The 50398-nt window shown below is 55.8% G+C and carries 42 protein-coding genes and 1 pseudogene; 10 read left to right on the top strand and 33 right to left on the bottom strand.

Annotated elements, in window-relative coordinates; translation table 11 throughout:
- Positions 1–347: pseudogene (locus ABD76_RS20160) on the bottom strand (group II intron reverse transcriptase/maturase); the annotation flags it as partial.
- Between the two features lie 622 nt (positions 348–969).
- Between ABD76_RS20160 and ABD76_RS20155 the strand changes: the two are divergent.
- Positions 970–1917 carry a Gfo/Idh/MocA family protein gene (locus tag ABD76_RS20155; RefSeq protein WP_197258931.1) on the top strand — a complete coding sequence of 316 codons (948 nt, stop codon included), beginning with the start codon at positions 970–972 and terminating at the stop codon, positions 1915–1917.
- Positions 1918–2234: 317 nt separating this feature from the next.
- Here the strand turns inward: ABD76_RS20155 and ABD76_RS20150 are convergent, their stop codons facing one another.
- From ABD76_RS20150 to ABD76_RS20135, 4 genes are all read right to left on the bottom strand, one after another.
- Entirely contained in the window at positions 2235–3056 is an 822-nt protein-coding gene (locus ABD76_RS20150) for a pyruvate, water dikinase regulatory protein (protein ID WP_197258930.1), read from the bottom strand.
- A 24-nt stretch (positions 3057–3080) separates the two neighbouring features.
- Entirely contained in the window at positions 3081–3740 is a 660-nt protein-coding gene (locus tag ABD76_RS20145) for a helix-turn-helix transcriptional regulator (RefSeq protein ID WP_197258934.1), read from the bottom strand.
- Positions 3741–3848: 108 nt separating this feature from the next.
- Positions 3849–4745, bottom strand: a complete 897-nt coding sequence (locus ABD76_RS20140; RefSeq protein WP_197258929.1) for a phosphoenolpyruvate protein kinase — start codon at positions 4743–4745, stop codon at positions 3849–3851.
- Complete coding sequence (locus ABD76_RS20135; protein WP_197258928.1) at positions 4735–4908, bottom strand: GapA-binding peptide SR1P; 174 nt, start codon at positions 4906–4908, stop codon at positions 4735–4737. The genes ABD76_RS20140 and ABD76_RS20135 overlap by 11 nt, the downstream gene beginning before the upstream one ends.
- A gap of 253 nt (positions 4909–5161) precedes the next feature.
- Here ABD76_RS20135 and glpX point away from each other — a divergent pair, with 253 nt between their 5' ends.
- Positions 5162–6181, top strand: a complete 1020-nt coding sequence (gene glpX / locus ABD76_RS20130) for a class II fructose-bisphosphatase (RefSeq protein ID WP_197258927.1) — start codon at positions 5162–5164, stop codon at positions 6179–6181.
- Positions 6182–6266: 85 nt separating this feature from the next.
- Here the strand turns inward: glpX and ABD76_RS20125 are convergent, their stop codons facing one another.
- From ABD76_RS20125 to ABD76_RS20075, 12 genes are all read right to left on the bottom strand, one after another.
- Entirely contained in the window at positions 6267–7520 is a 1254-nt protein-coding gene (locus ABD76_RS20125) for an ABC transporter permease (RefSeq protein ID WP_197258926.1), read from the bottom strand.
- Positions 7508–8290, bottom strand: coding sequence for an ABC transporter ATP-binding protein (locus ABD76_RS20120; RefSeq protein WP_197258925.1), 783 nt, complete (start codon positions 8288–8290; stop codon positions 7508–7510). Before ABD76_RS20120 ends, ABD76_RS20125 begins: the two co-directional genes overlap by 13 nt.
- 160 nt (positions 8291–8450) lie before the next feature.
- Positions 8451–8741 (bottom strand): hypothetical protein, encoded by a 291-nt coding sequence (locus ABD76_RS20115; RefSeq protein WP_197258924.1) that lies wholly within the window; start codon positions 8739–8741, stop codon positions 8451–8453.
- Between the two features lie 146 nt (positions 8742–8887).
- The gene (locus ABD76_RS20110) at positions 8888–10300 is read right to left on the bottom strand and encodes an ABC transporter substrate-binding protein (RefSeq protein ID WP_197258923.1); all 1413 of its coding nucleotides are present in this window, start codon (positions 10298–10300) and stop codon (positions 8888–8890) included.
- 150 nt (positions 10301–10450) lie between these two features.
- On the bottom strand, positions 10451–11791 hold the full coding sequence (locus ABD76_RS20105; RefSeq protein WP_338125160.1) for an ABC transporter substrate-binding protein: 1341 nt from the start codon (positions 11789–11791) through the stop codon (positions 10451–10453).
- Between the two features lie 271 nt (positions 11792–12062).
- Positions 12063–13463: an ABC transporter substrate-binding protein gene (locus ABD76_RS20100; RefSeq protein ID WP_197258922.1), complete on the bottom strand. Its 1401-nt coding sequence runs from the start codon at positions 13461–13463 to the stop codon at positions 12063–12065.
- A gap of 204 nt (positions 13464–13667) precedes the next feature.
- Complete coding sequence (locus tag ABD76_RS20095) at positions 13668–14675, bottom strand: ABC transporter substrate-binding protein (protein ID WP_242069674.1); 1008 nt, start codon at positions 14673–14675, stop codon at positions 13668–13670.
- Positions 14672–14944 carry a hypothetical protein gene (locus ABD76_RS29675; RefSeq protein ID WP_242069673.1) on the bottom strand — a complete coding sequence of 91 codons (273 nt, stop codon included), beginning with the start codon at positions 14942–14944 and terminating at the stop codon, positions 14672–14674. Before ABD76_RS29675 ends, ABD76_RS20095 begins: the two co-directional genes overlap by 4 nt.
- A 149-nt stretch (positions 14945–15093) precedes the next feature.
- A complete protein-coding gene (locus ABD76_RS20090; protein ID WP_197258921.1) occupies positions 15094–16515 on the bottom strand; it encodes an ABC transporter substrate-binding protein in 1422 nt (473 codons plus the stop codon).
- Positions 16516–16596: 81 nt separating this feature from the next.
- Positions 16597–18042: an ABC transporter substrate-binding protein gene (locus ABD76_RS20085; protein WP_197258933.1), complete on the bottom strand. Its 1446-nt coding sequence runs from the start codon at positions 18040–18042 to the stop codon at positions 16597–16599.
- 129 nt (positions 18043–18171) lie between these two features.
- Positions 18172–19662 carry an extracellular solute-binding protein gene (locus ABD76_RS20080; protein ID WP_197258920.1) on the bottom strand — a complete coding sequence of 497 codons (1491 nt, stop codon included), beginning with the start codon at positions 19660–19662 and terminating at the stop codon, positions 18172–18174.
- A gap of 185 nt (positions 19663–19847) precedes the next feature.
- Positions 19848–21131, bottom strand: coding sequence for a DEAD/DEAH box helicase (locus ABD76_RS20075; protein WP_197258919.1), 1284 nt, complete (start codon positions 21129–21131; stop codon positions 19848–19850).
- Between the two features lie 341 nt (positions 21132–21472).
- Here ABD76_RS20075 and ABD76_RS20070 point away from each other — a divergent pair, with 341 nt between their 5' ends.
- Entirely contained in the window at positions 21473–21727 is a 255-nt protein-coding gene (locus ABD76_RS20070; RefSeq protein ID WP_197258918.1) for a DUF2573 family protein, read from the top strand.
- Positions 21728–21852: 125 nt separating this feature from the next.
- Here ABD76_RS20070 and ABD76_RS20065 read toward each other — a convergent pair whose 3' ends face one another.
- Both ABD76_RS20065 and ABD76_RS20060 read right to left on the bottom strand, forming a co-directional pair.
- Positions 21853–22629 carry an SDR family NAD(P)-dependent oxidoreductase gene (locus tag ABD76_RS20065; protein ID WP_197258917.1) on the bottom strand — a complete coding sequence of 259 codons (777 nt, stop codon included), beginning with the start codon at positions 22627–22629 and terminating at the stop codon, positions 21853–21855.
- Between the two features lie 82 nt (positions 22630–22711).
- Positions 22712–23188, bottom strand: a complete 477-nt coding sequence (locus ABD76_RS20060; RefSeq protein WP_197258916.1) for a chemotaxis protein CheX — start codon at positions 23186–23188, stop codon at positions 22712–22714.
- Between the two features lie 468 nt (positions 23189–23656).
- On the opposite strand from ABD76_RS20060, the gene ABD76_RS20055 reads away from it, so the two are divergent.
- Entirely contained in the window at positions 23657–25711 is a 2055-nt protein-coding gene (locus ABD76_RS20055) for a methyl-accepting chemotaxis protein (protein ID WP_197258915.1), read from the top strand.
- Between the two features lie 394 nt (positions 25712–26105).
- Here ABD76_RS20055 and ABD76_RS20050 read toward each other — a convergent pair whose 3' ends face one another.
- The 7 genes from ABD76_RS20050 to ABD76_RS20020 all read right to left on the bottom strand — a co-directional run bounded on the left by ABD76_RS20050 (position 26106) and on the right by ABD76_RS20020 (position 35834).
- Positions 26106–27431 (bottom strand): glycoside hydrolase family 125 protein, encoded by a 1326-nt coding sequence (locus tag ABD76_RS20050; protein WP_197258914.1) that lies wholly within the window; start codon positions 27429–27431, stop codon positions 26106–26108.
- A 159-nt stretch (positions 27432–27590) separates the two neighbouring features.
- Complete coding sequence (locus ABD76_RS20045) at positions 27591–28973, bottom strand: sulfatase family protein (protein ID WP_242069672.1); 1383 nt, start codon at positions 28971–28973, stop codon at positions 27591–27593.
- A gap of 44 nt (positions 28974–29017) precedes the next feature.
- Entirely contained in the window at positions 29018–29851 is an 834-nt protein-coding gene (locus tag ABD76_RS20040; protein WP_197258913.1) for a carbohydrate ABC transporter permease, read from the bottom strand.
- On the bottom strand, positions 29844–30728 hold the full coding sequence (locus tag ABD76_RS20035; protein ID WP_119795197.1) for a carbohydrate ABC transporter permease: 885 nt from the start codon (positions 30726–30728) through the stop codon (positions 29844–29846). The genes ABD76_RS20040 and ABD76_RS20035 overlap by 8 nt, the downstream gene beginning before the upstream one ends.
- A gap of 169 nt (positions 30729–30897) precedes the next feature.
- Complete coding sequence (locus ABD76_RS20030) at positions 30898–32226, bottom strand: extracellular solute-binding protein (RefSeq protein WP_197258912.1); 1329 nt, start codon at positions 32224–32226, stop codon at positions 30898–30900.
- 249 nt (positions 32227–32475) lie between these two features.
- The gene (locus ABD76_RS20025) at positions 32476–34092 is read right to left on the bottom strand and encodes a response regulator transcription factor (RefSeq protein WP_197258911.1); all 1617 of its coding nucleotides are present in this window, start codon (positions 34090–34092) and stop codon (positions 32476–32478) included.
- Entirely contained in the window at positions 34089–35834 is a 1746-nt protein-coding gene (locus ABD76_RS20020; protein WP_242069671.1) for a sensor histidine kinase, read from the bottom strand. The genes ABD76_RS20025 and ABD76_RS20020 overlap by 4 nt, the downstream gene beginning before the upstream one ends.
- Positions 35835–35993: 159 nt before the next feature.
- On the opposite strand from ABD76_RS20020, the gene ABD76_RS20015 reads away from it, so the two are divergent.
- A complete protein-coding gene (locus ABD76_RS20015) occupies positions 35994–36974 on the top strand; it encodes a zinc dependent phospholipase C family protein (protein WP_197258909.1) in 981 nt (326 codons plus the stop codon).
- A 65-nt stretch (positions 36975–37039) separates the two neighbouring features.
- Entirely contained in the window at positions 37040–39733 is a 2694-nt protein-coding gene (locus tag ABD76_RS20010) for a calcium-translocating P-type ATPase, SERCA-type (protein ID WP_197258908.1), read from the top strand.
- Positions 39734–39911: 178 nt separating this feature from the next.
- On the opposite strand, the gene ABD76_RS20005 is transcribed toward ABD76_RS20010, so the two are convergent.
- Complete coding sequence (locus ABD76_RS20005) at positions 39912–41225, bottom strand: MFS transporter (RefSeq protein ID WP_197258907.1); 1314 nt, start codon at positions 41223–41225, stop codon at positions 39912–39914.
- Between the two features lie 473 nt (positions 41226–41698).
- Here ABD76_RS20005 and ABD76_RS20000 point away from each other — a divergent pair, with 473 nt between their 5' ends.
- The 3 genes from ABD76_RS20000 to ABD76_RS19990 all read left to right on the top strand — a co-directional run bounded on the left by ABD76_RS20000 (position 41699) and on the right by ABD76_RS19990 (position 44974).
- A complete protein-coding gene (locus ABD76_RS20000; protein ID WP_242069670.1) occupies positions 41699–42916 on the top strand; it encodes a DUF4127 family protein in 1218 nt (405 codons plus the stop codon).
- A gap of 330 nt (positions 42917–43246) precedes the next feature.
- Complete coding sequence (locus tag ABD76_RS19995; protein WP_197258906.1) at positions 43247–44149, top strand: LysR family transcriptional regulator; 903 nt, start codon at positions 43247–43249, stop codon at positions 44147–44149.
- A gap of 12 nt (positions 44150–44161) precedes the next feature.
- Positions 44162–44974 carry a histidinol-phosphatase gene (locus tag ABD76_RS19990; RefSeq protein ID WP_197258905.1) on the top strand — a complete coding sequence of 271 codons (813 nt, stop codon included), beginning with the start codon at positions 44162–44164 and terminating at the stop codon, positions 44972–44974.
- A 235-nt stretch (positions 44975–45209) separates the two neighbouring features.
- Here ABD76_RS19990 and ABD76_RS19985 read toward each other — a convergent pair whose 3' ends face one another.
- The 5 genes from ABD76_RS19985 to ABD76_RS19965 all read right to left on the bottom strand — a co-directional run bounded on the left by ABD76_RS19985 (position 45210) and on the right by ABD76_RS19965 (position 47748).
- Complete coding sequence (locus ABD76_RS19985) at positions 45210–45695, bottom strand: SAM-dependent methyltransferase (protein WP_197258904.1); 486 nt, start codon at positions 45693–45695, stop codon at positions 45210–45212.
- A 94-nt stretch (positions 45696–45789) separates the two neighbouring features.
- Positions 45790–46521 carry a MerR family transcriptional regulator gene (locus tag ABD76_RS19980; RefSeq protein ID WP_242069669.1) on the bottom strand — a complete coding sequence of 244 codons (732 nt, stop codon included), beginning with the start codon at positions 46519–46521 and terminating at the stop codon, positions 45790–45792.
- Positions 46427–46642: a MerR family DNA-binding transcriptional regulator gene (locus ABD76_RS30485; RefSeq protein ID WP_338125159.1), complete on the bottom strand. Its 216-nt coding sequence runs from the start codon at positions 46640–46642 to the stop codon at positions 46427–46429. The genes ABD76_RS19980 and ABD76_RS30485 overlap by 95 nt, the downstream gene beginning before the upstream one ends.
- Before the next feature lie 121 nt (positions 46643–46763).
- On the bottom strand, positions 46764–47516 hold the full coding sequence (locus ABD76_RS19970) for a metallophosphoesterase family protein (RefSeq protein WP_197258901.1): 753 nt from the start codon (positions 47514–47516) through the stop codon (positions 46764–46766).
- A 70-nt stretch (positions 47517–47586) separates the two neighbouring features.
- Positions 47587–47748: a hypothetical protein gene (locus ABD76_RS19965; protein ID WP_197258900.1), complete on the bottom strand. Its 162-nt coding sequence runs from the start codon at positions 47746–47748 to the stop codon at positions 47587–47589.
- 123 nt (positions 47749–47871) lie between these two features.
- Here ABD76_RS19965 and ABD76_RS19960 point away from each other — a divergent pair, with 123 nt between their 5' ends.
- On the top strand, positions 47872–49239 hold the full coding sequence (locus tag ABD76_RS19960; protein ID WP_197258899.1) for an aldehyde dehydrogenase: 1368 nt from the start codon (positions 47872–47874) through the stop codon (positions 49237–49239).
- Positions 49240–49353: 114 nt separating this feature from the next.
- Here ABD76_RS19960 and ABD76_RS19955 read toward each other — a convergent pair whose 3' ends face one another.
- On the bottom strand, positions 49354–49743 hold the full coding sequence (locus ABD76_RS19955; RefSeq protein ID WP_197258898.1) for a hypothetical protein: 390 nt from the start codon (positions 49741–49743) through the stop codon (positions 49354–49356).
- Between the last annotated feature and the right edge of the window lie 655 nt (positions 49744–50398).

Raw genomic sequence — 50398 nt, 5'->3', positions numbered from 1 at the left:
TCATGGCCTCGTCTGCGCGGACGAAACCCATAGCTATGTTCGGAAAATGCAGGGTCAAACACCGGTGTCAATACTTGCGTTATTGCTTGTTGAATGAATCGGTCTGTCACGGTTGGTATGCCTAATAGCCGAACTCCCCCGTTCGGTTTCGGGATTTCGACCCGACGGACTGGACTTGGCTCATAGGTTCCCTCTTTCAAGCGGTGACGGATTTCTTGCCAGTTTTGCAGGATGTGGGCTCGTAACTCTTTTACGGCCATTCCGTCTACGCCGTGGCTTCCTTTGTTCTCCTCCACACGTTTCAGTGCAGTTAGCAAGTTTTCCCGTGACAACAGCAACTCCATCATTCGTGACATACTCCTCGCGTGAATTGTTCTTCTGTTCATGCCGCTGTAAGCTCAGCCCTTCTGGATACCCTTGCGTATTCACCGCTACTTCCCCAGATAGGTCTCCGAGAATAAAAACAGGAGATTGTCTGCCTTCATTGCTTACATTCGAAATCCAAGTTGTTCAATTCCTATAACATGTTCAGTCCTTCCGACCGTTGACGTCACAACCGTCGTACTATGACCTCTGCTGACTTCTGTATGTTCAGTCTGCCTTCACAGGCAGATTTACAGAGTTACTCTGCGTTCATACAGATCTCCCCAGGTAAGAGCGCTATCTTCCTCTCCATCTATCTGCTTCATTTACTTTCGCATGCCTTCGGCAGTAAGGACTTTGGTTTGTTTGGCAACCTCATCCAACATGCGCTAGCCTTATATGAAGTTCGTGTTCCTCAGACCGGAGATTTGCCGCCGACTTCCTTCAGATTCGACCTCACGGTCGACACCCTTGTCTTAAGCTACGGCTACTACTGCCTTCACCGTTCGGGACTTGAACCCTAGAGATAGCGCCCATGCTGGGCGCACCGAAGAAGCCGGCAGCCGACAGGCTGCCGGCTTCGGCATGAAAGGGAGGAGCATCAAGATGAGAGTACCCCGGATTGGCATCGTCGGCTTGGGAAGCATTGCGCAGAAGGCCTATTTGCCGGTGCTCAGCCGCGCCGAGAAATGGACGCTCGTCGGCGCGTACACGCCGAACGAAGCGAAGCGTCTCGCCGTATGCGCCCAGCATCGGATCGCGCCTTATGCGAGCATCGGACGCCTCGCCGAAGATTGCGACGCCATGTTCGTTCACAGCTCGACGGATTCCCATTACGAAATTGTCGCCGAGCTGCTCCGGCGCGGCATCGATGTCTATGTCGACAAGCCGCTTGCCGCCACGCTGGAGCAAGCGGAGGCATTGGCGGAGCTGAGCGAGAAGCTGGGACGCACGTTGATGGTCGGCTTCAACCGCAGGTTCGCCCCGCGCTATGAAGCGCTGGCATCGGAGGCGGCGCAAGCCTCCTGGATCCGCATCGAGAAGCACCGCGCCGGGAAGGTGAAGCCTGTTCCTTATCTGGACACGCTGCTGGACGATTATATTCACGTCATCGATCTCGTGCGCCATTTCAGCCGCGCATCCGGCGAAGCGCTGCGTTGGTCAGGACGGGTTCATATTAATTCGCAGGGGCATTTGCTCGATGTTCATCACCTGTTCACGCCGGCCGCCGGCAAAGGCCCGTCCCTCTTTGCAGCCATGCACCGCCAGGCTGGCATTGATGTGGAGCTGGTCGAACGGATCGGCCCCGTCTCCACCCACCGGGTGCGCAATCTGTCCGAACTGACCGTCGAGGAGAACGGAGCCAGCCGCTTCGAATCTGCGGGTTCCTGGACTTCCGTGGCGAAGATTAGAGGCTTCGAGGATGCGGTTCTGCACTTTATCGGCTGCATCACCCACGGCGGCCGGCCCCTTACCGATGGCCGCGAAGCCTGCGAGACCCAGGCGCTTGTCCATGCCCTGGCTGCCGAAGCGGTCGTCGCGGACGAGGAGTGACAGCCGGCTGCCTTGAGGGCCGAGCGGCGGAAGATGGATGGGGCAGCGGGCAGCGAATCCTGCAATTTTGCAGGAATTTGCGTGATTGCAACCGCCATCTGATGCAATTCCTGCAAAAGCGCATCCTTTTCGCCTATTTTTGCTTGCAATCCACCTTGGCATGCTGATTTTGATGCAATTTTGCAGAATTTCCTGCAACAGAATAACCGTCATAAGGGAAAACTGCATTTTCGCAGTTATCCGGCAAGTCGAGCGGTAAGAAGCAGGAAGGGGCTGTCTCACGGCAGCGAAAACTGCTTATGAGACAACCCCTTCCGTTATGAAGGCGGAAGCAGCCGGATAATGGCGTTCGCCGTCTCTTCAATCGCTTTGTCGGATACATCAAAAACATGGCAATTCCATTTGTCGGCCAGCATGGCCGCATAATCCAGCTCCTCCTGGATCCGCTCGGCGGAGCAATACATAGAGCTATGCGGAAGGCCCAGATTCTTCAGCCTCTCTTCCCGGATGCGAAGCAGCCGCTCAGCCGGCATCGTCAGCATGAAGATGCGCTCGCCGGGCATGCGGTATATTTCCTGCGGCGGCTTCACTTCCGGCGATAACGGAATATTGGCGACTTTGTAGCCCTTGTGGCTCAAGAAGACGCTTAACGGCGTCTTCGAGGTGCGAGAAGGGCCGATCAGGACGATATCCGCTTCCGCAATCGCCGTCGTATCCTTCCCGTCATCGCATTTGACCGTGAATTCGATGGCCTCCATGCGGCGAAAATAATCGTCATCCATCGTATGAAGCAATCCGGGCTGACGCTTCGGTGAGTCGTTGAACGTATCGATGAATGCTTGCATCATCGGCCCCATAATATCGACCGCTCGCACGCCGAGCCGAATCGCCTCTTCCTTCATCATTTCCCGAAGCTCGGGCTGCACCAGCGTATAGGCGACGAAGCCGCCTTCGCGGCTCACCTGCTCCATCAACGCTCTGATTTCATCCTCTTGCTTCACATGGCTCTTCCGTTGAATGATAATTTCCTGCCCATGGAATTGCCGTGCGGCCGCCCGTACGACGGATTCAGCGGTATCTCCCAGCGAATCGGAGCATACCGTTACAATGTATGGAGATTGTTGGCTCGATTCTCCCATGCTTGCGCTTCCCCTTCCCTTCCTTTACCTGCCCTTCGCCTGGCGAAGAAATACTTTCAGGATCGTCGTCTTGGATATCCGCCCAACGACCTCCCATTTGTCGTTGGACGCATCTCCTCGTTGTACAACGACAGGCAGCGTATCGATATCATGCTCGTCCAGCTTTTTGGCGGCCTCGATAATCGAATCCTCCGGCTTCACGGTAATCAGCGGCGTGCGCGTCATCACGAAGCTGACCGGCATCGTGCCCGCCACCGCATTGCCGAGCGTTACCTTCAACAAATCTTTTCTCGAGACGACGCCAAGCAGCATCCCCTCATCATCAGCTACAATCAGGCTTCCTACATTCTCCAAAAATAACGTGACCACGGCATCATGAACAGTGGAAGTGTCCCGGACGATGATGGGCATGCTCTGTACGTCCTGTACTCGAATGTTCAATGGCTCGCTAGGAGCGCCTGCCGTAATGTTTCCCGGGAAATAACCGACCTTCGGCTTGGCATCCAAATACCCCAGCATGACAAGCACGGAAAGATCGGATCGAATCGTCGGCCGGCTGATCCCGAGCTGCTCTGCGATCTGCTCGCCGGTAATCGGCGCGGACCGTTGCACGAGCTGTACGATTTCTGATTGGCGCGGCGTAAGTTGAATGGCGCATCCCCCCTTTTCCTCGACATGATTCATGTTCATGCGCAGCTTCAGTCCCTACATTGTACTGCAATTCGGCGGCTTCCATCAATACCCAACAGAAGAGACGATCTTCGCTGCCGGGCAGGAAGATCGTCTCCATGCTTAATAAGGGGAGAAGGAACATTTCCATACGATATCCGCATCCGCAATCCGCTCATCTTCATCTACCTCCGCTTCATCGCCCGCAATCCAGAGGCCGACTAACGGACCGCTTCGCTTGGCGGTCTCGCCCATAATCTGCTCGGCGGCAGATCGGGCCATGCGGACATGCTTCTCCCATGCCTCCGGATGATACGGAAGCATGACGGTGACATGAGCTTTGCTGCCGGTCCGGTAACAGCGATCGACCGCCCGGAACAGCGCCTCCGCCTGCATGTCTATCCAATCCGGCACGGCGTCCGAGATGAACGCCGGCTTCCGGTCCTCGTCGCCGAGAAGCCATTCCTTCCAGCGGCGCAGCACGAACCACTGCTGATTCAGCTTATCAAGGCTGCGTCCTTCCGATTCGGCGGCCAGACGCTGCAGCACTTCCATCCGCTGCTCGATATCCGTCAGGCTCGGCAGCGCTTCCTTCAAGCGGGCATCCGCCAGAACGATATATAGATGGACGGGGCGGGATGATGAGGCCGCCTTGATGAAGGACTCATATTCCGAGGTCATGAACGGAACCAGCTTGCGAGAAGCGGCGTCTCGCTCCGCCGCATTGGCCGACTGCAGCATCTCCCTCACCAGCCGGATTCGTTCCGGCGTCAAGAGCGGCTCCGCGCCTGCGGTGAGCAAGATGTGGGCGGCTTCCTGGCTGAGCGCAAATTGAATGTCTGAACGCTTCCAGCAGCGCATGACCGTGCGGCTGAACACTGCTCTCTGCCCTGATCTGTCTTCATCCCATAGGTGACCCCAGGCGGAACCGGTGCGGCGGATGAGGCGAAAATACGTTGCCTGCCCGCCCTCGCTCCATTCCGCTTCCTGATGCCATGCCGGCTGCGCACTAGACTTCAAGGTGCTGTACCTCTCTTTCCGGTGCCGCATCCTCGTGACAGCCATGTGATTTGCAGTCCATGTAATAGACCGTTACCCGCTCCGTATCTTGTTCTGCGATAAACCGGTTGCATTGTTTGCATAGAATGGCGCCCAATAAGGGCTTGCATTGGGTTTGTTCCATCACACATCCACCTCTCCTCAGTCATCGTGACGGGTATCCTGACGCGATGCATTATGGTGTCATTAATGACGGTGATCGCGGAAGCATCTGGCTGATACCCTATAAATATGACGGCATAATCCATCATATTCTTGCAACAATTCGTTTGACTGGACAAAATAACGGATTGCTTTTCCATATTATATATCATATTATTTAATAACACACAATATTTAATTATTTAATACGTCATAATCAGGAGTGGTGAACAAGTATGGATCGACAATTAAGTTTGGAATGTGTTCGCGTGACCGAAGCGGCGGCCCTGGCATCGGCGCAATGGATTGGCCGGGGGCGTTCCGATGAGGCGGATGACGCGGCGACCCGCATGATGCGCAGCATGTTCGCTTCGGTTCCGATTCGAGGTACGGTCGTGATCGGGGAAGGGGAAATGGATGAGGCGCCAATGCTCGCCATCGGAGAATCGGTCGGATCCGGGGAAGGCTCGGAGGCGGATGTCGCGGTAGACCCCGTCGAAGGCACGGAATTGGTAGCCAAAGGATTGAACGGAGCGTTGTCCGTCATCGCGATAGCGGACCGGGGGCAACTGCTCCATGCGCCCGATATGTATATGCGCAAGCTGGCCTGCGGCCCGCGGCTTAGAGGCCATCTCCATCTGGATGATCCGCTCGAGTGGACGGTGCGGAAGGCAGCCACCGTCTTGGGGCGCGATGTATCGGAGCTGACAGTGTCCATTCTCGATCGGGAACGCCATGCCGCCGAGATCGCCGCCCTGCGGCGCGCCGGCGTCCGGCTGAAGCTGCTTGAAGCGGGCGATGTCGCAGGTGCGCTGGCCACGGCCTTTTCGGAATCCGGCGTCGATCTGTATGTCGGCTCGGGCGGCGCCCCGGAAGGCGTCTTGGCCGCGGCCGCTCTGCGCTGCATGGGCGGAGAGATGCAGGCTCGTCTGATGCCGGCCGGCGAAGAGGAATGGAACCGTTGCCTCGCGATGGGGGTTCATCCGCCCGATCGGCTGCTGCATACGGAGGATCTGTGCGGGCGCGGCGATGTCATCTTCGCGGCGACGGGGATCACGCCGGGGGATGTGCTGCAAGGTGTGCGGAACACGTCGGGCAATTACGCGGAGACCCATTCGCTCGTGCTGCGCTCGAAGACCGGCACTCTGCGCTTCGTCCGCACGCTGCACGCGATGGATCCCTGCTCCCTGCAGCCGGATGCCGTGATGCCGGAGGTCGCGTCTGCCTCGGCGGACAGACGCTCCGATGCGATATAGGCGCCGGGGCTCCTCCGCGACCGGATTCACGAAGCAAGAAGGGTATCCCGCGGTCTCAGGCGCTGGATACCCTTCATTGTTGTCTTTAGGCTTCATCATCGTCCTCTCGCCGCTTGGCACGCTTGAGCCGAAATAACAGCACGAGCGCGAATCCGCCCGCCGCGGCGGCTCCCTTGAAGCTCCAGGCCGTCGCGCCCAGCCAGAGCGGGATCAGCAGGACGATGGCGGAGCCTAGATGGATGGCTGTGCTCATTCGCAGCGCGGCTTCGTGCCGGGCGTGAGGCGGCAGCGGATAAATGCTTCGCATGACATCATGCCGGTGATACGTGAACAAGGTATGCAGCTGGGCTCCGATAACGAGCAGGAGCAGCCCGTAAGCCGCGGCGCTCCAGACGGAGTCCCGTACCCACAATAAGGCGAGCAGGCCGATGACGATGAGACGAATCAGAATGCCCAGCAGCTCGCTGCGGGCGAATGTCTTCGCCAGCAAATAGCGGTAAGCCGCTTGAGGCCGGTAGGCATGGCGGTCGCCGAACCGCTTCAGCCAAGGCCGCATATACCGGCGCTCTTCCGTGACGGCGATGTCGACGAAGTTCGAGAGGAGCAGAAATACCCGGCTCGCATGAACCCGCTCCGCCTCAATGTGGCGTTCCCATGGAAAACGGAGCCTGCTCCGGGTAACCGTCCAGCCGATATAGCCTAGTCCCGCAGCTCCCGTAATCAGCGCCGCCGCCGGAAGGCTCAGCCACAGCCAGCTCGCCATGGCTCCCCAAACCCAAGCATAGCGCAGCCATCGGCTCGCTCTGCGGATGGACGGATCGCTCATCTGCCGTTCTCCCCAGCTTCCGACGGCAGCGACGCTCTTCAGCAGCAAGATGACGGCCAGCATCAGCGCAAAATGCTTCGGTTCCGGGTCCGCCCGATGGTATAACGGCCACAGCACGGTCCATACCATCAGCGGCAGCAGCATTCTCGGGATGAGACTGTAGCGGATGCTCCGCTTCATGTAACCGCTAAGCCGCCCTTCCACCCGCAGCAGGAAGACCAGATCCGGCGGCTCCAGGAACGTGCGGTAGGTCATGTAAGCCGTCGCCGGCGCGACCAGAAGCAGCACCAGCTCGCGAACCGGGAAGCCGGGCGGAATGCGATCCAGATAGTTGGCGTAAAATGCCGTCCCGGTTATGAATCCCAAGACGAGCACAATGGCCAGACCGCTCTGTGCGACATACCCTAAATAAGGAATGACCTGCCTCCAAAATCGCTGCCGGCGCTCCTCCCATAACCGGCCGGCGTCGAACGGAGAGGTTCCGTCCGCTTCCCGGGGGGTTATCCGTTCCATGGACGATCACCGCCCTCCTGCGCTTCGGTCACCCACGTATAGAAGAGATCCTCCAGCCGCTCCTCGGCAGGCTGGCCGGATTGACCGCTCCATTGCTCCCGCAGTTCCTCCCGACTGCCCGCCCCGAGCACTCTTCCTTGGTGCAGCAGGACGAAGCCATCGCAATAATGCTCGATCGTGGACAAAATATGCGAGCTGACGAGCAGCGCCGCTCCTTCTTCCTTGACGCTCTTCATATATTGAAGCAGCGAACGGATGCCGAGCGGATCCAGGCCAAGGAAAGGCTCGTCAATGATATAGAGCGGAGGGCGAACCGCAAATGCGCACATCAGCATCGTCTTCTGCTTCATGCCCTTGGACAGATGCTGGGCCGCCTTATCCAGATGCGGCTCCATCTGGAACAACTGCGCGAGCTCGGCCGCCCGCTGCTCGAATCGGGCCTTGTCCACCCCGTAAGCGGCCGCCGTCCAGATCAGATGCTCGCGCACGGTCAGGGCGTCATACAGCAGCGGGGTCTCGGGCACGTACGCCAATGCGGCCCGGTACTGTTCCGGCGCTTCGGCCAGCGTGCGGCCCTGCAGCGTCACCTTGCCGGATTGCGGCTCAAGCAGCCCGAGAATATGCTTCATCGTCGTGCTTTTCCCGGCGCCGTTCAGCCCGATCAATCCGATCATCTGGCCGGCTTCGACCTTGAAGGTAATATCATGGAGAACCGGTCTGCCGACACTGTAGCCGCCAGTCAACCGTTCAATATGTAATAAAGATTCCATATTTCGTCACCTCACCGCCTATTATACCGGACACGGAGAGGGGATGCGAATGGAACGCATGATGCGGGCGCTGACGGAAGCTTCGTCTGCAGCTTCGGCTTCGATTCGGGGCACGCTCTTGACTGCAGGGAGGCACGGCCTCATCCGGCTGCCTGGCTCCTTACACGCCTTCGGCCGCCCCTTCCTGGTCCTCTTGCGGCCCCGAGCCTGCGTCTTCGCCGGGCTGCTTCGCGGCCTCCCGCTTCATCTCCGCCGCCTTCCGCGCTTGCTTGAGCGCCTCGTTGCCTTCGCGTTCGATAGCGGCGGCTGCCGCTTCTTCGACCGTTTTCTTGCCGTCGGCTGCCGCCATAATTTCTCGCTCCAGCAGGTCGTACATGGAAGGAAAGAATGAGCTCGGAATGTCACGATGCGATTCGCCCCGGAGTCCCCATTTTCCTTTTGGCTTCAGCATAGATAATGCCTCTACGTTCTTTCCGTCCACTTCGGTAAAGAACTCGCTTGCATAGCAATCACCGCTATCAGCAGCAGGACGGACCTCCGCTTATTTGTCACTCCGCCTTCTCTCCTTCTGTCATTCGCCTTTTGCTAAGCGGCAGCTTATTTCTTCCCGGACTGCTCCTTCGCTTTGGCCGCCTCCCGCGCCTTGTGAAGGGCCGCATTGCCTTCGGTCTCGATGGCGGCCACGGCTTCCTCCGCAGACTTTCCGTTCTCGACCATCGCCTTCAATTCCTTAATGATAATGTTCGAGAAGGTCGTGCGGAATCCGTCCGGGATATTGACGCTCGTCCCCCCCCATAAGCCCCATAAGGAACCGCTCGATGCCTTCGGCCGCAGCATATAGAAGGGTTCCATGCTTTTGCCGTCCACTTCTTTCATCGCGTCCGCCCTAGTCGGCAGTTCGCCCCGGAAGGAACGGGAAGCGGCCTTCGCCATTTCCGGACCGTTCACGAACTTCACGAACTCCCAAGCCGCCCGCTTGTTCGGGGAATCGGCCGCGATCGCATAGATGGAACTCAACATGGTAAAGGCGGACTCCTCCGGCACAGCCGGATCGACGGGCGCCGTCACAAAGTCCCAATTGATCTCTTCACTGTCGCTGGCAAACACCGCCTGATTCCGAAGATTGCTCATGAGCCAGCTCGATCCGAGTATCATCGCGACTTTGCCTTTGAAGAACTGCTCGGTCTGCAAATAATACATCTTTTCTTTTTCCGGCTCCAGAGAAGCCGTATAGATCGCCTTGTCGCGAATCGCCTTGGCTGTCAGTTCCATCGCTTCCTTCCAGCCGTCCGTGTTGAACGTGATCTTCTCTCCCTTCGCGTCGAACACCCGGAGCGACGAACTGAGTGCCACATTAAAAAGCATGCGGTCGGCTTGGCCGAACTCATCAGCCAAACCATAAATCTGATCGTCCCCGGAACCGAGGCCCCCGAAGCGGCTCGACAATTCGAGCAGTTCTTTCCAGCTCATCTGATTGCGCGGTGGGTCAATCTGATATTCTCGGAACAGATCGGCATTATAGTAGACGACCGAGGCGTTAAAGTACGGAGCCAAGCCGTATAACGAGCCGCCGCCGCGTTCCCGAAGCAGCTCGACGAGCCCGGGCATATATCCGTCCAGATCGAATTTCTCCTGCTCGATTACCGTGTCCAGATTGTACAGCTTCCCTTCCTGCACCAGCTTCTCGAAGCTGTCCGAACTCGTCATAATGACATCCGGCTTGTGCTTCTCGACAAATTTGAGATATTCCTCCTCATAGCTCGTACCGTTTTCCCGCATATTCTCATAGATGGACCCCGTACTGATGACCTCGAACTCAATATTTGGGTACTTCAAATTGAAGTGGTTCCCGTATTCGCTGTAAAAGCTGCCCTCGTCATAATAGAGCACTTTAATTTTCCCCTTGCCCTCGGAGTCCAGCTCTTCAAGCGCGGGCTTCCCGCCGAAGCAGCCTCCCAGCAAAGAAATCACAGCAAGCAGCAGTATGGAAACCTTCCATTTCTTTTTCATTCCGTTCTCCTCCTTTTCGTTACAAGAAGCAAGTATATCGGCAGTTCCCGCATCATTCAACCAAATAAAGGGAATCTTAATCAAATCGATAGGGGATTGTTAAGAACTATTAAGAAAACTGGAAGCAATCCGCTCCGTCCTGGATCGCGCCTACTTCTTCCCGGCCTTCTCCTTCTCCGCCTTTACCGCTTCCCGCGCCTGCCTGAGGAGCGCGTTGCCCTCGATCTCGATAGCGGCCGCGGCTTCCTCCGCGGACTTCCCGTTCTCGACCATCTCCTTCAATTCCTTGAGGACCAGTTTCGAGAAGTTCGTACGGAAGCCGGACAGGAATTCACGGTCGAGCCCCCGCCATAAGTACGCGCTCAATGCCTTCGGCCGCAGCATATAGAAAGGCTCCATGCTTTTGCCGTCCACCTCTTTCATGTAGTCCACCCTTGTCGGCAGGTCGCCCCGGAAGGAACGGGACTTGGCCTTCGCCATTTCCGGACCGTTCATATACTTCACGAATTCCCAGGCAGCCCGCTTGTTCGGAGAATCGGCCGCGATCGCATAAATATCGTACACGTACGCGAAACCGGATTCCTCCGGCGCAGCCGGATCGACAGGCACGGTAACGAAGTCCCAATTGACTTCTTTTCGGTTTTTATCCTTCGCTCGGTTGCGCAGATCGCCTATGAGCGAGGACGATCCGATCATCATCGCCAGTTTGCCTTGGAAAAACTGCTCGGTCCGCGAATGAAGGATCGTGCCTGAAGCGAGCGGCTTCAGAGGAGCCGTATAGACCGTTTGGCCGATAATCGCGTTGGCTGTCACCTCCAACGCTTCCTTCCAGCTCTCCGTATTGAAGTTAATCTTCTCCCCCTTCGCGTCCAGCAATCGTAACGATAAGCTCCTTGCCAACGTAAAAAGCAAGTCGTCGGCAAAGCCGTATGCATCGGAGAGACCATAAATCCGATCGTCCCCGGAACCGAGACCCGCGAAGCGGCTCGACAAGTCGAGCAGTTCTTTCCAGCTCATCTGATTGCGCGGCGGTTCAATATGATGCTCCCGGAACAGATCGGCGTTATAGTAGACGACCGAGGTATTGAAGTTCGGAGCCAAGCCGTATAATGAGCCGCCACCGGGCTCCCGAAGCATATCGATGAGTCCCGGCAAATATCCGTCAAGATCGAACTTGTCCTGCTCAATCACCGGATCCAGATTGTACAGCTTGCCCTCCCGCGCCAGCTTCTCGAAGCTGTCCGAATCGACCATAATGACATCCGGCTTATGTTTCTCCACCAATTTGAGATACTCTTCCTCATAGGTCGTTCCGTTTTCTTTCATATCCTTTTGGATTGAGATCGTGTTGATGACTTCGAATTCAATATGGGGATACTTCGCATTGAAGGTGTTTCCATACTCGCTATAAAAGTAGCTCTCGTCATAATAGAGCACTTTAATTTTCCCGTGTCCATCCGCCCCTCTCTTCAAGCGCCGGCTTCTCGGCAAAGCAGCCTCCCAGCAAAGAGATTACCGTTAGCAGCAGAATGGCTGCCTTCCATTTCTGTCTCAATCCGCTCTCCTCCCTTTTATTCCAGACCAAGTATAGCGGCCGTTCCCTGACCCTTCAACCAGATAAAGGAAAAGTCAAGCGAATCGATCAGTGAATGTTAAGAAAATTAAGAATCTCCACACGTTCCTGCGCCCTGTAGGAATGTCCTTGCCTGCCGAAAAATAGACCGCCGGCTTATCCGGCCGGCGGTCGTTCAAGTGTTCTATCCTATTGACTGCTGTCCTCTGTCGTGAGACGGCGCGCCTTCTCCTCTTCCCTAATCTTGCGAAGAACGGCGTCTCCTTCCGCCTGCACCGCAGCGGCGGCTTCCTCCACTGTCTTCATCTTGCCGATCACAGCCTCCATCTCCCGCGACAATATCGTTCTGAATTCCCAGAAGAACTCATGGGGAATCCCGATGTTGAAGAAGTCGTCCCAGATGGATTTGGACTGTGCCCGTGGCCGGAGCAAATAGAAGGCTTCCAGACTTTTGCCTTCGATCTCCTCTACCAAATGGATTCTTGTCGGCAAAGTTTCCCTTGTCTTGCGGGAGTTGGCCTTGGCCGTGTCTGGCCCGTTCACGAATTTGACGAACTCCCATGCCGCCCGCTTGTTCGGAGAATCTGCCGCAATGGCGAATACTTCGTGCAGCCTTACGTACGGAGACGAGTCGGGCGAGGCCGGATCGACAGGGGCCGTGACGATGCCCCAATCGAAGGACTTCGCTTCCTTATCCCACGCAGGGCGATGTTTGAGGTCAGACATGAACCATGTCTCCTCCATGATCATTGCCGCCTTGCCTTGGAAAAAGAGAGAATCGGAGCCCCATAACAGGTTGCCCTGCTCGTCTTCGATCGGCGGCTGCATATAGGCCGATTGATTCCGGATCGAATCGGCCGCCAGCTTCATCGCCCGCTTCCAGCCATCGGTCTCGAACATGAGCTTCTCTCCCTTCGCGTCGAACAGGCGCAGCGCATAAGCGTCCGCCATCTTCAGCAGCAGTTGATCCGGCTTCCCGTGCCGTTCGTAGTAGCCGGCAATCTGGTTCTCGCCCGAACCGAGGCCCTTGAACCGGCTTGACAGCTCCAGCAGCTCTTCCCAGGTCATCTGGTGGCGCGGCGGATCGATATGATGCTCCCGGAACAGATCGGCGTTGTAATAGATGGCGCTCGTGCTGAATTCAGGGGCCAATCCATATAAAGAACCGCTTCCCTTCCCTCGAATCATGTCGATAAGACCCGGCATATATCCTTCCAGATCGAATTTTTCCTGCGCAATGACGGCATCCAGATTATACAGCTTGCCTTCCTGGACCATCTCTTCCATTTCATCCAGATTCAGAATCACCACATCGGGCTTCTGCTGATCCAGGAACTTCAACCGCTCCGCCTTCATATCGGCATCATCCTTGTCTCTCAGCTCACGATACATCTCGCCCCAGCTTACCACTTCGATGTCAATGCCCGGATATTTGACTTGAAAAGCATTTCCGTATCTGGAGTAGAAGCTTTCCTCATCGGCATAGACCACTTTCAGCGCCCCGGAGCCGTCTTCCCCCAGTTCTTCCAGCACCGGCTTCTCTCCGAAGCAGCCGCTGAGCATCGCACCGGCGATCGCCAACAGCGTCATATACCTCCACTTCCTTCTCAAAGTCCTTCGCCTCTCTTTCTAGAATTCGCGACCGTGCGCGGATGATTTCTTGCTGGCCTCAAGCCATCAACGCTCTCTATCTTGGTATAACGAACCGTTAGCCCTAGATGTGACAATGATGGATATCGCTGCAATGATGCCCGTTCAAACGGAACAGGCCGCTGACATATCGGCTCCGTTCGTTTAGGCTGCTTTTGCCTTCTCACTTCCTTTCGGCTGATTTACGCGCCTTCTCCGCTTCCCGGCCCTTCTGCAACGCGACCTCCCCTTCGGCCGCAGCGAATAGAATGCCTCCGTGCTTTTGCCGTCAATTTCCTTCATGAACTGGTTCCTTGTCGGCAGATGGCCGTCTATCGATCGGGAGGCTGCCTTGGCCATCTCCGGCCCGTTCACGAATTTGACGAACTCCCACGCCGCCCGCTTGTTCGGGGAATCCGCCGCGATGGCATACACTTGATTCAGTCGCACGTACCAAGACTCATCTGGAGAAGCCGGATCGACGGGCGCCGTCACCATGCCCCAATCGATTTTCTTTGAATCTTTATCCCACATGGCACGGTTCTTCAATTGGGACAGGAACCATGGGTCATCCATAGTCATCGCCGCCCTGCCTTTGAAAAAGAGATCGTCATCCGACGAAAATTCCTGGGGGGAGTCCCCCTCATCCATCGGTCGGGTGTAGACCGCCTTGTTCCGGATTGAGTCCGTTGTAAGCCTAACCGCCTGCTTCCACCCGTCCGTATTGAATACGAGCTTCTCCCCTTGGGCATCGAACAATCGCAGCGAGGAAGCGTTCGCCACATCGAACAGCATTAGTTCAGGCGATCCGAAGCGCTTATAGTACCCATAGATTTGATCCTCGCCCGAGCCGATGCCGGCCAAGCGGCCCGACAGCTCGAGCACCTCCTGCCAGCTCATTTTATTGCTCGGCAGTTCGATATGATGCTCCCGGAACAGCTCGGCGTTATAGTAAATGACATTGGTATAAAAAATAGGAGCCAGTCCGTACAGCGAACCGCCGCCCTTTTCCCGAATCATGTCGATAAGGCCGGGCATAAACCCTTCCACATCAAATTTTTCCTGAGCGATGACGGCATCCAGATTATACAGCTTGCCTTCCTGGACCAGCTTCTCCATCATAGGCAAATCAACCATCAGCACATCCGGCTTATGCTTGTCCAGAAACTTCAACCGCTCAGCTTCATAATCGGCATTTTCTTTGTCTTGCAGCTCCGGTTCATTTCTTGTAAATTTACGACTTCAAATTCGATATCCGGGTATTTCACATTAAAATAATTGCCGTATTGCGAATAGAAGCTTTCTTCATTATAATAAACAACTTTGCTCTTCCCCTTGCCGTCTTTACCCAGCTCATCCAGCACGGGCTTCTCGCCGAAGCAGCCGCTAAGCAGGGCAACGACGAGAGTCAGAAGCAGAGCAAGCTTCCATTTTCCTCCCAAGTGTGGTTTTCCTCCTTATTCCTATACAAAGAGTAGTAAAAGAGTAATATCGGCAATTCCTATATGAAAAGTAGACATATCCAACCTTTGTGATAAAAGGCCGCCAACTTATGTCAGCGGCCATAAATCCCTGAGTTCGCGTACGCAGGTCACTCCCCTTTGGCTTTCTGTTCCGCCTCTTTGCGCGCCTTCTCCGCTTGCCGGCCCTTCTGCAGCGCGGCCTCCCCTTCTGCCTGGATTGCGGCGACGGCTTCATCCACTGTCTTCTTGTTGTCTATCACGGCTCTCAGTTCCTTGTCCAGGATCGTTCGGAAGTCCCTATAGAATTCGGACGGCACCTCCACATCCCGTCCGCCCCACATTGATTCGTACTTCGCCTTCGGCCGAAGCGAGTAGAAGGCCTCTGTGCTTTTGCCGTCGATTTCCTTCATGAATTGGTTCCTTGTCGGAAGCTTGTTGCCCATCGTCCGTGAGGCGGCCTTGGCCATCTCCGGTCCGTTCACGAATTTGACGAACTCCCACGCCGCCCGCTTGTTCGGGGAATCCGCCGCGATGGCATATACTTCGCTCAGACTGGCGTACGAGGACTCGTCAGGAGAAGCCGGATCGACAGGCACGGATACCATGCCCCAGTCGATTGGCTTGGCCTCTTTATCCCACATGGCACGGCTCTGGATTTGGGATATGAACCAGGTGTCCTCCAAAACCATCGCGGCCCTGCCTTTGAAGAAGAAATCGTCATCTGTCGAAAAACTGTGGTTGTCTCCCTCATCCATCGGTTCGGTGTATACCGCCTTGTTCCGGATCGCGTCCGTTGTCAGCTTCACGATCTGCTTCCACCCGTCCGTATTGAAGACGAACTTCTCCCCTTTGGCATCGAAAAGCCGCAGCGTGGAAGAGTTGGCCACATCGAAAAACAGCTCTTGAGGCCCCCCTCCATAGCGCTTGTAATAGCCATAGACCTGGTTCTCGCCCGAGCCGACGCTTGCGAAGCGGCTCGACAGGTCGAGCATCTCCTGCCAGGTCATTTTGTTGCGGGGCGGTTCGATGTTATGCTCCCGGAACAGCTCCGCATTATAATAAATGGCGCTCGTATAGAAATACGGAGCCAGTCCGTACAACGAACCGCCGCCATGTTCCCGAATCATATCGACAAGTCCCGGCATGTATCCTTCCAAATCGAATTTTTCCTGGGCGATGATCGCATCCAGATTATACAGCTTGCCTTCCTGGACCAGCTTCTCCATCTCCTGTAAATCAACCATCAGCACATCCGGCTTATGCTTGTCCAGAAACTTCAACCGCTCTTCTTCATAATCGGCATTTTCTTTGCCCTGCAGTTCCCGGTACATTTCCTGCATGCTGACGATTTCGAATTCGATATCCGGATATTTCACGTTGAAAAGATTGCCGTAGTCGCGATAAAATCCCTCTTCATCATAATAGACAACTTTAACTTTCCCCTTGCCGTCCTTCCCCAGTTCGTCAATCACCGGTTTCTCGCCGAAGCAGCCGCTGATCATGGCCACGACGGCAGTAAGCAGCAAAGCGATTTTCCATTTTCTAGGCAAAATAGGTTCTCCTCCTTGATCAATGAAAAGACCGCCAACTTCTGTCAGCGGCCAAAAGTCATGTGCTGCATTCTGCGATGGTTAATTCCCTTCGGATGCGCCTGTCTCCCCGCTGCCTGATCCTTCTGTTTGATTATCTTCCGCTGGTTTGCCGCTCTCCCCGTTCGCTTTCTGTTCGGCCTCTTTGCGCGCTTTCTCCTCTTCCCGGCCCTTCTGCAGCGCGGCTTCGCCTTCTGCCTGGATCGCGGCGACAGCTTCATCCACTGTCTTCTTGTTGTCTATCACGGCTCTCAGTTCCTTGTCCATGATCGTTCGGAAGTCCCCATAGAATTCGGACGGTATCTCCACATCCGGTCCGCCCCACATCGATTCGTACTTCGCCTTCGGCCGCAGCGCATAGAAGGCCTCTGTGCTTTTGCCGTCGATTTCCTTCATGAATTGGTTCCTCGTCGGTAGGTTGCCGTCCATCGAACGGGAGGCTGCCTTGGCCATCTCCGGCCCGTTCACGAATTTGACGAACTCCCACGCCGCCCGCTTGTTCGGTGAATCCGACGCGATGGCATAGACTTCGTTCAGACTCGCGTACGAAGACTCGTCAGGGGATGCCGGATCGACAGGCACGGATACCATGCTCCAGTCGATTTTCTTGGAATCTTTATCCCACATGGCACGGTTCTTGATTTGGGATATGAACCATGGGCCATCCATGATCATCGCGGCCCTGCCTTTGAAAAAGAGATCGTCGTCTGACGAAAATCCTCGGGAGTCTCCTTCATCCCTCGTTTGGGTGTATACACCCTTGTTCCGGATCGAGTCCGTTGTCAGCTTCACGATCTCCTTCCACCCGTCCGTATTGAAGACGAGCTTCTCCCCTTTGGCGTCGAAAAGGCGCAACGACGAAGCGTTCGCGACATCGAGAAGCAGTTCCTGAGGCCCTCCTCCATAGCGCTGATAGTAGCCATAGACTTGATCCTGGCCCGAGCCGACACTTGCGAAGCGGCTCGACAGGTCGAGCACCTCCTGCCAGGTCATTTTGTTGCGAGGCGGTTCGATGTTGTGGTCCCGGAACAGCTCGGCATTATAATAAATGACATTAGTATAGAAATACGGAGCCAGTCCGTACAGAGAACCGCCGCCACGTTCCCGAATCATGTCGACAAGGCCCGGCATGTACCCTTCCAGATCGAATTTTTCCTGGGCGATGATCGCATCCAGATTATACAGCTTGCCTTCCTGGGCCAGCTTCTCCATCGTCAGCAAATCAACCATCAGTACATCCGGCTTATGCTTGTCGAGAAACTTCAACCGCTCTTCTTCGTAATCGACCTTTTCTTTTTCTTGCAGCTCCCGGTACATTTCCTGCATACTTACGATTTCGAACTCAATATCCGGATATTTCACATTAAAATAATTGCCGTATTGGCGGTAAAAGCTATCTTCATTATGATAGACAACTTTGATTTTCCCCTTGCCGTCCTTCCCCAACTCGTCAAGCACCGGTTTCTCGCCGAAGCAGCCGCTGACCATGGCAACGGCCAGAGTCAATAGCAGAGCAAGCTTCCATTTCCTCACCCCAATTTGTTCTCCCCCTTTGCTAAATAAAGAGGCCACCAACTTGTGTCAGCGGCCCTAAGTTATCTCTTGCCTCTATGCTAGTCAATCCCCTTCGGATGTGCCAGCCTCCGCACTGCCTGAATCCTCGGTTTTGTTATCCTCCGCGGCTTTTCCGCTGTCTCCTTCCGCGCCCTTTTGGGCCGCTTTGCGCGCTTTCTCCGCTTCTCTGCCCCTTTGCAGTGCTTCCTCGCCTTTGGCCTGGATGGCGGCGGCGGCTTCTTCCACCGACTTCTTGTTGTCGACCACGGCTTTCATTTCTTTCGCCATAATCGTAGAGAAATCCCGGTAGAAATCGGACGGGATTTTCACGTTCGGTCCGCCCCACATCGATTCGTATTCCGCCTTCGGCCGAAGTAAATAGAAAGCTTCCGTGCTTTTGCCGTCAATTTCTTTCATGAACTGGTTCCGTGTCGGCAGAGTTCCACGCGAAGAGCGGGAAGCCGCCTTGGCCATTTCGGTACCGTTCACGAATTTGACGAACTCCCAGGCCGCCCGCTTGTTCGGAGAATCGGCCGCGATAGCGAATACCTCGTTCAGCGTCGCATACGATGATTCATCCGGATTCGCCGGATCGACAGGCGCCGTCACCATGCCCCAGTCGATCTCCTTGGCTTCCTTATCCCACATCATGCGGTTCTTCAATTCGGAGATCACCCAAGGTCCATCGATAATCATCGCCGCCTTGCCTTTGAAAAAGAGATCGTCGTCTCCCATAAACACGCGTTCATTGCCCTCATCCATTGGTTGAGTATAGATCGCCTTGTTCCGAATCGCTTCTGAAGCCAGCTTCATCGCCTGCTTCCAGCCATCCGTATTGAAGACGAGCTTTTCCCCTTTGGCGTCGAACAGGCGCAGCGAGGAGCCTTGCGCTATTCTGTTCAGCAGTTGGTCCGCGGAACCGAATCGTTCGTAGTAGCCGTAAATTTGATTCTCGCCCGAACCGGTGCCCGAGAAGCGGCTCGACAGATCGATCAGCTCCTGCCAGGTCATTTTATTGCGCGGCGGTTCGATATTATGCTCCCGGAACAACCCGGCATTATAGAAAATTACATTGGTGTAGAAATTGGGAGCCAATCCGTAGAGCGAGCCGCCCCCCTTGGCTCGAATCATATCGATGAGGCCCGGCATAAATCCTTCCAGATCGAATTTCTCCTGGGCGATCACGGCGTCCAGATTATAAAGCTTGCCTTCCTGGGCCATCTTCTCCATCGTTTGCAAATCAATCATCAATACGTCCGGCTTATGCTTGTCCAGGAACTTCCGCATTTCTTCCCGATAATCGGCATCTTCATTTTTCTGCATTTCCTGGTACATTTCTTCCTGATTTACGACTTCAAATTCAATCTCCGGATATTTCACGTTAAAACTATTGCCATAATCCGAGTAAAAGGCCTCTTCGCTATAATAGACAACTTTGATTTTCCCCTTGCCGTCCTTCCCCAGCTCCTCAAGCACCGGCTTCTCGCCGAAGCAGCCGCTGATCATGGCAACGACCATAGTCAATAGCAGAGCAATCTTCCATTTCCTTAGCACAATTTTTTCTCCTCCTTTTCCCTTCCAAATTTCAGTATATCGGTTGGCCTGGCGGCGTTCAACCATATACAGGAAACTTTATGTTTTTGTTATGTTTTTGCTAGATTTGAGTTCAAATTCCTCCTATAACACAAAAGCACCGCCGAATGATGCCCATTCAGCGGTGCCTGACCTTTTCCCGATCGTTACGTGCGTTTGTCCTTGAGCCACTTCGGCGCGCCTTTGTCCTTCCGATCCCGGTGACGCTCCGATTTGGGCTGCGCCTTTCTTGCGGTTCCAGCCGCCTCGCGCGCGCCGCGCGGCTTGCCGTTCGGCTTGCCTCCCCGGTTCGCGTTCGGGTCGTGCAGGCGCCCTTCGTAGAACACGCGCTCGGCGATCGTAATTCCAAGCTCGCGTTCGAACTTTCGCATAATGAACCGCTCTTGCGGCGTAATCAGATTGACGGACATGCCTTGGCGGCCCATTCGTCCGGTGCGGCCGGCGCGGTGAATATAATGCTCCGCATCCAGCGCCGGCTCAATGCTGATGACGAGCGGCAGATCCGGGATATCCAAGCCTCTGGCCGCGACATCGGTCGCCAGGAGCACCTGGACCTGTCCTTCGCGGAATCGCCGCAGCACGGCCGTCCGCTCCTGCTTCGGCGCATCGCCGTACAGGGAGGCAACCGACAGGCCGACATAGGCCAGCTTCGCCTCCCATTCCCCGATGCGGTTCGAGTCGTTCACGAACGCGATCGCACGCTTCGGGTTCCACAGCCGGATGAGACGGCGGACCATATCGATCTTGTCGCGGTCCACGGCCACATACAAATGCTGAATCGTCTCCGCCATCCGCTTGTCCGGCTCGATTCCGATCTCCGCCGGCGACTGCATGAAGCGGCCGGCCAGCTCCCGTACCTCCTGAGGGAGAGTCGCCGAAAAGAAGAGAAGCTGCCGATCGCGCAGCGCGCTGCGGATCGCCATGTCCGTATCGCGGGCTCCGCCCTTCTGCAGCAAATGATCGACCTCATCCACGACGATCGTTCGGACCTCATGCATCTTCAGCTTGCGCATTTCAATCAGTTCCCGGATGCGGCCGGGCGTGCCAATGACAAGCTGCGGCTTGTCGCGCAGCCGCTCCACCTGGCGGTTCAGCGCGGCTCCGCCGATGAGCGCGGCGACGTGGATGCCGCTTCCTTCCCCATAGTACTCCGCCTCGCGCACGATCTGCATGGCCAGCTCCTGCGTCGGGGCGATAATAACCGCCTGCGTGCCTCGGTGCGAGGCGTCTATCTTCATCAACACCGGCAAAAGATAAGCTAATGTCTTGCCCGTTCCGGTCTGCGACTGGGCCAGAATATCGCGGCCCTCCAGCGCGGCCGGAATCGCTTCCGCCTGTACGGGCGACGGAGCGGTAATGTCTTTCGCTTGAAGCTTCGCTAACAGTTCCTCGGTAATCGACAAGGAAGCAAATGTGTTGCTCAACTGCATCGTTCCTCTCTATGACATGACATCCGTTCATGTATGTATATCTCGCTTAACTGCGGCATTCATGGCTCTATTATAGCGAAAAGAACCGCCGGCACCAAACTTTTGTCCCTGGCCGGCCCGTCCTGCCCGCAAAATGTGGTACAATTCACCATATATGCAGATTATGCGCAAAAAAATAGGACAGCACCCGAAACGGGCCGATGCCGTTTTGATGCATCATCGTCTATATTTTGCGACATGCTGGAATATAAAATGAAGGTATCGAGGCAATCGAAGCGGCCGCAAATCGCGGAATGGTTGTCGGGGCATGGATAATGATCGTTACAAAAGGAGGACCTAACATGAGTGAAGCTGCACAACCCGCATTCGAACGATTAGTTGAAAAATATGCCGAGCTGCTGACGGGGCATTCCGATCCGGTCACCGTCGAGAAGGTAAAGCGGTGGGCCCTGTACAATCAGATGCATAAGACGATGCCGAACCTGACTCGGCATTGGAACGATGCCCACCCGGAAGGCAAGGCGGAAATACGGGCGCTGTTCGAGGAGATTAAGCAAATGAACGAGGCGCATCGCCAGGGCGGCTCCAATTCCTGACGATCTTTGCCGGCTGCGGCGACAAATCCGCTCATGCAATGCTGCCCCCCGCGCGGCATTGCATGAGCGGACCTGCTGCATTCCTTGCCCGTCGGCTGCCATTCTTCCGGCGCTTCTGGCGGCGCTTATTTTTTGTTCAGCAATCGGGCCGCGATGCGATTGGATACGCGGGGAAAGAGAGAATAAAGGCGCATGCCCAACGCTCCCAGCCACGGCAGGTCCACTTCCTGCCTGCGCGTCTCCATGATGCGAATCAGATGGCGCACGACCTTGTCCGGCGGCATGATGAACCAGCGGACATTATTCACATACTGGCCTGACGGATCGGCGAGGTCGAAGAAGGGCGTATCGACAGGCCCCGGATTGACGGCCGACACGGCGACCCCAGTCCCCGCCAGCTCCATCCGCAGCGCATTCGTGAACCCGAGCACGGCATGCTTCGTCGCGCTGTAGCCGGCAGACTTGGGAGATCCGATCTTGCCTGCCATGGAAGCCACGTTCACGATATGGCCGTCGCGGCGTGCCAGCATATGCGGGAGCACCGCCTTCGTGCAGCGAACAACCCCCATATAGTTGACGTCCATCATGCCGGCGAACTGGGATACGCTCATGTCCGTGATTCGCTCGAATTGCCCGTACCCCGCATTATTGAGCAGGATATCGATTCGTCCGAACCGCTCCAGGATCACGCTTACGACCCGTTCCACGTCATCGTCGCTGGTCACGTCCATCGTATAGACGGCATGGTCCGCTGTCATGCCCAGAGCGGCAGCATCCAGCTTCTTCCGCGAGCGTCCCGTCAACACGGGTACGGCTCCTTTTGCGGCTACGGCTTGGGCGGTCAGAGCCCCGATGCCGCTCGAAGCCCCTGTAATGAGCACAATTTTCCCTTTCAAATCCATTTCCTGCTGCTCCTTTGGCGCCGCCCCGCCTGCAGCACGCCATTCCTGGCGCTGCGGCTCGCGGCCGGCCCTGCATCATGCGTCAGGATACGATACTGACCTTATCACTATATCCGATATGCATCAGCACATCAAACCGGCCGATGTCTCCAATAATGAGCGGCACCGCCATGGCCTGCTGAATCGGTCCCGAATTGGAGGAGACCAGCAATTGAGGCGGCGTGATGTCGACTCGCAGCCCTTGGTTGTACATCAGCGTGGTCGCATTGCCGCTAATCATATTCCCCAGCTCCGAAATCGCGCTTTCCCCAATGGCGTCCAGCGCTTCCAGCGGGAAGCCTCCCATCATCGCGGAAGCCATCTTAATGGCGACGTCTTCATTTAACCCGAATAATACATGTCCCGATAATTGCCCCGTCATCCCTATCTGGATGCGTAAATCATGAGATCCGCTCCAAGATAACATCTCAAGCTCTCCCCGTTCCGGACGGACTTGCACGACTTGTTCGATAACCGTGCACGCCGATTGCAAAAAAGGATGAATCCACTCGGCTTTCATCTTTGTATCTTTCGCCCCTTTCCGACAGTAAGGGAGTAATGTCCGAACCCCATTCGAACGTCCTACATACCCACTTTTATATGACTATTATACTAAAAACGATCGCGGCGATCACTAAAACATTTCTCTGAATTTCATTAATTTTGTATATTTATATATTTTTGAGCATAAAGAACTATTTCCGCAGTTTTATTTTTAACGACAACCACCTGGGTTCAACTCATGCTATCGCGGATAATGCTGCTCTGAACACACTGCGGCCGTTTCCTTCAAGCTGCCTATCATGACCAAAGACCTAACCCACAGGCAAAAAGGAGATGCAAAATTATTCGGACTGCGCACTTCCTTCTACTGTAATAGGTATTAAGAAAGAGCTTTTTTAGGACGATAAATAGAATAGAGAGGATGTCGAATTTACTTAAAAAATGTCGAATCCGTTCGGAAACACAACTTAGAGGAGGGGCAGCTATGTTAAAAAGCATTAAAATGAAACTCATTCTTGCCTTTTTAGTGACGATTCTGATTCCGATTTCTATTATTGGTATTATTGTTAATAATAGTATGATCAAAGAAATCACCGCTGCATTCGTAACGTCGACGACCAATGAGGTCGCGCAGGTGGACGGCCGAATGGCGCTTTTTTTCGAAACGGTAAAAGAGAACGTAAAGTTTCTGGCGGACAGCCCGATCATCAATCAAGCCGATGACAGCATCACCTCATACATGAAGCTGACGGAGAACAAAAAATCGACCTTTGCGCAAAACGGCGGCATTGAAAGTCAAATCTATAAGGAATTTGAGCGCTTTGCCCAGACGCATCCGAACACCTCTGCCGTATTTTTGGGAGCGGCTCATGGCGGTTACGTCCAGTGGCCGGAAAAAGAAATGGCCGCCAAGTATGACCCTCGCACCCGCCCTTGGTATGCCAATGCGATGGCGAATCCCGAACAAGCGACGATTACCGATCCGTATGTCGATTCGGTAACCGGCAGTTTGAACATGAGCAGCGTAGCGGTCATCCATGACAGCAAAGGCAAGCCGCTGGGCGTACTCGGGCTGGATACAAGCCTCGGGAAGCTGGCCGAACAGCTCCAGAGCATTAAAATCCGGGAGACCGGCTATGTCGTTCTGCTCTCCAAAGACGGAACGATTCTCGCTCATCCCCGCAATCCGGAGCTGATCTCCAAAAATATAGCGGACATCGGCGTGCCCGAATTTGCGGATATCAAAGAAAAAACCGCGGATCATTTCGAGATTGAAGTGGATGGCACAGACTATATGACCAACTTGTATACGTCCCAGGCGACCGGGTGGAAATACTTGTCCATCGTTGAAAAAAGCGAGCTGACGCAGGAAGCCGACAAGATCGGAATGATCAATCTGATCACCAGCTCGATATGCGCCGTCTTGGCCGTGCTGCTGGCGCTTGGGGTAGCATCGAACATTACGAAACCGATTCAGACCGTCGTCGCCAATCTGAAGGAGATCAGCGCCGGGGATTTCACCGGCGAGGTCCCAGCCTCGATTCAGCGGAAAAAGGACGAGGTCGGCGTACTGGGGCAATCGCTGCAAGTGATGCAAGCCTCCATCCGCCATCTCGTCGGGGAGATCCGCAGCGCCGCGAATACATTGGCCGATTCTTCGAAGCAGTTGTCCGCCCACACGGCCGCAAGCACGGCTCAGATTAAGGAAGTCGACTCGATCGTCAAGATCGTCGCCAGCGGCGCCGAGACGCAAATGCGGGGCACGGAAGAAGGGGCCAAGGCGATGGAAGAAATGGCTATCGGCATTCAGCGGATCGCGGAAAGCACGACCAGCATATCCGAGACGTCGCTGGATACGGCCGACCAGGCGAAGCAGGGAAATATGCTGCTCCAGGAAGCGGTGCGGCAGATGAATACGATCGATGAATCCGTAAGACATTCTGGGGGATTGGTGCAGACGCTCGGCGAGCGGTCCGAGCAGATGGCCCACATTGTCGATGTCATCACCCAGATTGCGTCGCAGACGAACCTGCTGGCGCTCAATGCGGCGATTGAAGCGTCCCGGGCCGGGGAGCATGGCAAAGGCTTTGCCGTCGTCGCCCATGAAGTAAGGAAGCTGGCGGAACGGTCGGCCGAATCCGCCCGCGAAATCGCCGATCTGATCGAGGAGACGAGAGCGGATGCCCGCAAAGCCGTGGAGTCGATGGATCTCGTGCGGGACAGCGTCGCCGACGGCATTGATAAAGTGCAAAATTCGGGCGAGACCTTCGAGCGCATCTTAACGGACATCACGGATATCGCCGGCCAGATTCAGGATACGTCGGCCGTGACGGAAGAAATGTCCGCCGGCTCCGAGGAAGTGCTTGCTTCCGTGAATGAAATCGCGCATATCGCCGAGAAGAACGCGGAGCACGCCACGAAGCTGGTGAAGTTCACGGATCAGCAGCTGCTCGATATGGGCACACTGCTGAAGAACGCGGAGCAATTGAATCAAATGGCGCAAACGCTGAACGAGATGATAAGCCGGTATAAAATTTAGAGAACGCAGCAAGGGGGGTGTCCCAAAAGTAGTATTTCACTACAGTGAGACAGCCCCCCTGATTTTCAAGCTCGACTCGCCGAAAAACTGCAAAAATGCACTTTTCCTTTATGACGTGTACTCCGTTACAGGGCATCAATTTCTGACTATCCAATCGATAAAAGACAAAAATCGATGAACATCATGTACTTTTGCAGGAATTTCATCAAATAGCGGCTTAAAGATCAGAAATTGATGCATCCACGCAGCATTACACTGCTTCATCCATATTCCACCGTTTTCCGCGCCGCCGTTTTCCCCGCATCCACATTTTCTGTTAACTCGTCATCTCAATCATTTTGCAGCGCCTGTGAGACATTCCCCTTGCTCGTATCTCATAAACTTCGGCTTGTCCTTATTTGTCCAGCAATCCCCGCTGCATCGCCTTCCACACGAGCTGGGAGAACAGACTGTTCGACCAGGCGAACCAAGGGCGGGTGAAGATAGCCGGATCGTCCGCATGGAAGCCCTCATGCATGAAGCCGGTATCGGCATCGGTCGCTTCCAGCGTGGCGATGAGCGACACGATCTCCTCATCGCTGATCGACGTCAAGCCCTGCATCGACAGTGCCATATGCCATACATACCCGTCCGGCGTATGCGGGCTGCCGATTCCCGAAGCGGCCTTGCCTTCGAAGTAGTACGGATTCTCCTTGCTCAGGATGAAGCAGCGCGTATTCTGGTAGACCGGATCCCCGGCGTCCGTATAGCCGATATACGGAATCGACATCAGACTCGGCGTTCCCGCGTCGTCCATCAGGCAGAAGTTGCCGTAGCCGTCCGTCTCGTACACGTACATTTTGCCGTAGGTCGGGTGATTGTACGTGCCGTACAGTTGGATGCCGTGCTCGATTTCTTTTTCGAGCTTGTGCATTTCCTTCACGAACGCTTCGTCGCGGAAGCCGTACTTCGCAATCTCCTGCATCTGGCGCAGCGAGACGGCCGCGAACATGTTGGAAGGAATATTGTAATGGAAGTCGCAGGCATCGTCGCTCGGACGGAAGCCGGACCACGTCATCCCCGTATAGTTAACCGGCATGCCAAGGCCGTCGTTGCGCAGCGTATCGATATCCGGGCAATTTTCGCGCATGAAGCGGTACGGCGATTGCTCGAAATGGCGCTGCTCCGTCTTCCAGACATCGACGATTTTGCGCATGGCGGATTTGAAGTTCGCATCGAAAATATCGGTGCGCCCCGTTTCTTTCCAATACATATAAGCGAGACGAATTGTGAAGCACATCGAATCGAGCTCATATTTGCGCTCCCACACCCATGGGGACATGTCGGTTTCATCATTCGCATCCCAATGCCAATCGTTCGGTCCTTCATTGAACGCGTTCGCATACGGATCGATATTGATATAGAACATATGGCGCTTGATCAGGCCGCCGATGATGCGCTGCAGATCGGCGTCATCCTTGGCCAACGGGACATAGTGAATGACTTGCTCCACCGAGTCGCGCAGCCACATGGCCGGGATATCTCCGGTCAGCACGAAGGTCGTGCCGTCCTCCAGCAGCTTCGTCGTCGTCTCCAGCGTATTCGGGAAGCAGTTCTTGAACTGCTTCAACAGCTTCGGGCGATGCGCCAGCTTCTGCTCGGCCTCCGCCAGCACCTGCTTCACCGCTTGGGGAAGCTCGAACTTCGGCACGTCGATTTTGGGCAATCGGAATTGTTCCATCTTGGGTATCCTCCACCTGTTCCACTTGATGTATATATGGGATGATATGCGCCGGCATGGACAGCGGGAAAACGAATCCGTCCCTCTGCCTTGTCCTGCCCGCGGCTCTTCTTAGTTTACATGCAAACGCGGGTTACCGCTACCCTCTGCTCCGGACCTTCATCCGCTTATCGCAAAGGAGTCCGCGTACGGGTCGCCGACCTGTCTCATCCATGCCTGCATCGCCTCGTCCAGGCGGCGGATATGCCGCTGCATCTCCGGTTCCTGCGCCAGATTGCGCATCTCCCCGGGATCTTCGAGCAGGTCGAAGAGCTGCACCATGTCCGCACCTTCGCCGGTAACGCCGGACTTCCGGTAGCGAATGAGCTTGTAGCGGCCGTCCTTCACCATCCGCTGCGTGTCCTTGTACAGGGCATAGACGGTGCTCCGTTCCGCGCCGGCATCGCCGCGCATCAGGTCCGCCATGCTGCGCCCTTCCACAGAGGCCGGAACCGGAATGCCGGCCAGCTCGCATAAGGTCGGAAAAATATCCATCTGATACACTTGCCCGCCGATCAGTCCCTTGGCCGGAACGCCAGGCCCGGCCACGAGCCATGGGATGCGGATGCTGTGCTCATACAGATTCTGCTTGCCCATCAAGCCATGCTGCCCGACGGCGAGCCCGTGGTCAGACGTATAGACGACGATCGTGTCGTCCATTCGCCCGGAGTCCTCCAGCGCCTGGATCAGCCGCCCCATCTGCGCATCCATATGGGTGATCATCGCGTAATAATCGGCGAGATGGCGCCGAACCTCTTCCTTCGTGCGCGGCCGGCCCGCGAGCCCCTCATCGCGGATATGCATCTCTCCGTTGTCAAAAGGATGCTCCGGCAAAAAATTGCCGGGCACGGCGACGCGGTCGCCCTTATACTGCGACGCATACGGCTCGGGCGCCGTCCGCGGATCATGAGGAGAGGTATAGGCAACATAGAGGAAAAACGGGTCCTCCCGGTCATATCTCCGGATGAACGCCTCCGCTTCATCCGTGAACAGCTCGGTCGAGAACGTGCTCTCGATGGTGCGCTGGAAGGAGGAATACGTTCCCGTCGGATCATAGGCATAGACAGGGACCTCGCGATGATGGCTCATTCCGCCGAAAAAAATGCGGTTGCCGCCGGCAAAGCTGCGGTTGAAGCTGGCGGTGTCATTATGCCACTTCCCGACCGCATACGCATAGTAACCATGCTGTTGGAACGTCTCGCCCAAGGTGCGCTTCTCCGGAGACAGCGTCATCTTCTCCACCGTGTCGCCCAGCTCCTGCTTCACCGTCGCCCCGAAAATCGAGGAACCGGTGTTCAGGCAGGCCCGGCATGGCGAGCATACCGCCCCGTCCATCCCGCCAATGATGTTCGTGCTCTGGAAGCTGACGCCGCGCTCGGCCAATCGGTCCAGCGTAGGAGTCATCACCTCGGGATTGCCATGCGCCCGAATCGACTCATACCGGTGGTCATCGGCGACGAGCATGATCACATTCGGCCGCCGCGCGGAATGCTTGTCCATCATTCATCCGCCCCTATCTGCTCATTATGTTCGATAGACGGGAGCCGTCAGCCTTTGACGGCCCCCGCCGTCATTCCTTGCATAATTTTCTTATAGAATGCGAGATAAGTCAAAATGACCGGCAAGACGACGATGACCATCGCCGCCATCATCTGCGGATAGTTCACGGTGAACTGTCCGTTGAAATTCGTGAGGCCGACCGGCAGCGTCCGCAGCTCCGGGCTCTTAATCAGCACGAGCGCGAACGGGAACTCGTTCCAGGCGCCCAGGAAATACAGAATGATGGCCGTCGAGATGACCGGAAGACACATCGGAAGCACGATCGTAAGCACGCGCCGCGTCGTGCTGCTTCCGTCAATCGCCGCCGCTTCCTCGACCTCGAGCGGGACCGATTTGATGAAGTTCTCGAACAGGAATATCCCCATCGACAGGTTGAAGGCGACATACGGCAGCACGAGCGTTATCCGCTGATCGAGCAGCCCCAGCGTCTTGAACTCGACGAATACCGGGATAAGCAGACCGTGAATCGGAATGAGCATCCCTGCCAGGAACATGAAGTAGACCAGATTGCGCCCCGGGAAATCGAAACGGGCCAAAATATAAGCGGCCAGGAAGCTCAGGACGACCGTAAAGATGACCGTCAACACCGTAACGAATACGCTGTTCACGAAATAGGTATCCATCTTCCCGATGCGGAATGCGTCAATATAGTTCTGGAAATTAAGCGACGTCGGCAATGAAATAATATTCAGATTGAATTCCTGCTGGGTTTTCAGCGAGGAATAGATCATCCAGATGACCGGGAATATGCAGGACAACGACATGATCCACAGGAACAGGTTGATCAGGAACCGCGGAATGAACCGCATCGTTTTAGTCATTGTTCTTCCCTCCAATCAGACGGCTCAACAGGATAAGGAAGACGCTGAGCACCATAATGCCGATGGAGATGGCACTGCCGTATCCAAGCTTGAACGCTTTGAACGACGTGTCATATGCGTATTGCGCCATGACCGTGGAGGAATTGCCCGGTCCGCCTCCCGTCATGACGAAGATGCTGTCGAACGCCTTCATGTTCCCCGCAATACAGAGCATCACGGCAATTTTCATCGTATCTTTCAGCAGGGGCAGCGTAATGTACATCGTCTTCTTGAAGCCGGTGGCTCCATCGATCTCCGCCATCTCGTACACTTCCCCGTTGATGCTTTGCATCGAAGCCATAAATATAATCAGGTAGAAACCGATATATTGCCACACAATCGGTGCTGTTACGGAGTACATGACGACGTTCGGATCGTCCAGCCAAGGCTTGATCCAGGATTCGAGCCCCAGCGAAGTCAGCAGCCAGTTCAGCAGTCCCGCGTCATTGTTGAAGATCATGGACCACAGGAACCCGATGACGACCGAGGACAGGACGACCGGGATAAAGATGACGGTCCGGTGGAATTCGCGCCACTTCACCCATTTGTTCATCAGGAATACCGCGATGACGAACGCGATCCCGATCTGGCCGACGACACTGAAGCCGACAATAATTAAGTTGTTGAGAAAAGCGCCCCAAAATTTCGCATCTTGAAGAAGCACCTCATAGTTCCGGAGCCCGATCCATTCCATCTTCGGTCCGCCCGACCATTTATAGAAGCTGTACCGCAAGGCGAGCACCAACGGAACAAGGACCATGAATGCGTACAGCAGCACGCTCGGCAGCAAATAAGCGAAAAATGTCCAGCGCTTGGGCCGAATCGCGGAGTTATTCATCACGGCTCTCTCCTCTCTTTTGCATATGCAGAACGGCAGACAAGACAGACTCCTCCCGAACATGGCGTTCAGGAGAAGGGTCCGTCCGTCTACTATCCAACTGTTGCATCGCTATCTGTGTATCTTGTTCGGATCTTTGTTATGTGCCAGCTTGTCTTCCAAGCCGGGATTACATTTCGTTTTCGTATTCCTTTTGCATCACTTCCGCCGCTTTTTCCGGCGTCAGTTGCCCGATGAGCATTTCCTGCATCGCGGAGTTCATCGCTTCCGTCAGACCTGGGGAGAGACGGGAATCGTAGATAGGAACATATTTCGTCGTTTCCAGCAGCTTCACCATTTTTTTGGTGAGCGGGGACAGATCAAGCTCGTTGATGTTATCCACCTTGCTGGACGGAATGTCGCCGTATTTCAGAATGACTTTGGCCGCTTCCTTGTCGGACAGGGTTTTCATCAGCTTGGCGATATCGTCGAGCTTCGACTCATCGATGTTCGCATTGATGGCATAAGCCCATCCGCCGCCGCCCGATACGCCGTTCTGGTCGCCCTTCGCGCCGTCGATAGCCGGGAAGACAGCCAATTCCGTCTTCTCCAGAATCTCTTGCGGGCCGCCGGTCTCCACCGCGTTGCTCGCCCAGGCGCCTTCGATGAACATCGCCGCCTTGCCGTTATAATAGAGCGTCTTCATCTGATTGTTATCGATTGAGTTCATGTCGTTGTTGAACGCGCCGCGCTTAGCCAGATCCTGGAACAACTCCAACGCTTGCACGAACTCTTTGTCGGTGAACTTGGCTCCTTTGTGGTTCGCGAGGCTCTCGAACCATTGCGTTCCGGTGAAGCGGTCGCCCAGCGTCGACATATAGCTCGAGTTCGCGAGCCATTTGCCTTTGTTGCCGAAGGCAATCGGCGTAATGTTCTGCGCTTTCAGGTTGTCGATCAGCTTCAGGAAGTCATCCCATGTTTTCGGGAATTCGGAGAAGCCGGCTTTGGCAACCAAATCTTTGTTGTAATAAATAACATGGGTCGGTCCGCCCGAAAATTGAATGCCGTATGTTTGTCCGTCGACTTGGTACGTATCCAGCGCGCCGTCTACGAAGCCGTTCTTCCAGTCCGGATCTTTATCCAGCAGATCGTCGACCGGTCTTACCAGTCCGTTCTCGACAAAGGTCGTGACCATCGAGCTCTTCATCAAGAATACGTCCGGCAGCTCGTTCGCAGCGGCCAGCGTCTTGATCTTCGTCTCGTAGTTGTCATGCGACTGAATCTCTTGATCGAGCTGAATGTCCGGATTCTCCGCCGTGAACTTGTCGAGCAGTTCCGCTTGATGGAGTCCTCCGCCTTCGGCGTTCTTGTCGAACATGTGCATGAACGTAATCGGATCGGACGGGCTTTTGTCCTTGCCCGTCTCTGCGGCCGGCTTGGACGAGCCGCAGCCGGCTACCGCTACCGCCAGACAGCTGATCAGCAGAATCGAGGTCCAACGTTTGATGCCTTTTTTCATTTTTGTACACCCCTTTAAGTTGTGCAATCATTATGTGTGCGACCGTTTACAATCTTAAGTATAGGTAATCGGACCCGGATCGTAAGTAGAGGATTATATCAAATTATCCGATTTTTTAACCTTCTTCCCGTTTCCTGCGGAACCGCGGCCGCGGATCGCGGCGGAAGACAAAAAAAGGCAAAGCCGGCGCCGCCGCCAGCCTTGCCTTATTTGTATTCTGCCCCATTAGCTGCATCCTTTCTCCTGCCGCTACAATTCATTGCGGTACTGCTTCGGAGTGATGCCGGTATATTTTTTGAAGATATGCGCGAAATATTTATAGTCATTATAACCTACCCGCTCGGCGACCTCATACACCTTGAGCCCGACATCCTTCAGCAGCTGCTTCGCCTTCTCGACCCGGAGCTTGTTCAGCCATTCCGAGAAATGCTCCCCGGTCTCTTCCTTGAAGACGCGGCTGAAATAGTTCGGGGTGACGTACACCTGGCCGGCCACGTCCTCCAGCTTCAGATCCTGGGCATAATGCTCCTGCATATATTGAATCGCCACCGCGACGATATTGCGGTAGCGCCCGGTCTTGTGGCGGGTAAGATGATCGACGAAGGAATCGAAGAGGCGGCCGACCCAGCTTCGCAGATCGAAGATCGTCTCGTACTTGTGAACCTCCTCGTACGGCCGCAGTAGCACCGGCTCCAGCTCGCTGCGCTGCACCCCCATCTGCTCCACATGATTCGTCGCCAGCACGATCAGCTTCACGCACAGCGAGCGGACATGCGGATAGGATGCGCCCGCTTCCGCGAACTGCCGGAACCAGGTGTCGAGCCGTTCCTGTATGCCGGCGGTGTCCAACGCCGTCAGACATTGAAGCAGCTCGGCTTCCTCCTTGGCCGAGACGAACACCGGTTCATCCTTGTCCGCGCGCTGCTCCGGCTGGAAAAGGATGACCTGCCCTTTGCCGCGGTACGCCTTGCCCGACAGGGCGCTAAGCGCCTCGTTCATGCTCTCGTTCACCTGATGAAGCGAAGGAACGACGCTTCCGACTCCGATGGTGACGGATACTTTGACGAAGCGGCGGATGCAGTCGCTCAGTTCCTCGCACACGGAGAGGATCCGGTGCCTGTTCATCCTGTTGACGTTGAGCAGAATCGCGATCGAGCTTTCATCCATTTGGCAGAGGGCGCTTGGATACCGTTCCATCAGCAACTCGTCCGCTACATTATATAGCGCGAACATCAGCAGTTCCTTCTCCCGGTCGGACGCCTGCCCCATCAAGAGCAAATAATCGTCAATGTCGACGACGGCGACGGCATATTCCGGGCCTTCGAGCGTAATCTGAAGCTGGCGCGCCCGGTCCAGCAGTTCCTCATCGAGCTTCGCCTCTCCCTGGAGGAGCCGAAACAGCCATTTGCTCTGGATAAACGGCAGGCTCTCCCGCAGCAGCATCCCCTTGTTCCGTTCGTCATCCGATCGGTCCCGCTCCTCATGAATCTGATCCCCCAGCTTGACCATCAGCTTCGTCAGCTCCTCGGCGCCGACCGGCTTGGTCAAATATTCGCTGACGCCGATTTTGAGCGCCTGCCGCGCATAGTCGAAATCATCATAGCCCGATACGATAATGATTTTGACATGCGGTTGCCGTTCGCGCAGCGCCGCGGCCAAAGCGAGTCCGTCCATGACCGGCATCCGGATATCCGTCATGACGATGTCGGGCTCCAGACGGCCGGACAGCTCCAAGGCCTCCTGCCCGTTCTTCGCTTCGCCGACGATCTCGATGCCTAGCTCTTCCCAATCGATTGAAGTTCGTATCCCTTTGCGGATAATCAGTTCATCGTCAACGATCAACACTTTGATCCTAACCCTGTTCATGCTGGCTTGCCCTCCCCGTAGCGCCAAGGCTGGATGATCTCGGCGATCGTTCCGCCTTCCTCCCTGTTCATGAAGGTTACCCCGTATTCCTGACCGTAATAGAGCTGGATGCGGTCGTTCACGTTCTTGATCGCGAACCCCCGGTTATTGCCGCCGCTCTCGCGCATCAGCCGTTCCATCTCCGCGATATCGACCCCGGTGCCGGTATCCTCGATGCGGAAGACGAGCCGCTCGTCCCGCCGGAAGATGCGCACCCGGATCGTTCCCGGCTCGCCCAGCTTCTCGATGCCGTGCACAATCGCATTCTCCACGAACGGCTGCAAAATAAGCTTCACCGTCATTCCGTTCAGTGTATCTTCTTCATCGACCTCCAGCGCGAAATCGATTAATTCTTCATAGCGCTTGCGTTGAATAATCATATAATTCGTTACGTGATTCACTTCATCCCGCACCGTGGTCAGCTCCTTGCCGCTGTTCAGGCTGAGGCGGAACAGCTTGGAGAGCGCCTCGACAAGCTGAGCCGTGTCATACGCCTTCTCCATGCGGCTCATCCAGTAGATCGTATCGAGCGTATTATAAAGAAAATGCGGGTTAATCTGCGCCTGGAACGCCTTGAGCTCCGCTTCCTTCTTGTTCAGCTCCGCCTCATAGACGAGCTTGATCATCTGATGCAGCCGCTCGTTCATGCGGTTGAAGCTGCGTCCGAGCTGCGTGATCTCGTCGTTGCTCCCGATTTCGACCCGCCCCTGGAACTGGCCCCGCTCGACCTTCAGCATCAGGCTGCGAAGCTGCCGAATCGGGCGGATAATGCGGCGGGAGAACAGAAGCGCCGTAATGACGCACAGGACGAAGGAGATCACCATCGCCAACAGCATCAACTGCGGGATCGCGCTATTCTCCTGGAGCACTTCATTGAGCGGCACCGCATGGACGATCTGCCAGCCCGATTTTCCCATGCCGGCGTAGGTTACCAGATAGCGTTGGCCGTCCATCGCGACCGTATAGTATCCGTGTCCTCCCCGGGCCTGATTATCGTAATCCAGCGACTCCGAGAGCCGGGAGTAGACATTCGCGTCCCCGGTCGACGCGAGGACGAGTCCCTCTTCATTGAGCAAATAATAATTGTCCAGCGTGCCGATGCGCTGCTGCTTCATCAGCTCGCGCACATACGGCAGATCGATATTGATCTGAACCATGCCCAGACGGCGGCCGACATTATTCACATCGCGGATGTCGCGGATGAAGGACAGCGTCTCATGCCCGCCCCGTCTCTGCACGAACCAGAGCGGCTTCCCCCGCAGCCGCTTCACCTCGTCAAGCATCAGCCCATCCAAGCCGACGGCTTCGGGCGAAGTGGAGAAGGTCATGCCGTTCTCTCCTCGCAAATATATGGAATGAATGAAATCTTTCATATTGATAAGATGCAGGAAAAAGCGCTCCATGACCGCCTGCTCCTTCGCAATATTGTCCCGCGACCGGGTTCCGCTAAGCAGGAAGCGCCGCACCTCATCCGATTGAATCAGGAAAAGCGATGTATCATGCACATAGTCCGTCATGAACTGGATATTCAACCCGACCTGGGTCACGGCATTCAGATCCGATGCCGATACTTTTTGCTCGACGATCTCGGACGATTTCCAATAGGAGAACAGACCGATGAGCAGGATGGGAATACAGACGAGCAAGACGGTAAATCGCAATATTTTCGACTGCAGACTGACAAAGGGCCTTGTTCGCCCCATATGCATCGTCTCCTTTTCCAGGCTTGCGCGCGAGGCCGCCCCCTTCCTCTGCAGCCCGGCATACGTATCAACGGTTCCCATTATACAAAAAGGTTGACAACTTTGCCTAGAAAGCGTCATCTTGAACTTAACGCTGAACTGACAAAGGAGATCGTATCGATGCCGAATGTGTGGACGCATTTGCTGTTCGGCCAGGAGGCGCTCGCCGCGGCGGGCCTTGGCCGTTCCATTGAAGAGGACCGGAGCCGGCGGCTGTTCAATCTCGGCTGCCAGGGCCCTGATTTTTTGTTCTACCATCAATTTTTCCCGTGGCAGCCCGCAAGCGTCATGAACGAGTTGGGAAGCGCGATGCACAATGACCGCTGCGGCCCGTTCCTTGCCGATCTGATCCGCGCGGCCAGCCCGGACCTCATAGCCGGGGAGGACAGCCGCATATACGCGCTCGGTTTCCTGCTTCATCATGTATTGGATCGGAATATGCACCCGTACGTATTCTCCCGTTCCGGGTTCCGGAAATGGGATCATCAGCGCTTCGAAGTGTTGATGGATACACATGTGCTGCGGGAAAAGAGGGGCATCCCCTCGTGGAAAATCCCGGTATGGAAGGAGATTCAGATCGGCAGTACCTTACCCGCTGATGTCATTCGCCATCTGTCCGAGCTGTCGCGGACCTATTATCCGAAGCTGGCCGCAAACGTCGCTCCAACTTCCTGGAACGATGCGTACCGGGCGATGATTCGCGCGCAGAAGCTGTTCCATGATCCGACCGGGATGAAGCGCCGTCTCGCCGGCAAGCATCTCGATCCGTTCGTCTACCGCAAGGTGACGCCGCCTTACGACGTGATGAATCTTGCCCGCCGGCCATGGCTTGACCCGACGGGAAGCGGCGAGCGCTATGCGACGACGGTATGGGAGATGTGGGATGCCTCCCGGACGGATGCGGCCGCCGCGTTGGAGGCCGTCAAGAAATATTGGCACGCCCGCATGACGGATGGCGCCGACAGCGCCGGCGCGCGGCAGGCCGATGCCGCGTTGACGGCAGCCATCGGCAACCGCTCCTATGAGACCGGACTGCCGCTGGATCGGAACCGGGCCATTATCGCCGAGGATCCGATATGGGATGACGACGCCCCCAGATAAGGAGCGGCCCCATACATATTTGTCCGCATGTTCTCTCACACTAGCCTTGATAGGAGCTGAGGAACATGAAGAAGGAACAAGAACATCAATCGGCCGCTTTTCATACATTGACCGCCGAAGCGGCCATGCAGCGGCTTGGCTCGCGCCGGGAAGGCCTGACCGGGGAGGAGGCGGAGCAGCGGCGGGAGCAATACGGTCGCAATCTGCTTCAAGAGGCCGCCGGCCCGTCCGTGCTGGCGAAGCTGCTGGCCCAATTCAAGGACGTCATGATTCTCATCCTGCTGGCGGCGGCCATCGTCTCCGGCCTGTTGGGCGAATGGACCGACTCTATCATCATTCTCGTTGTCGTCATCCTGAACGCCGTGCTTGGCGTCATTCAGGAGCATAAGGCGGAGCAGGCGTTGAGCGCGCTGAAGCAGATGTCCACTCCCCATGCCCGCGTCATGCGCGGGGGGCAGGCGCTCGATATTAAGGCCGAGGAACTTGTCCCCGGCGACATCGTCCTGCTGGAGGCGGGCAATGTCGTGCCTGCGGATATGCGAATTATCGAATCCGCCTCGCTGAAGATTGAAGAGGCGGCATTGACCGGAGAGTCGGTCCCGGTCGAAAAAGGGTCGGATCCGCTGGACGAAGCCGATCTCGTGATCGGGGATCGCATCAATATGGCGTATATGACGAGCCATGTCTCCTACGGCCGCGGCCTCGGTGTCGTGACGGCCACCGGCAGCGCCACCGAGGTCGGTTCGATCGCGGGATATCTGTCGCAGGAAGAGGACGAGGTTACGCCGCTTCAGCGCAAGCTGAACGAGCTGGGCAAAACATTCACCATCATTATCGTGGCCGTCGCGCTCGTGATGTTCACCGTCGGTCTTATCGAAGGCAGAGAGCTGTTCGACATGCTGCTTACCTCCATCTCGCTTGCGGTCGCGGCCATTCCGGAAGGCTTGCCTGCCATCGTCACGATTATTTTGGCGCTTGGCGTGCAGACGATGGCCCGGCGCAAAGCGATTATCCGCAAGCTGCCGGCGGTTGAGACGCTCGGCAGCACGGATATTATCTGCTCGGACAAGACGGGAACCTTGACGCAGAACCGGATGACCGTCAAGGAGATCTACGCCGAGAACACCCTCCGCCCATCCGGAGATGGTTGGATCCGGACTCCCGCGGCCGAACGGCTCATGCAAGTGATGGTGCTGTGCAATGATGCCCGGCTGGCGGAAGGCGGCGGGCAGACGGCCGGGGCGATCGGCGATCCGACCGAGACGGCGCTTATCGACTATGCGCTGTTGAACGGCATCGACAAACGCGAGGCCGAACGGCGCCTCCCGCGCATCGCCGAGCTGCCGTTCGATTCGGACCGCAAGCGGATGACGACCGTTCATCAGCTTCCGGCGGAAGAGAACGGGGAGGGCGGGAGCCGATGCCGCATTATGACGAAGGGCGCGCCTGACGTGCTGACGGCCCGGTGCACCCATATTCTCCGGGACGGCCGCGTCGAGCCGATGACAGAGGAGCACCACCGGAACATCGCCGCCGCCAATAAAGCGATGGCCGACAAGGCGCTGCGCGTGCTGGCCCTCGCCTACCGGGATGCGGAGCGGGTACCGGACAGCCTGACGATAGATGCGCTCGAGAACGATCTCGTCTTCGCCGGCCTTGTGGGCATGATCGATCCGCCGCGCGAAGAGGTGAAGGAAGCGGTGGGCGTCTGCAAGCTGGCCGGCATTCGCCCGGTGATGATTACGGGCGATCACGGGGACACGGCCGCCGCGATCGCGAAGGAGCTCGGCATCATCGACAAGGAAGGCGCCGTGCTGACCGGAGCGGAGCTGAGCCGCCTCGATGACGCAGAATTCGAGGCCAAGGTGGAGCAATATTCCGTCTATGCGCGCGTGTCGCCCGAGCATAAGGTGCGAATCGTGAAGGCGTGGAAGAAGAAGGGCAAAATCGTAGCCATGACGGGGGACGGGGTAAATGACGCTCCGGCCTTGAAGGCGGCCGATATCGGCGTCGGAATGGGCATTACCGGCACCGATGTGGCGAAGGGCGCTTCCGATATGGTGCTCGCGGACGACAACTTCTCGACGATCGTTCTCGCCGTCGAGGAAGGGCGGAAGGTCTACAGCAACATCCGCAAGACGATTCAATATTTGCTGTCTGCCAATCTCGGCGAAGTCGTGACCCTGTTCGTGGCGACGATGCTGAACTGGAAAATTCTCTTTCCGATCCATATTTTATGGGTCAATCTCGTCACCGACACGCTGCCCGCGCTGGCGCTCGGCTTCGAACGGGCCGAGGAGGACCTGATGAAGCAGGCCCCGCGCCAAGCCTCGGCCAGCATCTTTGCCGGCGGAATCGGCGTCAGCCTCGTCTATCAGGGGCTGCTCGAAGCCATACTGACGCTGCTCACCTATTACTGGGGGCATACGCATTATTCCGAGGATGTCGCCATTACGATGGCCTTTGCTACGCTGGGCTTGATCCAGCTTACGCATGCGTTCAATGTCCGTTCCGCCAAGCAGTCGCTGTTCCAAATCGGATGGTTCACGAACCGGAAATTGAATTTCGCCGTGATTGTGTCCGGGCTGCTTATCGTGCTGGTCATCGCGCTTCCGTTCCTGCGCGATCTGTTCAGTGTCGTAGCGTTGACCGGCGAGCAGTGGCTTATCGTCGTCGCCGCATCGCTGTCCATGATTCCGATCGTGGAGATCGTGAAGCTGTTCTCCCGAAGACGGAGAGACACAACGGACCAGGCGTAATCCTGCCGCCGGTTCCCGGTGTCCGAACCGGCCGCATCACACCGTCAGGCCGGCAGGGCGTCGCGGCCTGCCTTCAGGAACGCCGCCAAGGGCGTCTGCCGCCATCGCGGCATGACGCCCTTCTCTTTTGTCCTCGCCAGGTATTCCTTACCGTGACGGCCACCCGGCCCGCTCCGGCTCAATTCGCCGGAACGCCGGCGGAATTGACGGGGCCGCCCGTGAACAGGCTCTCTTCCTGTTCCGCCTCTCTGCGTCCTTTCTCGATATCGACAAAGACGAGGAGCAGAATGCCGATGACGAAGAAGGCGAGAATCGATAGGATCGCCAAGCGAGTGGAGCCGGTCAGCAGGCCGACCATCCCGAATACGGCCGGACCGATGGAGGCCGATACCTTGCTGGACAGGCTCAAGAAGCCGAAGAACTCGGACGCCCGGCTGCGCGGCACCATCTGGCTGAAGACGGAGCGGGCTACAGCCTGGCTTCCCCCTTGCACCATGCCGACGAGGAAGGCCAATATATAAAAATGGAGCGCCGACGTCATAAAGTAGCCGAGGAACACAATCACGATATACGTGCTGAGCGATATATAGAGCGAACGCTTCGAGCCGAGACGTCTGGCGAACTTCGCGAACAGGAATGTGAACGGAATGCCTACGAATTGCGTAATGAGCAGGGCAATAATAAGATGGCTCGTCTCGATGCCGATCTCGGCGCCGTAGATGGCCGACATGGCGATAATCGTCGAGATCCCGTCATTGAAGAACCAGAAGGACAAAATATATTTCAACAGCTCCGGATAATGCTTTACCCGCTTCAAGGTGTAGAAAATACGGCCAAACCCATGCTTCGTGTAGTAAATTGCCGAGCGCCGTTCGATTCGAGCCGGGTCGCGCAGCGTGCGGAACAGCGGCAGCGAGAACAGAAGCCACCATACGCCTACCGTGAGGAACACCGCCTGGGTCGCCGCGACCTTGCTGGCGAAGCCGAACGTCTCCCACATTTCCAGCATCGCGATATTGACGGCCAACAGGGCTCCGCCGCCGATATAACCGTACATGTAGCCTTTGGCGGAAATCTCGTCCCTCGCTTCGGGCGGAGCGATATCCGGAAGGAGCGAGTCATAGAATGTATTGCCGCCGGAAAAACCGAGGGTGGCGAAGACGAACAGCACCGATACATACAGCCAGTCTCCTTCACCCGCGAACGCCATCAACATGCAGGCCAAGGCTCCCATCCAGGCAAATACGCGGAGGAACGCCATCTTCCGCTGCGACAGATCGGCCATCGCGCCCAGTATCGGCGAGAGCACCGCGACGAGAATCATGCCCGCCGTCTGCGTGAAGGCCCAATAGCTGGTCGCCTGATGTCCGGGCAGATTCGAGGCGGCGACGGTCTGGTAAAAAATCGGCAGCACCGCCGCCAGCATCGTGGTCGCAAAAGCGGAATTCGCCCAGTCGTACATCATCCAACTGCGAACTTCTTTCGTACGCATTGCGTGTCCCCCTAGTTTTCAACTTGTCTTATCCGCATTCCGCTCCGATGAGAGCGTCTTCATTTATTGTGAGGCATCGCAGGCTGACGGGTCAACCGTTTAAAATATTAAGTTTTCGCAACGAACCGGCGCTTGACCCGGCAAGACTCGCTTTTTTTTGCACGGCTGGTTGTATTCCCTGCTCCCGCATTGCCTATATAGATGAAGGCATGCGCACATATAAGCCAAGGAAATGGAATTGGGCGCAGCCTATCAATGACAGGGAGTTGATCAAGGATGAAAAACGTTCTGTATGTGCCGCTCGACGACCGGCCCGTAAATTTGGATGATGTGGTTGCGCAGGGGCGTTCGGCGGGTCTCAACGTCATCACCCCTAGCCTCGGCGATATTCGGAACCGGCTCGACTCGGAAAAAACAGCAGCGGGCGGCATCCTGGAAAGCACGTCGAGGCGTATACGGAGTCGCGGAGCCTCATGCAGCAGTCCCGGAGAAGCTTTACCGCGTTTGACGATATTTTGCATGGGTATGACTTGTCCCCTGACGGGTCTTACGGAAACACCGTCCATTTCGACAAGGAGCAGTATTACAATGCGCGGCGGCATAAATTCAAAACGAACTATTATATTTTGGATCAGCTTGCCCGGCCGGGGTATATCGATTTTCTGGCGATCGGCGTTGACGATGCGTATACGCAGGGCGTCCAGCTCAACGAGATCCGATTCGCCGAAGAGCGCATCAACGCCTGGCTCGGCGGCGGAGCCAGCGGCCAAAATCCCGACCGTGCCATTATTCTTCCGGATGCGGACGGACTGGGGCATGCGCTTATGGCCCGGATGGCGAACCAATTGCACCGCGGCGGGGTCAAGCCAAGCTATGCGGTGCACTATTACGGGCCCGACGGCTCCGCCGTCACGAATCCCTACGAGTATATGAATGTGGATGACAATATCCGCCGCCACGTCGATATCATCGGCGGCCGGCTTGTCCCTTGTTCCCCTGACATCGAGATCATTGCCATTACCGCGCCGGAGCAGGTATCGGCCGCCGTAAGCCGGATAGAGGCGAATGCGTTGAAGCGCGTTCCCACGGTCGCCATTGATTTCGTCGGGCGAGGCCCCGCCAACGCGGAAGTGACCGAAGCGCTCCTGGACAGCCGGCACACGGGATGTCTGCTCGGATACAGCGCATGGAACACTCCGGGGAATAAGATCGGGATTGCGCTGGGCATGGGGCAAGCGCGATATGCCTTCCTCGTTACAGAGAGACGCCCGGCTGCCCTGGACCGGGCCGTTCATGCGCATGGTTCGCTGCTGTTCAAGCGTTTCTTGAAAGACTATTATTATAAAGCAATCGCAATCGGCGAAGTTCGCACGTATTCGAGAGACCGATGCATGTATTCCAACATCGCGGCGATGGCCGACCAAAACATGCTCCTTTTCAACACGGCGGCCGATTACGCCTTCCTTCTGGCGATGCTCCGTACGCGCATGCAGACGCATACCGCCACCCTTGCCGGCAAACCTGCATTTTTGACGGGCTGCCCGGGGGCTGCGCATAATATTCGTCAAATTCGCGGATCATCCTGGTCGTTGGCAGCCTATGCCCATGTGTCGCTGGACTGCGACAACCCGGATTTCATTTGGGGGCGTGCGTTCGAAATCACCTTGCAGCCTGCCGCAGCCTTGCATTGAGCCTAGCGCAGCAGCCCGTTCCATGAACTGGAACGGGCTTTTTTTGGCTCCTGCCGTCACAGCCTGTTCAACAGGGATGGCGCTAGGCTCGGAGCGCCATCCGGCCAAAATTTTCCGGCAGAATCATATTGCGCGTTATGGGGAAAAATTCGGACATACCTTCTTGCGCCAGCATGGAAACAGGAGCAAATATTGCTCCGGCCCGCCGCTTCCTCTATAATCTAAAATATATAATGACAAAACAAATTTATTGCTCTGTTATTATTGATAAATATTTTTATAATTACGGCAATTATGATTCATCTCATTGCACGGGAAAGGAGAGCTTCAATGAATTTGAGCCAATTGGAAACGCTCATCACGATTTCCAAGACAATGAGTTTCCGCAAAGCCGGCGAATTGCTGAACCTGACTCAGCCCGCCGTATCCGCGCAAATCAAAAGCTTGGAAGATGAGTTCAAAACCATTCTCATTGATCGCAATCAGCCGGTTACGCTGACGGACAGCGGCCGATTGTTTCTTGAACATGCCGAACGCATACTCCAAATCGTCGATGATTTGAAGCAGAAGCTGACCGACTTGCAGCAGATTCCGCAGGGACATATCGTGCTCGGAACGACGACATCGATTGCCATTCAAATTCTCCCGCGGGTGCTTTCCTATTTCCAGGATCAGTTCCCGCTCATCAAGACCACCATCTTGTCCATGTCCTCCACCCAAATCATGAGCCAAATCGAAAACGGCACCGTGGATATCGGAATCGGGTATTTGAATGAGCAGAATCCGAATCTTGTCTCATCCGTTCTCTACTACGACACGTTCGAACTTGTGGTCAATCCGAACCATCCGCTTGCGAGGCATAAGCACGGCACGATGGATCTGCTGCGGGATATCCCTCTCATTATGCTGTCCACCGACACGCTCGGCCGCCGGTTCGCGGATGAGACATTCCGCCGTCACGGCATTCAGCCTCATATTGTCATGGAATTGAACAGCAGCGAGGAAGTGAAGCGGATGGTGGAGCTCAATCTCGGCGCGGCCATCATTTCGAAGCTGTCCGTGAGCAATGAGCTGAAGCGGGGAACGCTTCAGATTGTACATATCCATGAGCTGGAGATCGCCCACCCGGTCGGCGTCATGTACCGTACGGGCCGATACTTGAATTCCGCGATGCAGCAGTTCCTGAATGACCTGAAAGGCATGCCGGAAACGCAATTCATCGGGGCAGAATAGGAGGAAGAGAAGATGAAATTCGACTTGCATACCCATCATTTCCGCTGCGGGCATGCGGACGGAAACATCCGCGATTATATCGAAGCGGGGATCGCGAACGGGCTGGATGTGATCGGCATTTCCGATCATACCCCGTACTTCGGCAGAGAAGAAGATCAGGCCTTTCCCAATATCGCGATGGCCAAGAGCGACTTCGAGAATTACGTGAACGAAGTGCTGGAGCTGAAGCGGGAATATGAAGGACGGATCGACGTGCTGCTCGGCATCGAGTCCGACTATTTCCCTCCGCATGCCGAGACCTACCGGCGGATGCTCGACCGGTATCCGTTCGATTATATTATCGGATCCGTTCATTATACGAACGGGATCAGCATTTTCAACAAAAACCGGTGGAAGAAGCTGTCCGAGGAAGAGCGCGTCGCCCAGAAGATTACGTATTATGAACTCATCCGCGATTCGGCCCGCACCGGCATGTTCCAGATTCTCGGACACATCGATGCGATGAAAGGCAATTATCCGGAATTCTCGGATATCGTTGCCGCCGAGGCGATCGATGAGACGCTGTCCGTCATCGCCGATTGCGGCGTGGCGATCGAGATCAATACGTCCGGCAAGACGAAGCTGAGCGGCGGCTGGTATCCGTCCGACGATATTCTGGAACGGGCCCTATACTACGGCGTCGATGTCACGTTCGGCTCCGATGCCCACGTGCCATCCCGCGTCGGCGACGAATGGGAGCAGGTTCGCAAGCGGCTCCGCGAGCTCGGCTTCACGTCCTGGGTCTACTACAAGCAGAAAAAGAGACATGAAGTGCCGCTCGCGTAGAGCGGCTTTTTGCTCCTTCGTGCCGAATCTAGCAGCCAATAGGCAAAAAAAAGAGGACCTGAACATTCAGGTCCGACTCAAGGGATATATATTCATCAAAAGGGGGTCTTGTTATCAATATACCCTCTCAACATTAACCTCCGTTAACAGAAATATTACCGTTGTGTAACAAATGATGAAAATTTGATGATCGAACCGCTTTTCGCGCTCATCGGCGGCACGATATCAAGCCCTCTCACTCTTCGCTCCAGCGAAATTCATGGGCCCAATCGAACGAGACCGATTCCTCCAGGCTTTGCGGCCAGTGAGCGCACCAAGCCGGCACATGCGGGTTTTCCACCCTGTCGAGGCTTGGAGTATAAGGCTTCAGATCAAGGAGCGGGCTGCCTTCATGCGCGTCAAGATACGCAAGCTGAATGATCCCGTTCTCCTCGTCAATCGCCAGGATTCGAGCGGTCGACAGGCCGATTGGATTCGGTCTGTACGGGGAGCGGGTCGCAAAGATTCCAAGCGTGTCAGGCCCTTTTTTATAGGGCTTTTCCGTGTCCAGCGTATTTCTGGCGCTTGCGTTGTCGCAGCCGTCGAACCACCACAGCACTTGAAGATGGCTGAATCCATCCAGTTCCTTTAACGCCGGGATATAATTCGGTTCTGTTTCGATAAACATTCCCTCACGGCCGATACGGATTTTTCCAACCGGATTCAACGTCAATGGCTTCATAGCATGTCCTCCTCGTTTTATGATGCCATTTTACGTTATGCCCTCACATCGTGTGAGAGTCAACCCTGAAATATCGCCTGCGGGAGAAGAAAAATTATTTCGTTTTGCGCATGACAGGCGTTTGAACTTCGGTGAGGTAATTTGCGGGATTCGGTTCGTTGAACGGGACTTTGTGGCAGATTTGCCGGGTCAATCCCGCCATTTCGTACTGCTGGCGCTGTTCCAGCCAATGCGCGAAGGAATGATACGCTCGCCCGATGTTGCCGAACGGGCCATATACCATGACGCAAGCCATCATATCGATCGCTTCGGTCTCCCTGTATTGAAATCCGTCTTTCCCTTCGCCCAGTTGATTGACGATCAAGCCTACTTCCACATCGACATCGGCATTCTTATGATCCGGGTCATGAAAAATGGCGATATTGCCTGTTCCTTTGGGTATGTCGATCCGTTCTTCCTCAATAAACGCAAATAGCTCCTTCCACAACTCGCCCTCCCGATAATGGTTGAGAATGACTCTTCGCAGGGACAAGATTTTGAAGCTCGGCACTCTCTTTAGCGTTACATTATAATGAACCGCCAGGTTTTCTTCACGGATATCCTTCATCGCGGCGTCGATGTGGGCGATGCGCTCCAATTCCAGCCGGATTGCGGCTTGAATCTGTTTCTTTTTATTTTCTAACAGCCCGAGAATAAGGGTATCGTCCCAGTTGGCGAGGGCGAACGCGATTTCACCCACACTGAACTCCATATCCCGCAACAGGATAATTTGCTGCACCACCGGGATTTGTTCGATGGAATAGCCGATAGCCTGTAAGCTTGTCAACCCGGGCCGGCTTCAACAGGCCGACTTCATCGTAATATCGCAGCATTCGGATGGACACTTGTGTTAATTTTGAAAATTCTCCGATTCGGAACATAGTTATCACCGCTATACAGCATAACATGCTCTGGAAAATGCGTCCATATCCTCGGCCGGGGCACGGCAAACAGGACAGGCCGTTCCGGGCTGTCCTCATCGTCCGATTCAGGCTCTCGTATGGCTGGTGCTGCCGCCGGTTCCGCGGTCTAGACTTCTCCGCTCTGAAGCCCCCGGTACACGCCGGTGCGCAGCTCCCGCACGTACGGCTGGAGGCCTGGAATATCCGCCTCCTGTGCGGCCCGGACGGCCCGTTCGATATCATAGGGCACCCGGTGAAAATGAATCGAAAATTCGCTTGTCGTCACTTGGCCCAAGCTGCCTTGCAGCATAATATAGGACGCCTGGGTTATGTCGAGCGGATTGCCTACGCTGCCGCAGTTGACCAGCGTGCGGCCATGAAGATGCTGCAAATAAGCATTATGAATATCCCCGTATATGACCACATCCGGTGATTGGCACGGATGAAGGGGCTCGTTAAGGGAGGAGGTGAACTCGAACATGCCGAGTCTTCTCTCCTCCGCATCCCACGGCTGTACCCGATGATAGACGCTCTGCGGAGATGCGTGGACGAGACGGATATGCCGCCCGCTCATGATGAAGTCGTGAGAGAACGGCAGCGCGGCCAGCATGCTCCGGCGCTTCTCCCCCAGCCGTTCGGCATGCCAGCGGAATTGAATGTCCTCGTCCATCTTCAGGACCAGTTCATCCCAATTGCCGCGCACGATGACATCGCAATGGTCCCATATGAGATCGACAACCTCCGCCGGATTCGGACCCTTCCCGACGACATCGCCCAGACAGTAGATCCGGTCGGCGCCCTGGCGCTCCACATCCTGCAGCACCGCTTCCAATGCCTGCAAATTCCCATGTATATCTGAAATGATGGCGATGGATTGCATAATGTTATTGTCTCCTCTCTAGACTATGAATGTCGGTGTCTTGTTCTGTGTTATGCGCGGGCGATCCGAGTTATGATACCCTTTCTCGCGTCAAAGTAAGCAGCCCCCATTCCGGAGGAGAGAACAAGCGAATCGGCAGCAGCGACGTCCCGACGCCGCGGCTTGTATATATAACGAGCCGGGAGGAGGCAAGCGTTCCATCGTCGCGCTGCAGCCGCAATGAGAAAAACAACACGAAATCTCATTCATTTATGTACTTTTATTATGAATCAGTCAGAAGTTCAATGCAAACCGCAATAAAATATGTTGTAATGAGGTCATGAAGCATTGCGATTGGGAAGAGGAGGCGTCATCGATGACAAATCCGGCTCTGCTGGAAACGCAAAAAACGTATTACCGCGAAGGGCGCACCCGTGACGTGAAAGAACGGCGCGCCGCCCTTATCCGCCTCGCCGACCGCGTGCGCGGGATGGAACAGGACATCACCGCCGCGCTTCGGCAGGATTTGGGAAAGAGCGCGTCCGAAGCGTATATGACCGAAATCGGCATCGTTCTGGAGGAAGCGCGGCTGGCTGCGCGGCGTGTCGGCCGCTGGGCGAAGCCGCGCCGCGCCAAGACGGCGCTTACCCATCTGGGAAGCCGGGGCATGATCGTCCCTGAGCCGTACGGCAGCGCGCTCATCATCGCGCCCTGGAATTATCCGTTCCAGTTGGCTCTCGCCCCGCTTATCGGCGCTGTGGCCGCCGGCAATACGGCGGTGCTGAAGCCGTCGGAGCTGACGCCGCACACCGGCGCGGTGCTGGAACGGCTCGTCCGGGACACGTTCGATCCGGGACATGTCGCCGTCGTCCAAGGGGACGCCGAGACGGCCCGGGAGCTGTTGACATGGCCGTTCGATTATATTTTCTTCACCGGGAGCGTCCCGGTGGGCAAGCTTGTCATGGAGGCGGCGGCCTCCCGTCTGATCCCGGTCACGCTCGAGCTTGGCGGGAAGAGTCCCTGCATCGTCCATCATGACGCCGATATGAAGCTCGCGGCCAGACGGATAGCCTTCGGCAAATGGACGAATGCCGGGCAGACCTGCGTCGCGCCGGATTACGTCTATGTCCATCAATCCCGCCGCGATGAGCTCATCAGCGAGCTGGAAGAGGCGGTTCGCCAATTCTTCGGGCCGCGGCCGCTCGACAGCGAAGAGTATGCCTCCATCGTCAGCGAACGGCACTGGGAGCGGCTGCACGGCTTCCTGGACAACGGCCGCATCGCCTTCGGCGGCGAATCCGACCGGAAGCGGCTGCGCATGGCCCCGACCGTCATGACGGAGGCGGACTGGTCGTCGCCGGTCATGCAGGAGGAAATATTCGGGCCGATCCTGCCCGTTCTCACCTACGAGGCGTACGAGGAAGCCGAGCAAGCGATCCTCGATCGGCCGAAGCCGCTCGCGCTCTATCTGTTCACGGCCGATCGAGCCTTGCAACAGCACGTCGTGCAGCAGTTGTCTTTCGGCGGCGGGTGCATCAATGATACGCTCATGCACCTGGCTACGCCGTATCTCCCGTTCGGCGGGGTCGGCGACAGCGGAATCGGCAGCTATCACGGCGTTCACAGCTTCAACACGTTCAGCCATCGGAAGAGCGTCCTTTATCAGACGACCGCTTTTGACTTCTCCTTCCGCTATCCGAGTGCCGCCCGGAGGCTGGATATCATCAAGCGGCTGTTCCGCTGATCGGACAGCCGCGGCAGCGCTTGCCCCCCTTGCCCTACCCGATGCCGATACGGCGGACTCGGCCGGGAGGGCAGAGGGCTGACCTTCATCTCCGGACAGGCTGGCCCGCAGCCGTCAGCATACCTCGGTCGTATGACACCGCCCCCGGTGAAGCCGCCAATGCTCATACCGCTCGTACAGCCATTCATCCTCAAGTAAGCGCTGACAAAATGTCCGAATGCTTCGCGTCCAGACTTCCCCGCGCTCCGGCGGCATCGCTGCCGGACCGAGGCCGAATTGCTCCTCCATGTATCGCTCCAGTTGCGCCGCCATGCCATCCGGCTCCGGACGCTTTGCGTACAGCAGCGTAATATGCAGGGACAGGCTGTCGTACTCGTCAGATGGCGCGCCCAGTGCCAGCAGTCCGATGGGATCCCACTGATCGACCGCTTCCTTAATGTACGGGAAGAACATCCGTAAGCACGCTGTAGCGCCGCTTTCGCAGTTCGCATATGATTCACGCAATGTAGTCCCCTCCTGTTACCTGTCTGTTAGACTCAAGTTGATGCAGAGGTGATGCTTATATTTACCATTACTATAAAGGAAATTGCTGCCTTCGGAAATATGAAATTCACAAATTCGTCAAATTTATCCCTGCAGCCGATAGCATCTTGCGCCGCGCATCCTGCAATTCCCGGGCATACTGCAGTCGCCGGGACAATACTCCAGTTGCCGGCCCAATACTGCAATTGCCAAGCTCCAATACTCCAGTTGCCAGCCCAATACTGTAAAAATGCAGCTTTCCCGGTGAAGCTCTATTTTGAAAAAGAGATTCCTGCAAAAAGGCATCATTTTTCACTAGCGTTGCATCAATCTTTTTACGAAAATTTTCACCCTATAATTCTCTATATTTGTAACTTATTGAACTATATTCGTGGACAAAAATAAAGAAATCTCCTATTGTTGAGTTACCCTCAGCGTTATCCATAAAACGCCTCAACAAAGGAGATTCCTATGGATAACGTACCGAATCAAAACGTCATTTGTCAATGCCTAAAGTGGTTACATGTGAATTCCACTAGAGATGAGTCATTGGATTACCGAGCCCAAAAGTTGTTTGTCGGCGCTTCGACACTCTTGTTTGTAGAGGCACAGCTCCAGCAACGAGACTCATACAAAG

It is taken from the genome of Paenibacillus dendritiformis, assembly GCF_015845845.1.
Classification (GTDB): Bacteria; Bacillota; Bacilli; order Paenibacillales; family Paenibacillaceae; genus Paenibacillus_B; species Paenibacillus_B dendritiformis_C.
Note: the sequence above shows the minus strand (reverse complement) of the source record. Positions and strands in the feature narration are given on the sequence as shown.

What these genes read in the sequence shown, in the direction of transcription:
- ABD76_RS20155 (WP_197258931.1), top strand. Translation starts at nt 970, where the DNA reads ATGAGAGTACCCCGGATTGGCATCGTCGGCTTGGGAAGCATTGCGCAG.
- ABD76_RS20150 (WP_197258930.1), bottom strand. Translation starts at nt 3,056, where the DNA reads ATGGGAGAATCGAGCCAACAATCTCCATACATTGTAACGGTATGCTCC.
- ABD76_RS20145 (WP_197258934.1), bottom strand. Translation starts at nt 3,740, where the DNA reads ATGAATCATGTCGAGGAAAAGGGGGGATGCGCCATTCAACTTACGCCG.
- ABD76_RS20135 (WP_197258928.1), bottom strand. Translation starts at nt 4,908, where the DNA reads ATGGAACAAACCCAATGCAAGCCCTTATTGGGCGCCATTCTATGCAAA.
- glpX (WP_197258927.1), top strand. Translation starts at nt 5,162, where the DNA reads ATGGATCGACAATTAAGTTTGGAATGTGTTCGCGTGACCGAAGCGGCG.
- ABD76_RS20125 (WP_197258926.1), bottom strand. Translation starts at nt 7,520, where the DNA reads ATGGAACGGATAACCCCCCGGGAAGCGGACGGAACCTCTCCGTTCGAC.
- ABD76_RS20120 (WP_197258925.1), bottom strand. Translation starts at nt 8,290, where the DNA reads ATGGAATCTTTATTACATATTGAACGGTTGACTGGCGGCTACAGTGTC.
- ABD76_RS20115 (WP_197258924.1), bottom strand. Translation starts at nt 8,741, where the DNA reads ATGCTGAAGCCAAAAGGAAAATGGGGACTCCGGGGCGAATCGCATCGT.
- ABD76_RS20110 (WP_197258923.1), bottom strand. Translation starts at nt 10,300, where the DNA reads ATGAAAAAGAAATGGAAGGTTTCCATACTGCTGCTTGCTGTGATTTCT.
- ABD76_RS20100 (WP_197258922.1), bottom strand. Translation starts at nt 13,463, where the DNA reads ATGACGCTGTTGGCGATCGCCGGTGCGATGCTCAGCGGCTGCTTCGGA.
- ABD76_RS20085 (WP_197258933.1), bottom strand. Translation starts at nt 18,042, where the DNA reads ATGGTCAGCGGCTGCTTCGGCGAGAAACCGGTGCTTGACGAGTTGGGG.
- ABD76_RS20075 (WP_197258919.1), bottom strand. Translation starts at nt 21,131, where the DNA reads ATGCAGTTGAGCAACACATTTGCTTCCTTGTCGATTACCGAGGAACTG.
- ABD76_RS20070 (WP_197258918.1), top strand. Translation starts at nt 21,473, where the DNA reads ATGAGTGAAGCTGCACAACCCGCATTCGAACGATTAGTTGAAAAATAT.
- ABD76_RS20065 (WP_197258917.1), bottom strand. Translation starts at nt 22,629, where the DNA reads ATGGATTTGAAAGGGAAAATTGTGCTCATTACAGGGGCTTCGAGCGGC.
- ABD76_RS20060 (WP_197258916.1), bottom strand. Translation starts at nt 23,188, where the DNA reads ATGAAAGCCGAGTGGATTCATCCTTTTTTGCAATCGGCGTGCACGGTT.
- ABD76_RS20055 (WP_197258915.1), top strand. Translation starts at nt 23,657, where the DNA reads ATGTTAAAAAGCATTAAAATGAAACTCATTCTTGCCTTTTTAGTGACG.
- ABD76_RS20050 (WP_197258914.1), bottom strand. Translation starts at nt 27,431, where the DNA reads ATGGAACAATTCCGATTGCCCAAAATCGACGTGCCGAAGTTCGAGCTT.
- ABD76_RS20045 (WP_242069672.1), bottom strand. Translation starts at nt 28,973, where the DNA reads ATGATGGACAAGCATTCCGCGCGGCGGCCGAATGTGATCATGCTCGTC.
- ABD76_RS20040 (WP_197258913.1), bottom strand. Translation starts at nt 29,851, where the DNA reads ATGACTAAAACGATGCGGTTCATTCCGCGGTTCCTGATCAACCTGTTC.
- ABD76_RS20035 (WP_119795197.1), bottom strand. Translation starts at nt 30,728, where the DNA reads ATGAATAACTCCGCGATTCGGCCCAAGCGCTGGACATTTTTCGCTTAT.
- ABD76_RS20030 (WP_197258912.1), bottom strand. Translation starts at nt 32,226, where the DNA reads ATGAAAAAAGGCATCAAACGTTGGACCTCGATTCTGCTGATCAGCTGT.
- ABD76_RS20025 (WP_197258911.1), bottom strand. Translation starts at nt 34,092, where the DNA reads ATGAACAGGGTTAGGATCAAAGTGTTGATCGTTGACGATGAACTGATT.
- ABD76_RS20020 (WP_242069671.1), bottom strand. Translation starts at nt 35,834, where the DNA reads ATGGGGCGAACAAGGCCCTTTGTCAGTCTGCAGTCGAAAATATTGCGA.
- ABD76_RS20015 (WP_197258909.1), top strand. Translation starts at nt 35,994, where the DNA reads ATGCCGAATGTGTGGACGCATTTGCTGTTCGGCCAGGAGGCGCTCGCC.
- ABD76_RS20010 (WP_197258908.1), top strand. Translation starts at nt 37,040, where the DNA reads ATGAAGAAGGAACAAGAACATCAATCGGCCGCTTTTCATACATTGACC.
- ABD76_RS20005 (WP_197258907.1), bottom strand. Translation starts at nt 41,225, where the DNA reads ATGCGTACGAAAGAAGTTCGCAGTTGGATGATGTACGACTGGGCGAAT.
- ABD76_RS20000 (WP_242069670.1), top strand. Translation starts at nt 41,699, where the DNA reads ATGCAGCAGTCCCGGAGAAGCTTTACCGCGTTTGACGATATTTTGCAT.
- ABD76_RS19995 (WP_197258906.1), top strand. Translation starts at nt 43,247, where the DNA reads ATGAATTTGAGCCAATTGGAAACGCTCATCACGATTTCCAAGACAATG.
- ABD76_RS19990 (WP_197258905.1), top strand. Translation starts at nt 44,162, where the DNA reads ATGAAATTCGACTTGCATACCCATCATTTCCGCTGCGGGCATGCGGAC.
- ABD76_RS19985 (WP_197258904.1), bottom strand. Translation starts at nt 45,695, where the DNA reads ATGAAGCCATTGACGTTGAATCCGGTTGGAAAAATCCGTATCGGCCGT.
- ABD76_RS30485 (WP_338125159.1), bottom strand. Translation starts at nt 46,642, where the DNA reads ATGTTATGCTGTATAGCGGTGATAACTATGTTCCGAATCGGAGAATTT.
- ABD76_RS19970 (WP_197258901.1), bottom strand. Translation starts at nt 47,516, where the DNA reads ATGCAATCCATCGCCATCATTTCAGATATACATGGGAATTTGCAGGCA.
- ABD76_RS19960 (WP_197258899.1), top strand. Translation starts at nt 47,872, where the DNA reads ATGACAAATCCGGCTCTGCTGGAAACGCAAAAAACGTATTACCGCGAA.